The 57,671-nt window shown below is 43.3% G+C and carries 53 protein-coding genes, 1 riboswitch and 1 other annotated feature; of the genes, 19 read left to right on the forward strand and 34 right to left on the reverse strand.

The annotated features are described in order from the left end of the window. Positions 1-57 precede the first annotated feature (57 nt). Genes AC6H04_RS06220 through AC6H04_RS06230 form a run of 3 tightly spaced genes read right to left on the reverse strand, consistent with a single transcriptional unit; the run spans position 58 to position 3,244 of the window. Complete coding sequence (locus tag AC6H04_RS06220) at positions 58-705, reverse strand: TetR/AcrR family transcriptional regulator (RefSeq protein ID WP_497570874.1); 648 nt, start codon at positions 703-705, stop codon at positions 58-60. A 15-nt stretch (positions 706-720) separates the two neighbouring features. Further along, positions 721-2,337: an ABC transporter permease gene (locus AC6H04_RS06225; protein WP_497570875.1), complete on the reverse strand. Its 1,617-nt coding sequence runs from the start codon at positions 2,335-2,337 to the stop codon at positions 721-723. Continuing rightward, entirely contained in the window at positions 2,327-3,244 is a 918-nt protein-coding gene (locus AC6H04_RS06230; RefSeq protein WP_497570876.1) for an ABC transporter ATP-binding protein, read from the reverse strand. The genes AC6H04_RS06225 and AC6H04_RS06230 overlap by 11 nt, the downstream gene beginning before the upstream one ends. A gap of 193 nt (positions 3,245-3,437) precedes the next feature. On the opposite strand from AC6H04_RS06230, the gene AC6H04_RS06235 reads away from it, so the two are divergent. Continuing rightward, positions 3,438-4,277 carry an aldo/keto reductase gene (locus tag AC6H04_RS06235; protein WP_497570877.1) on the forward strand — a complete coding sequence of 280 codons (840 nt, stop codon included), beginning with the start codon at positions 3,438-3,440 and terminating at the stop codon, positions 4,275-4,277. A 378-nt stretch (positions 4,278-4,655) separates the two neighbouring features. On the opposite strand, the gene AC6H04_RS06240 is transcribed toward AC6H04_RS06235, so the two are convergent. Next, positions 4,656-5,999 carry an MFS transporter gene (locus AC6H04_RS06240; RefSeq protein WP_497570878.1) on the reverse strand — a complete coding sequence of 448 codons (1,344 nt, stop codon included), beginning with the start codon at positions 5,997-5,999 and terminating at the stop codon, positions 4,656-4,658. 586 nt (positions 6,000-6,585) lie between these two features. Here AC6H04_RS06240 and AC6H04_RS06245 point away from each other — a divergent pair. Continuing rightward, entirely contained in the window at positions 6,586-7,953 is a 1,368-nt protein-coding gene (locus tag AC6H04_RS06245; protein WP_497570879.1) for a uracil-xanthine permease family protein, read from the forward strand. Positions 7,954-7,984: 31 nt separating this feature from the next. On the opposite strand, the gene AC6H04_RS06250 is transcribed toward AC6H04_RS06245, so the two are convergent. Then, positions 7,985-8,911 (reverse strand): DMT family transporter, encoded by a 927-nt coding sequence (locus AC6H04_RS06250; protein WP_497570880.1) that lies wholly within the window; start codon positions 8,909-8,911, stop codon positions 7,985-7,987. A 268-nt stretch (positions 8,912-9,179) separates the two neighbouring features. Between AC6H04_RS06250 and AC6H04_RS06255 the strand changes: the two genes are divergently transcribed. After that, positions 9,180-9,284: a helix-turn-helix transcriptional regulator gene (locus tag AC6H04_RS06255; RefSeq protein ID WP_497570881.1), complete on the forward strand. Its 105-nt coding sequence runs from the start codon at positions 9,180-9,182 to the stop codon at positions 9,282-9,284. Positions 9,285-9,326: 42 nt separating this feature from the next. Continuing rightward, positions 9,327-9,515 (forward strand): hypothetical protein, encoded by a 189-nt coding sequence (locus AC6H04_RS06260; protein WP_497570882.1) that lies wholly within the window; start codon positions 9,327-9,329, stop codon positions 9,513-9,515. Here AC6H04_RS06260 and AC6H04_RS06265 read toward each other — a convergent pair. Both AC6H04_RS06265 and vprA read right to left on the reverse strand, forming a co-directional pair. Further along, positions 9,508-9,654, reverse strand: a complete 147-nt coding sequence (locus AC6H04_RS06265; protein ID WP_497570883.1) for a hypothetical protein — start codon at positions 9,652-9,654, stop codon at positions 9,508-9,510. The genes AC6H04_RS06260 and AC6H04_RS06265 overlap by 8 nt on opposite strands. A gap of 245 nt (positions 9,655-9,899) precedes the next feature. Continuing rightward, the gene (gene vprA, locus AC6H04_RS06270; protein ID WP_497570884.1) at positions 9,900-11,369 is read right to left on the reverse strand and encodes a vinyl phenol reductase; all 1,470 of its coding nucleotides are present in this window, start codon (positions 11,367-11,369) and stop codon (positions 9,900-9,902) included. A gap of 170 nt (positions 11,370-11,539) precedes the next feature. Here vprA and AC6H04_RS06275 point away from each other — a divergent pair, with 170 nt between their 5' ends. Next, positions 11,540-12,430, forward strand: coding sequence for a LysR family transcriptional regulator (locus tag AC6H04_RS06275; RefSeq protein ID WP_497570885.1), 891 nt, complete (start codon positions 11,540-11,542; stop codon positions 12,428-12,430). 232 nt (positions 12,431-12,662) lie between these two features. Here AC6H04_RS06275 and AC6H04_RS06280 read toward each other — a convergent pair whose 3' ends face one another. Further along, entirely contained in the window at positions 12,663-14,282 is a 1,620-nt protein-coding gene (locus tag AC6H04_RS06280; protein ID WP_497570886.1) for a peptide ABC transporter substrate-binding protein, read from the reverse strand. 96 nt (positions 14,283-14,378) lie between these two features. Then, positions 14,379-15,542, reverse strand: a complete 1,164-nt coding sequence (locus AC6H04_RS06285) for a DUF998 domain-containing protein (RefSeq protein WP_497570887.1) — start codon at positions 15,540-15,542, stop codon at positions 14,379-14,381. Positions 15,543-15,702: 160 nt separating this feature from the next. On the opposite strand from AC6H04_RS06285, the gene AC6H04_RS06290 reads away from it, so the two are divergent. The 5 genes from AC6H04_RS06290 (at position 15,703) to AC6H04_RS06310 (ending at position 21,963) form a co-directional block, all read left to right on the forward strand. Continuing rightward, entirely contained in the window at positions 15,703-17,613 is a 1,911-nt protein-coding gene (locus tag AC6H04_RS06290; protein WP_497570888.1) for a heavy metal translocating P-type ATPase, read from the forward strand. Between the two features lie 86 nt (positions 17,614-17,699). After that, positions 17,700-17,945: a heavy-metal-associated domain-containing protein gene (locus AC6H04_RS06295; protein ID WP_497570889.1), complete on the forward strand. Its 246-nt coding sequence runs from the start codon at positions 17,700-17,702 to the stop codon at positions 17,943-17,945. Positions 17,946-17,976: 31 nt separating this feature from the next. Next, entirely contained in the window at positions 17,977-18,540 is a 564-nt protein-coding gene (locus AC6H04_RS06300; protein WP_497570890.1) for a ferritin-like domain-containing protein, read from the forward strand. A 235-nt stretch (positions 18,541-18,775) separates the two neighbouring features. Beyond that, on the forward strand, positions 18,776-19,957 hold the full coding sequence (locus AC6H04_RS06305; RefSeq protein WP_497570891.1) for an MFS transporter: 1,182 nt from the start codon (positions 18,776-18,778) through the stop codon (positions 19,955-19,957). Between the two features lie 611 nt (positions 19,958-20,568). Further along, the gene (locus AC6H04_RS06310) at positions 20,569-21,963 is read left to right on the forward strand and encodes an amino acid permease (protein WP_497570892.1); all 1,395 of its coding nucleotides are present in this window, start codon (positions 20,569-20,571) and stop codon (positions 21,961-21,963) included. Positions 21,964-22,059: 96 nt separating this feature from the next. Here the strand turns inward: AC6H04_RS06310 and AC6H04_RS06315 are convergent, their stop codons facing one another. From AC6H04_RS06315 to AC6H04_RS06335, 5 genes are all read right to left on the reverse strand, one after another. Beyond that, positions 22,060-22,284 carry a hypothetical protein gene (locus AC6H04_RS06315; RefSeq protein WP_497570893.1) on the reverse strand — a complete coding sequence of 75 codons (225 nt, stop codon included), beginning with the start codon at positions 22,282-22,284 and terminating at the stop codon, positions 22,060-22,062. Between the two features lie 515 nt (positions 22,285-22,799). Continuing rightward, positions 22,800-23,099: a hypothetical protein gene (locus tag AC6H04_RS06320; protein ID WP_497570894.1), complete on the reverse strand. Its 300-nt coding sequence runs from the start codon at positions 23,097-23,099 to the stop codon at positions 22,800-22,802. A 116-nt stretch (positions 23,100-23,215) separates the two neighbouring features. Beyond that, entirely contained in the window at positions 23,216-24,538 is a 1,323-nt protein-coding gene (locus tag AC6H04_RS06325; protein WP_497570895.1) for a replication-associated recombination protein A, read from the reverse strand. A 319-nt stretch (positions 24,539-24,857) separates the two neighbouring features. Further along, positions 24,858-26,264, reverse strand: coding sequence for a branched-chain amino acid transport system II carrier protein (gene brnQ / locus AC6H04_RS06330; protein WP_497570896.1), 1,407 nt, complete (start codon positions 26,262-26,264; stop codon positions 24,858-24,860). Between the two features lie 161 nt (positions 26,265-26,425). Next, positions 26,426-26,664, reverse strand: a binding site (T-box leader). A gap of 134 nt (positions 26,665-26,798) precedes the next feature. Beyond that, positions 26,799-26,945, reverse strand: coding sequence for a hypothetical protein (locus AC6H04_RS06335; RefSeq protein WP_497570897.1), 147 nt, complete (start codon positions 26,943-26,945; stop codon positions 26,799-26,801). A gap of 174 nt (positions 26,946-27,119) precedes the next feature. Between AC6H04_RS06335 and AC6H04_RS06340 the strand changes: the two genes are divergently transcribed. Beyond that, positions 27,120-27,341 (forward strand): AbrB/MazE/SpoVT family DNA-binding domain-containing protein, encoded by a 222-nt coding sequence (locus AC6H04_RS06340; protein ID WP_497570898.1) that lies wholly within the window; start codon positions 27,120-27,122, stop codon positions 27,339-27,341. Beyond that, positions 27,341-27,724, forward strand: coding sequence for a hypothetical protein (locus AC6H04_RS06345; protein WP_497570899.1), 384 nt, complete (start codon positions 27,341-27,343; stop codon positions 27,722-27,724). Before AC6H04_RS06340 ends, AC6H04_RS06345 begins: the two co-directional genes overlap by 1 nt. A gap of 51 nt (positions 27,725-27,775) precedes the next feature. Here AC6H04_RS06345 and AC6H04_RS06350 read toward each other — a convergent pair whose 3' ends face one another. The 4 genes from AC6H04_RS06350 to AC6H04_RS06365 all read right to left on the reverse strand — a co-directional run bounded on the left by AC6H04_RS06350 (position 27,776) and on the right by AC6H04_RS06365 (position 33,048). Then, positions 27,776-28,672, reverse strand: a complete 897-nt coding sequence (locus AC6H04_RS06350; protein WP_497570900.1) for a LysR family transcriptional regulator — start codon at positions 28,670-28,672, stop codon at positions 27,776-27,778. A gap of 106 nt (positions 28,673-28,778) precedes the next feature. Next, positions 28,779-30,197, reverse strand: coding sequence for an anion permease (locus tag AC6H04_RS06355; RefSeq protein ID WP_497570901.1), 1,419 nt, complete (start codon positions 30,195-30,197; stop codon positions 28,779-28,781). Between the two features lie 29 nt (positions 30,198-30,226). Next, positions 30,227-31,624 carry a flavocytochrome c gene (locus AC6H04_RS06360; RefSeq protein ID WP_497570902.1) on the reverse strand — a complete coding sequence of 466 codons (1,398 nt, stop codon included), beginning with the start codon at positions 31,622-31,624 and terminating at the stop codon, positions 30,227-30,229. A 38-nt stretch (positions 31,625-31,662) separates the two neighbouring features. Continuing rightward, positions 31,663-33,048: a class II fumarate hydratase gene (locus tag AC6H04_RS06365; protein WP_098823406.1), complete on the reverse strand. Its 1,386-nt coding sequence runs from the start codon at positions 33,046-33,048 to the stop codon at positions 31,663-31,665. Between the two features lie 380 nt (positions 33,049-33,428). On the opposite strand from AC6H04_RS06365, the gene AC6H04_RS06370 reads away from it, so the two are divergent. After that, positions 33,429-34,250 (forward strand): hypothetical protein, encoded by an 822-nt coding sequence (locus tag AC6H04_RS06370; protein ID WP_497570903.1) that lies wholly within the window; start codon positions 33,429-33,431, stop codon positions 34,248-34,250. Positions 34,251-34,343: 93 nt separating this feature from the next. Here the strand turns inward: AC6H04_RS06370 and AC6H04_RS06375 are convergent, their stop codons facing one another. The 6 genes from AC6H04_RS06375 to AC6H04_RS06400 all read right to left on the reverse strand — a co-directional run bounded on the left by AC6H04_RS06375 (position 34,344) and on the right by AC6H04_RS06400 (position 41,719). Continuing rightward, entirely contained in the window at positions 34,344-35,357 is a 1,014-nt protein-coding gene (locus AC6H04_RS06375; protein WP_497570904.1) for a LacI family DNA-binding transcriptional regulator, read from the reverse strand. A 68-nt stretch (positions 35,358-35,425) separates the two neighbouring features. Next, entirely contained in the window at positions 35,426-36,802 is a 1,377-nt protein-coding gene (locus AC6H04_RS06380; protein ID WP_497570905.1) for an SLC45 family MFS transporter, read from the reverse strand. 26 nt (positions 36,803-36,828) lie between these two features. Next, positions 36,829-38,505, reverse strand: a complete 1,677-nt coding sequence (locus AC6H04_RS06385; protein ID WP_497570906.1) for an alpha-glucosidase — start codon at positions 38,503-38,505, stop codon at positions 36,829-36,831. A gap of 381 nt (positions 38,506-38,886) precedes the next feature. Then, positions 38,887-39,489 (reverse strand): hypothetical protein, encoded by a 603-nt coding sequence (locus AC6H04_RS06390; protein ID WP_497570907.1) that lies wholly within the window; start codon positions 39,487-39,489, stop codon positions 38,887-38,889. A gap of 191 nt (positions 39,490-39,680) precedes the next feature. Further along, a complete protein-coding gene (gene gdhA / locus AC6H04_RS06395; protein WP_497570908.1) occupies positions 39,681-41,027 on the reverse strand; it encodes an NADP-specific glutamate dehydrogenase in 1,347 nt (448 codons plus the stop codon). Between the two features lie 257 nt (positions 41,028-41,284). Continuing rightward, a complete protein-coding gene (locus AC6H04_RS06400; RefSeq protein ID WP_497570909.1) occupies positions 41,285-41,719 on the reverse strand; it encodes a GNAT family N-acetyltransferase in 435 nt (144 codons plus the stop codon). Positions 41,720-42,257: 538 nt separating this feature from the next. Here AC6H04_RS06400 and AC6H04_RS06405 point away from each other — a divergent pair. Continuing rightward, positions 42,258-43,202 (forward strand): FAD:protein FMN transferase, encoded by a 945-nt coding sequence (locus AC6H04_RS06405; RefSeq protein ID WP_497570910.1) that lies wholly within the window; start codon positions 42,258-42,260, stop codon positions 43,200-43,202. Between the two features lie 234 nt (positions 43,203-43,436). Here AC6H04_RS06405 and thiW read toward each other — a convergent pair whose 3' ends face one another. Then, on the reverse strand, positions 43,437-43,943 hold the full coding sequence (gene thiW / locus AC6H04_RS06410; RefSeq protein WP_497570911.1) for an energy coupling factor transporter S component ThiW: 507 nt from the start codon (positions 43,941-43,943) through the stop codon (positions 43,437-43,439). 42 nt (positions 43,944-43,985) lie between these two features. Continuing rightward, a complete protein-coding gene (cytX, locus tag AC6H04_RS06415; protein WP_497570912.1) occupies positions 43,986-45,170 on the reverse strand; it encodes a putative hydroxymethylpyrimidine transporter CytX in 1,185 nt (394 codons plus the stop codon). A 76-nt stretch (positions 45,171-45,246) separates the two neighbouring features. Then, positions 45,247-45,344, reverse strand: a riboswitch (TPP riboswitch). 221 nt (positions 45,345-45,565) lie between these two features. Between cytX and rpsN the strand changes: the two genes are divergently transcribed. Together rpsN and AC6H04_RS06425 are read left to right on the forward strand one after the other, a co-directional pair. Then, positions 45,566-45,835, forward strand: coding sequence for a 30S ribosomal protein S14 (gene rpsN, locus AC6H04_RS06420; RefSeq protein WP_497570913.1), 270 nt, complete (start codon positions 45,566-45,568; stop codon positions 45,833-45,835). 19 nt (positions 45,836-45,854) lie between these two features. After that, positions 45,855-45,977 (forward strand): putative metal homeostasis protein, encoded by a 123-nt coding sequence (locus AC6H04_RS06425; protein ID WP_497570914.1) that lies wholly within the window; start codon positions 45,855-45,857, stop codon positions 45,975-45,977. A gap of 84 nt (positions 45,978-46,061) precedes the next feature. Here the strand turns inward: AC6H04_RS06425 and AC6H04_RS06430 are convergent, their stop codons facing one another. After that, positions 46,062-46,871: a hypothetical protein gene (locus AC6H04_RS06430; RefSeq protein WP_497570915.1), complete on the reverse strand. Its 810-nt coding sequence runs from the start codon at positions 46,869-46,871 to the stop codon at positions 46,062-46,064. Between the two features lie 227 nt (positions 46,872-47,098). Then, the gene (locus AC6H04_RS06435) at positions 47,099-48,307 is read right to left on the reverse strand and encodes a class I SAM-dependent methyltransferase (protein ID WP_497570916.1); all 1,209 of its coding nucleotides are present in this window, start codon (positions 48,305-48,307) and stop codon (positions 47,099-47,101) included. A 454-nt stretch (positions 48,308-48,761) separates the two neighbouring features. On the opposite strand from AC6H04_RS06435, the gene nrdJ reads away from it, so the two are divergent. Next, on the forward strand, positions 48,762-51,011 hold the full coding sequence (gene nrdJ / locus AC6H04_RS06440) for a ribonucleoside-triphosphate reductase, adenosylcobalamin-dependent (RefSeq protein WP_497570917.1): 2,250 nt from the start codon (positions 48,762-48,764) through the stop codon (positions 51,009-51,011). Between the two features lie 191 nt (positions 51,012-51,202). Here the strand turns inward: nrdJ and AC6H04_RS06445 are convergent, their stop codons facing one another. Further along, a complete protein-coding gene (locus AC6H04_RS06445) occupies positions 51,203-51,370 on the reverse strand; it encodes a hypothetical protein (protein ID WP_497570918.1) in 168 nt (55 codons plus the stop codon). Positions 51,371-51,567: 197 nt separating this feature from the next. Here AC6H04_RS06445 and AC6H04_RS06450 point away from each other — a divergent pair, with 197 nt between their 5' ends. Both AC6H04_RS06450 and AC6H04_RS06455 read left to right on the forward strand, forming a co-directional pair. After that, positions 51,568-51,882: a winged helix-turn-helix transcriptional regulator gene (locus tag AC6H04_RS06450; protein ID WP_497571012.1), complete on the forward strand. Its 315-nt coding sequence runs from the start codon at positions 51,568-51,570 to the stop codon at positions 51,880-51,882. 70 nt (positions 51,883-51,952) lie between these two features. Beyond that, complete coding sequence (locus tag AC6H04_RS06455; protein WP_497570919.1) at positions 51,953-52,642, forward strand: GTP pyrophosphokinase; 690 nt, start codon at positions 51,953-51,955, stop codon at positions 52,640-52,642. A gap of 97 nt (positions 52,643-52,739) precedes the next feature. Here AC6H04_RS06455 and ribH read toward each other — a convergent pair whose 3' ends face one another. The 5 genes from ribH to ribD all read right to left on the reverse strand — a co-directional run bounded on the left by ribH (position 52,740) and on the right by ribD (position 57,633). Beyond that, positions 52,740-53,201 (reverse strand): 6,7-dimethyl-8-ribityllumazine synthase, encoded by a 462-nt coding sequence (gene ribH, locus AC6H04_RS06460; RefSeq protein WP_497570920.1) that lies wholly within the window; start codon positions 53,199-53,201, stop codon positions 52,740-52,742. Positions 53,202-53,353: 152 nt separating this feature from the next. Next, on the reverse strand, positions 53,354-54,532 hold the full coding sequence (locus AC6H04_RS06465) for an RNA-guided endonuclease InsQ/TnpB family protein (protein ID WP_497570921.1): 1,179 nt from the start codon (positions 54,530-54,532) through the stop codon (positions 53,354-53,356). A 250-nt stretch (positions 54,533-54,782) separates the two neighbouring features. Further along, complete coding sequence (gene ribA / locus AC6H04_RS06470) at positions 54,783-55,988, reverse strand: GTP cyclohydrolase II (RefSeq protein ID WP_497570922.1); 1,206 nt, start codon at positions 55,986-55,988, stop codon at positions 54,783-54,785. Beyond that, positions 55,985-56,587, reverse strand: a complete 603-nt coding sequence (locus AC6H04_RS06475) for a riboflavin synthase (RefSeq protein ID WP_497570923.1) — start codon at positions 56,585-56,587, stop codon at positions 55,985-55,987. The genes ribA and AC6H04_RS06475 overlap by 4 nt, the downstream gene beginning before the upstream one ends. A 2-nt stretch (positions 56,588-56,589) precedes the next feature. After that, positions 56,590-57,633: a bifunctional diaminohydroxyphosphoribosylaminopyrimidine deaminase/5-amino-6-(5-phosphoribosylamino)uracil reductase RibD gene (gene ribD / locus AC6H04_RS06480; RefSeq protein WP_497570924.1), complete on the reverse strand. Its 1,044-nt coding sequence runs from the start codon at positions 57,631-57,633 to the stop codon at positions 56,590-56,592. Between the last annotated feature and the right edge of the window lie 38 nt (positions 57,634-57,671).

A 57,671-nucleotide genomic window follows, 5' to 3' on the forward strand; every position in this document is an offset into this window, starting at 1 on the left:
GAATACTCTTTTTTGCGTTAAATTCTGGAATCTACCGAGTTGTGCCACACTCTTGTTTTATTTGGCCGCAAATCCATACTCCAAAATCTCATACTCCGCTTGAATCTGCTTGATAATCGGTTCGAAGTCCTCAATCTTCGCGTCTGGATGCTGTCTCATAAACGCTTCAGCATCCGAAAAAACTGTGGTTCCGATAGCACTCAATAACTTTTTCAAGATGGTTTTATCGACTCCTGGTCGTAACTTCATACGGTCCAGCACCGGTTCCTCTAAAGTTGTCAGTGACGTGGCGGTTTGTTGTTGCCACAGAGCACGTATTGCCGGTTGAATTTCTGCTGGCAGCACGTTCATTTCACCAAATGATTGTACCGACAATCGAAATTCATCGGGGTATTCCAGTTGCAGTTCAATCTTATAGCGAACAGCCCGCTCAATCATATCACCAAGGTCCTTAGCATCCGTCCAAACACTAAAGTCTGCCTGGTCCGTCAGCCGTTTAATCACATCCGTTACGGTGGCCAAATAGAGGTGCCCTTTGTCACCAAAGTAGCGGAAGACAATTCCCTTTGAGACCTCAGCAGTCTTCGCAATATCAGCCGTTTTAGCCTGCAGATAACCATTCTTAGCAAAAATTTTTGTCGCGCTAACTAGGATTCGCTCAACTTTTTTCGGATCCTTTGGAATGTCGGGATTCATTTCAACCATGCATCTATTCCCCCTCTAATTTTCAACTAAATCACGCCGTTGATATAACCCGTAACCCACTAATATTAACATGATGCTCAGAAGAACCAGCCAACCCGCTTGATCCCACTGAACCGGCTTCAGCGGTACTTTATTGATCCAGCCAAAGGGTGTTAACTGCTTTGTCCATTCTGGGAAATCCAGTAACCCACCAAGGTAAATCGACAATACCGCGTAGACTGGGATAACCCAGGCGATTTGCTGATACCTTGGCAGTACGCCTATCAGCACAGCAACAATACCGATCACCACCAGCACTGCTGGCGCGAAAGCCCAAAACGAGCGCATTAGCCGGCTTATGGCAAATGCATGCTTCGCTCCCTGACCACCCAGTGCCATGCCAAACGTGCCGGCGAACAGCGTCAACAAGCCAGTCACTAGTCCCACTAAGGTATAGGCACTGAATAAATGAGACCGAGAAACACTGCGGGCATGAATTGATTCCAACCAGCCTTTCCGTTCATCACCGTTAAGTCGCAGCATGGTCTCAATCGCTGGCACACTGGCACCAATGGCCATCATCACGCTCATCATAGCTGCAAACTGCAGGGTTGTAGTCCGACCTACTGCTGTCGCTGCATCAGGTCCCAGTATTTTGGCAATCATGGGACTATTTGTCATCATGTCGCCAATAGTATCGAACAAGGTGCCCATGCTGACGCCGTACACAGCAAGGCCAACAAACCACGCCAGCATACTGGTTCGTTCTAGCCGAAAAACCAGCGTCACCGGACCAGCCAATAATGCGCTAGCGTGACTGCGACCCGGTCGATCAGGCAATAGGCCGGAACCCAAATCCCGCTCTGAACTTATAACCAACGTGATAGCCAAGACCACAACGGCTAGGCCCAGCATATATAGCACTGGTGATACGCGATTTTCACCGTACGGATCAACCTTTTCCACCCAGCCGAAAACTGTCCACCAGGTGTATTTTACATTTTGAACATCCGTCATCGCTCTCAAAAGGTACAACAGACCAAGCAAACCATAACTCATGGTCGTGGCACCTCGAGAATTACTAGCCAACTGGGCGCAAAATAGCGTAAAACTACCGAACATCATTCCCAAAGCAGCAATGCCAATGCCAAATAACCAGTTTCCCGCAGCATCAGCACCATCCATATTGATGGCTTGCAGAGTCACTGCCGAGAGTAAGCCAGCTGCCACATTGATGATCAATAGTTCATAAATTGTTGCCAATAGCGGGCTTTGCCGGCCAACACTGTGAGCACGAACCATTTCTAACACCCCGTTGTCCTCTTGCGTCCGCGTATTTCGCACGGCAAAGAAGATGTTCATGATGGCCATTAATAATCCAGTAAACACCATCATGGAAGCCGCAAAAATAGCCGCCGTCGTATAGGGCTTTACCACGGTAAAAGGACCGAATAAAGCCGCCATAGACGGTGTATCCAACGCGGTTGCCAATGAAGCGACCTGCTTATCATTACCGCTCAAGCCAATAATTTTGCTGGCTCCGGAACCAACCATTGCCACGATACCTAAGAGCCAAACCATAATGGCGAACCGATCATGCCTAAGATACATCCGTGTCAGATACTCGGTTTGAGCCGTCTGATTACTTTTCATGCTCCTCAGTCCCCTCAGTGTTGTAATAGCGGATAAACAAATCTTCCAAGGTTGGCGGTGTGGTTTGCAACGTAACAATGCCACGCTTAACTAGCTCCGCCATTACTGCACCAATTTGCGCCGTATCAACGGCAAAAACGGCCTTATTGGCAATCTGTTCATCCGCTTTGAAGGCGTGCACGTCCGCTAACGTCTCGATACCTGCCAGTGCTTGCTTAGTTTGAACAACCACTTGCGTCCGGGTCAGCTGACGCATTTGATCCAAAGTACCAGTTTCCACAATTTCACCAGCTCGAATAATTCCGATCCGGTCACACATCCGCTCAACCTCGGACAAGATGTGGCTCGAAAGCAGCACGCTCTTACCCTGATGTTTTAAAGCTAACACCTGTTTTTGAAAGACTTCCTCCATTAAAGGATCTAATCCACTAGTGGGTTCATCAAAAATGTATAAGTCAGCATCCGTAGATAACGCCGCAATCAACGCCACCTTCTGCCGGTTACCTTTGGAGTAGGTACGTGATTTCTTCTTCGGTGCCAATTCAAATTCTTTGATCAGTTCATCCGTCTTCGCAGTATGTTTTTGATGATTCAACTTTAAGAGAAAATCGATCATCTCACCACCAGTTAAGTTAGGCCACAGATACACATCCCCCGGTACATAGGCGATTCGATTATGAATGGCGACGGCCTGCTGCCATACATCCTCGTTAAAAATCGTTGCCTGACCGCCACTGGCTTTTAGGATGCCCAGTAGCACCCGAATAGTGGTAGATTTACCAGCCCCATTTGGCCCAATAAAACCAAAGACTTCGCCTGGATTAACGTCAAAGGTAATGTCCTTTAACGCCTGAAATTTACCAAACGATTTCTGTAAATGATTAATGCTCACGACTGTCTGTGACATCGCTGTCCCCTCCTTATTAATCACGCTAATTTCGACCAATTCAAGATTTCACCCAGAGTATATTCTCTATTGACCAACAAGTCAATGACTAATGGGTCAATCAAAAAGTTAATTTTGAAACATCATCTTAGTTGACTTATAGTCAGCTCTAACCGCTATAATTAAACTAATAAATATATGAGGAGGAACAGCGATGACAATTCCAAACGTTTTACTAAATGATGGTCACCAACTACCCATGCTAGGGCTAGGAACGTACCAGATTCGCGGTGCTCAAGGTGTTGACCAGATTCTGTCAGCGATTCACGACGGCTACCGGTCACTTGATAGTGCGACTAATTATGATAATGAAGGTATCGTGGGTAAAGCGATTCGGCAAAGTGGTATTCCGCGCAGCCAGTTCTTCGTGGCTTCAAAATTACCAGGTAAATATCACCACTATGATGATGCCTTAGACGCTATCACAGAGTCGTTAGCCCGAATGGGATTAGATTATTTTGACTTATTCTTGATTCACTGGCCGCTACCGAAGCGTGATCATTACGTGGAAGCTTGGCGGGCCATGATCACAGCGCAAAAACTTGGGTTGATCCATACCATCGGTGTTTCTAACTTCATGCCAGAGCATCTGGATCGTTTGATTGATGAAACTGGTGTCACCCCTGCTGTTAACCAGATTGAAATTCACCCTTACTGGATCAACGAAGCCAACGTCCAAGCTGACAAAGACCGGGGCATCGCTACTGAAGCGTGGAGTCCATTGGGTCGCGGCAGCAACTCACTAAAGGAACCCGTGATTCTACAATTAGCCAAGAAGTACAATAAAAATGCGGGTCAAATTATCCTCCGCTGGCACACGCAACGGGGAATCGTGCCAATTCCTAAGTCCAGCAGTTTGGTTCATCAGCGCCAAAACCTCGATATTTTCGACTTTAAGCTGACTGATGATGAGGTGCAGGCCATTAATTCGCTAAATAAACCAGATGGCAGAACCACAAATCAGGATCCAAATGAGTACGAAGAATTCGACTAATTAAGGGTTTAAATAAGCGCTACCATTACCGCAAATTAAGTAGTTGACATTCAATCAATATCATTGTATTATAGCCTCAATCAAAAAAGGGGGTGATGCTTTGAGTTACGGAATAAGTCTTAAAGCATCAGCTACGGAGACTTCAGTTAAATAGCTGATACTTAAGAGAGGGTCCCACGAAATCTATTCGTGGGACTTTTTTGTTAGTGTGTGAAGCAACACGGGTTGACTCCAGAATACAAACAATAAAAAACGGGTATTCCTGCACTTGGGAATACCCGTTTTTTATTGTTTGTATGGCCGGAGTCAGTGTTGCTGAACACGATTCGGCTATAGAAAATCCATGAACCCAACGTTCCATTTAATTAATTACTGGTCCTACTGAACCGCCTCACCATTCTTAACCGCTGGATTAGCAGGTGCAGCTGGTACACTGTCCACGTTAATTTCTGATGCCGTAGATGTTTCCAGCATGTGCCAGTAAACTACCAACGAAACCAGAGATGCCAGTGCAACGTACCAGAAAAACATCGATTCCATGTTAACAGAACGTAACCAGAGGGCAACGTATTCAACGGTTCCACCAAAGAGGGCAACGGTCAGCCCATATGGGAAGCCAACGCCCAACGCCCGAATTTCAGTTGGAAACAGTTCTGCCTTAACGATGGCGTTGATTGAAGTATAACCAGAAACGATGACTACCCCAGCCAGCATCAAGAAAAAGGCTGCCCATGGCGAATGAACGTGCGCTAACAAACTGAAGATTGGTACAGTAAACACTGTGCCGCCAATTCCAAACCATAACAGTAATGGCTTACGCCCAATTTTATCTGACAAATGACCAAAGATGGGTTGCAGGATCAACATGATCAATAATGCAAAGAAGTTGATCACTGAAACTACGCGAGTATTGAGTCCAGTGGTGTTGATCATGAACTTTTGCAGATACGTAGTGTAAGCGTAAAAGGCAATCGTCCCACCAAAAGTTAACCCAACAACCGTGAAGAATTGCTTGGGATACTTAGCCAAAAGCGTTAAAGTACCAGCTTTCTTACTGTTTTTGTTTCTAGCTTCAAACTGATCGGATTCTTCCATGGAAAGTCGCAGCCACAGAACACCTACGGCTCCAAAGGCACCGATTACGAACGGGATCCGCCAGCCAAAAGCAAATAACTGTGCGTTAGTCAAAACGTTTTGCAACACAATTTGAACCAGCAATGCGAATAATTGACCTGAAATTAATGTGACGTACTGGAATGAGGAATAAAAACCACGACGTTTTGGCGATGCCATTTCTGATAAATAAGTGGCTGAAGTCCCGTACTCGCCACCAAGTGACAAGCCTTGGAACATCCGGGTAGCGACCAAAATAATCGGTGACCAAACACCAATTGATTTAAACGTTGGTGTAATAGCGATAATCAAAGAACCTGTCGCCATGATCGTTACGGATAGTGTCAGCGCTGCTCGGCGCCCTTTTCGATCCGCAAAACGACCCATCACAAATGACCCCAGTGGCCGCATCAGGAACCCAACGGCGAAAACTGCAGCAGTTGATAACAGTTCTGCCGTTTTATTTTCGGCCGGGAAAAAAGCAGCTGAAAAGTAAATTGCGAAAGAAGCGTAAACGTACCAATCGAACCATTCAATCATGTTACCTAGAGACCCTTTTAAGATATTAGCAGCAATTTGTTTTTCTGTTCGTGTCGATGTCTTGTCCATGCGCGATCCTCCTATGCATTAAAATATCATTAGATTATTAAATTCTAATTAGCATGTATTGTAACCTGACATGGTTAATTATTCAAGCACCGACTATTTATCATTTTTATGCAAAAGGCCTCTAAACCTTACTAGCAGTAACGAAACCGCTAACAAAAAAAATTTTTTAATGAATATTCTCAGTCCAAAGATTAAAGTTTAAAATGTTCGTGAAATTCCATTGAAACCCCGATAAATTGTGCCTATAATAGCTCACAAGGTATTGAAGCGAATAATGCATAATGTTTAATAGTCAACATTCGTTCTTTTCAACCCTTTCATAAAACTAAATAGTAAAGTGAGGTGGTTACATTTGTCGCAAACTTAGCGGAATATTCACTAGGTATGGCTCATAACCACGCCTAGAAGCCAAGGAGGAAAATCATACTTGGCTACTTAGCCGCCTTATACCTGGTTTCACTGCCCACCCTCTATTCCACCTGACAGTGTTGCCAATCTTGACATAACAGATATATCAAACGACTAAGCAGACGGTTGATGATGTTCAAGGAACTCAAGTCAATTCAAAGGGAGAATAACTAATATTATGGATCGCAATCAAAATGGCTTATTGTACGGACCAGACGATAAGGTGCCTTACACGCAAGCGGGTTTCTTAGGCTTGCAACACGTGCTTGCAATGGACGTGTACGTCGCACCAATTATCATGGCCGGTTTACTATCGATGTCTGTCGCGCAAAAGAGCGGTTTTTTACAAGCTGCCTTCATCGCCTGCGGTATCGGGACAATTTTACAGACGAAGTTCTTTCTAAAGTTGCCCGTGTCTCAAGGTCCATCTTTCGTTCCCGTGGGTGCCGTTGCTGGGATTTACTTAGCTAACGGTGGCGCACACGGCGGGATGGCAACCGTTTTAGGATCGTTAGTTGTGGGGTCATTTTTACTCATGGCGTTAGGCGTTACCGGCGTCTTTCAGAAAGTCATCTCCAAGTTAGTCCCAGCCATTGTTGGCGGAACCATTATCACTTGTGTGGGCTTATCACTACTACCAGGCGCTTTGAACGATAATATCTTTAAAGCAGCCGGCAACATTAACACTAATATGATCATTGCTGGTTCTACTGCTATTACCATGTTAATTGCCATTATTTTAAGTTCGCGGGTACCACAGTTAAGAAAGGCCCTCAAAGTCAGCTCAATCATTATTGCTTTGATCGTTGGCTCGGTAGTTGCTACCGCCATGGGCGTCTTCGACTGGTCATCCGTTAAAGCTGCATCATGGTTCAGCCTGCCCCAGTTCACGTCATTACACTACGGACTGCATTTTTCACTTCCAGCTATTTTAACGTTTGTGGTCATCTACTTAGTGTTAACGACTGAAACAACAGGCACTTGGTTTGCCATGAGCGCCGTTACAGGTCAAAAGATTACTAAGAAACAGTGGAACATGGGGATCATTGGCGAAGGTATCAGCTGTTTGCTATCAGCTCTGCTAGGTGCCACCCCGATGACTGGCTATTCAACTAATGCCGGCGTTATCTCCGTTACTGGTGTTGCCAGCAAACGGGTCTTCGTTTCCGCTGGTTTCTGGTTTATCATCCTTGGCTTCTGCGGTAAATTGTCAGCCTTCTTCGCTGCCGTTCCTGCACCCGTCATTGGTGGTGTTTATTCCATCATCTGTGTCATCATCATGTTAAACGGACTGAACGTTGTGCGTTACTTGAAGACTGGCGAAAGTGCCATCTACGTCATTGGTGTACCAATTGTTTTAACGATGGCGATGGTCTTATTACCCGCCAAAGTTGTCAGCGAAGCACCACAATTGCTGCAATATCTGCTAGGGTCACCAATTACGATTGCTGCCATTAGTGCGATCATTTTAAATCTATTAATGTCAAAAAAACAAACGGTGCCGGCCGAAACGACTGAAGCTGTTCAAGCGCCAGCTGGACGGTAACCGTGGAATAAACCGAAAAAAGCGCCTCACCTTATTGGTGAGACGCTTTTTTGATGATCCGTGTTGGTTTATTAACAGCTAATCCTTGCAAAAACGCAGTGGCTAAAATCAGGGCGCCACCCAGCATTTCCGGTAAACCAAAAGCGGTATGTAAAACGATAATGGACAAGAACGTGGCTGTTAAAGGTTCAAAGGAGCTGAGCATGCCCGTAGTTGCCGGTAAAATGTAATTCAAACTCGTCAAATAGAACAAGTAGGCAAACATGGTCCCAAAAGTAGCCACAAACAACACTGCTGACCACTCCAACATACTTAGTTTAGGAATCGGTGTTGTGATAATATGCGGCATGAAGACCAAACCGCCAATGAACATGGCCCAGCCAGTAACGATTTTGGCGTCATACTTTTTCAGCAGCCGAATGGGAATCAGCGTATACAGCGCCTGCCCCACCCCAGCCATGACACCCCAAAATACTGCAGCTGGCGCTAGTTCAAGACTATCTAAGCGACCCTTGGTAACCAATAAATAAGTGCCAAGTAGCGCAATCAGCATGGAAATCACATCGATCCGTCGTGGTAGCCGCCAATGCCGTAACGCTAGATAAACAATGATGAAAATTGGTCCAAGGAACTGCAGGATCGTGGCTGTTGGCGCGTTCCCATATTTAACTGCCATAAAATAAGAAAACTGCGACGGAATCATGCCACAAATGGCGAATATCACCAGCATTATCGCATCGTATCGATTTCGCCAAATCGAAATCAGTTCCTGAAAGTTACTGACGGCGCCCCAAACCACCAGTAAAATACCCGCGATGGCTAACCTGACGCCTACTAGCCAGCCTGGCTCAACAGCCTGATGGGAAAATAAGTATTGTGCGCCAACACCTGACATTCCCCATAACGTGGTGCCGGTGATGACAAAAGCGAGACCCTTATGTTTATCGGTCACATTCATTGACCTTCTTCCTACAATTAAAAGTTTCTGAGTATTATCTTAGATAAGTTTAAGGGCAAAGTAAACCTTCTTTTCACATGAAAACGCCTAACTTAAACTAACAAATCACGCAACTGTCCGTGGTTGCATTCGCTGGAAATCCTGCTACATCAGCGTTTCATGACGCATCCTTGAGTTGCGCAAAAAGCATCATTAAAATGCGTGTGTTTTCAGTCGTCATGTTTAATAATATAAGTAATCAAGACGAACTGTTTAGGAGATGACTAAGATGTTACTCGGACAACGTATTAAAGAAGAACGGGAAAATCACAACTGGACACAAGAAACTTTAGCAGATACGCTAAATATCAGTCGCCAGGCGATCTCAAAATAGGAACTAGGAACAGCCTATCCGGATGTTGAACGACTTGTACAAATGAGTGATCTGTTTCAAATTAGTTTAGACAGTTTGGTTAAAGGCACCGAAGCTCCTGAACCAACAGTCATCGCACCAGAACACCACATGAATTTTTGGGAGTTCGCAACGAAATACTGGTGGATACTTTTGGCTGTGGGCACTTGGCTGACTTGGTTTATTCCGGAAATCGTTCATTCAATCAAGTGACATAACTGTTATCTAGACTAAACGTGTTCGCCAAGGCAGAGACCTGCATAGAAGAAGCCCCCACCTTAAATCCAAGTTCGGGATTTGGTGCTTTGCTTTTATCTAGACTAAACGTGTTCACCAAGACAGAGACCTGCATAGAAGAAGCCCCCACCTTAAATCCAAGTTCGGGATTTGGTGCTTTGCTTCTATCTAGACTAAACGTGTTCACCAAGGCAGAGACCTACATAGAAGAAGCCCCCACCCTAAATCCAAGTTCGGGATTTGGTGCTTTGCTTTTATCTAGACTAAACGTGTTCACCAAGGCAGAGACCTGCATACAACAAAGTCCCACCACAAATCCAAGTTCGGGATTTATGGTGGGACTTTGTTGTACTCCGGTCTCTAAACGCCTTGGTTCACACTCTCTGCTGCGTGTTTCCCAGCATTTCTCCCCGAGTAGAAGGCGTACCCTACACAGGTACCAGGCATATTTGGACCGTACGTATCACCGGTCAAACCAGCAGCATCATTACCCGCTGCATAGAGGCCTTTAATTGCTTCACCATCTTCGTTCATCACTTCGTTTTGCGTTGTGACTTGCATACCACCCATGGTACAAAAGGCGCCAATGTTTAACTTGAAACCATAATATGGCCCGTGATCAACACTCACTAAATAGTCACTGTCCTTGCCAAATTGCTGATCGGCACCAGTTTCACAATAACTGTTATACGTGTTAACAGTATTAGTGAAAGTTTCAACTGGCACATCCATTTTTTCGGCTAATTCTTCAATGGTATCCGCTTTGAAGATGAATGGTTTCTTTGCTTCAACCGCAGCATCCAGTTCATCCTGGAGCTTAGTCATCTTTTCACCGCGCTTGACGTAAACGCCCAATCCCATGAAGTTACCGTCTTTAATCATGCGGTCAATGACACCTTGGTCAAGCACACTGTAAACTTGATTTTGGGTATACATCGCGTTACCGGCATACGAGAAGTTGTAAACGACAGATTCGTCCACAAACCGTTCACCCTTCTCATTGACCCAAAGCAGTGGCTGTTGGCCGGCTGCCGCGTTCATTTGTGAAGGCATCATCTTAAATGACGGTTCATCGGGATCCTTTAAATAGCCGCCGAATAACATGGCCATACCAGTACCATACTGCTTAGCACCCGTTTGCCAGCCCAAGCGTAGGCCGTCGCCGGTTCCCTTGCCAGAACTAACTGGAATCAGACGTGACGTGTCATAAGGTGTCAAATCCGCCATCATTTTTGCATTGTTCAAATAACCACCTGTCGCTAAAATGACTGCATTCGTTGAGATGTCTTGAGTTTCCTTAGTTTCCACTGATTGGATGGTAATCCCACAAATTGCACCATCATCGTCAGTATGCAGTTGCGTTGCAGTGGTTAACGTTAAGATTTCAACGCCGTTCTTCTCAGCTTTTGGTAACAATGCATCATGTAATACTGACTGACCCATGCCTTTATAAATATGCCAAGTTGCTTCACCCGCACCCATTGCTTGAACGCCTTCGTACTCAACGCCTTGTTCTTTCAACCACCGAACCGTATCGGCACTGTTATCAATGTATTTACGCCAAATCCGTGAATCAGCTTTAAACTTCGAATACTCGACTTCTTCTTTAAGGACATCCGTACCTGAAACTTTGATGCCCTGCTCCTTTTGAAGATAAGAGTCAACGGCAAACAAACCTTCAGTGTAGTTACTGCTACCACCGGTATGCCGGCCCTTCTCTAATAAAAGCACCTTGGCACCATTTTGAGCAGCTTCCAAAGCGGCTGAAGTTCCCGCAGCACCCGTACCAACAACGACGACATCATAATGATCATTCTGACTGATTGACATTAAATATCCCTCCACACGTTATGTTTATTATTGAGCATGAATCTCTAAAAAAAACTCTTATGCCCTCGAATAAAGCTTCGATGAGGTTATTATAGTGGTAGGATATGTTATCGAAAACAGCCATTTAGTTCTTCAGGCGAACTAATAGTATGAGTAAAAGGAGACAACTTATGGATCTAAACAGATTAAAAACTTTTTTAAAGGTTGCCCAGTACGGTAGTTTTAAACAGGTTGCAGACGAAGCCTTCATTACTCAGCGAGCCGTTTCTAAACAAATGAAGCAGTTAGAAGACGAACTCAACGTAACATTATTTCATCGTGGAAAAAACAAAGTTACCTTGACATCTGAAGGTCATCGTTTCGTTTCCTCAGCACAAGATATTGTGAATAACTATACGACCGCCCTAAACGATTTACATCGTTCAATCTCATCAGACCAGATGTTGCGCGTAGGATACTTCTCTGTATTTGAAAAAAAATTATTACAAAACGCACTTTATTCGCTACTCAAAGTGAACCCCAATCTCTCCCTTACCATTCGCGAAGGCAGTAACGAACATCTGACCGAAAGCGTGACAACTGGCAGCCTAGATTTAGCACTATCCATTAGTTACGGTCAGCCTGCCGTTTCACCTCAATCTAACCTCACCGTTCGGACTATTTTTACGGATGAAATGGTTATGGGGGTCAGCACGCTCAACCCGTTAAGTCAGCATTCTACCTTAACTGCACAGGACCTCTCTACGCTACCCATCCTCTATTACAGTCCCGAAACATCGACTTTCTTATTGGAAAGTTTTATGGCTAGTATGCCCTTTTTAGACGATTATAGCCGTATTCACCGCGTCACAAGTACCGAACAAATGGATATTTTAGTGGCACTCAATCAAGCATTCGCCTTTTATCCTGGTGGTCTGATTAATCACCACCGTACCAGTATGGATGGTCAGATTCAGTATTTGCCAATCAGCAGTGTGCTTTCTCAAAGTTATCATATCGTGGCGCTTTATAATCAGGTCAATCAAAATCCGATGCTGGAGAAGTTGTTGGGTGAGTTCTGAAATTCCTTTAATTTTACCTAGACTAAACGTGTTCGCCAAGGCAGAGACCTGCACAGAACAAAGTCCCACCACAAATCCAAGTTCGGGATTTATGGTGCTTTACTTTTATCTAGACTAAACGTGTTCACCAAGGCAGAGACCTGCACAGAACAGCACCCCACCACAAATCCAAGTTCGGGATTTATGGTGGGGTGCTGTTCTGTTTCGGTCTCTTAACGCCTTGGTTCACACTCTATTTTTCACTTCTCGTATAATCCGCAAACCCCGCAACATGATACTCCACGCCGCTCAGTTTTGGATTCACTAAGTGTGATTCTTTTACATAATATAGTGGGATAATTCCCGTTTGGTCTTGCAAGCGGCCCTCCGCCTGCCGCAAGTACTTCCAATAACTTGCTTGCGTTGGTGCCGCTTTGGCCTTATCAACCAAAGTGTCATAGGTCTTATCACTGTAATGACCAGGGTTCATCGTATTACCTGACGTCAAAATACCCAGGTAGTTGATTGGATCCGCGAAGTCCGCCAGCCAGTACCACTGACTCATGGTAAACTGGCCGTTGGTTTTACGATCCGCAAACCCCTTATCTGGCAAATTATTGATATCGACCTTGGCACCTTTAAGATTTTCTTGAATCTGACTTTGAACAAATTGCGCTACGTTCTTAGTCACATCTTGGTCATCACCAATAATCGACATTTTAACCGTACCGTTAGACCCAGTTTCCTTCAAGCCTTCAGCCCATAACTGCTGAGCCTTCTTCACGTTTGGCTTGTAAGTCGTACTGGTTTCTTTACTAAAATCACGGCCAGTAGTGGGATCCGTCGACGTTCCTGGACTAACAAAGCTGCTGGCAGGCGTTGACCCATCAGCAAGAACTTTGCTAACCAGTTGCTGCTTATCGATCACTAACGAAACAGCCTCACGCAATTTCTGATTAGCCATTGGCTGACCCTTACGCTGATTAAGCTGCAGATAATAAGTCCACGCCTTTGGAACTCGCTTGAGATCCTTATTTTTCTGCAGACTCTTAGCAGTAACACCAGAAATCGTAGCGTCATCTAATTTACCATTAGTAAACAAATTATGTGCGGTATTGGCATCCTTCACCGTCTGATAGTTAATCTCATCCAGCTTGATGGCGCTCTTATCCCAATAATGACTGTTCTTTACCAATGTGTATTTCGAATTCGTCCCCGTCCAACCAGTAATCTTAAACGCACCGTTTGAAACGGTATTCTTGGCAGAAGTCCCGTAAGCCTTAGTACCAATCTTTTCCACAAATTTCTTATCTTGTGGCATGAACACTGGCATAGCAACTAACTTATTGAAATAAGCCATTGGGTGATCCAGCGTAATGGTCAACGTCTTTTCACCCGTCGCTTTGATTCCCAGTGTCTGATACGACTTCTTTCCGGCAATAATCGCATCCGCATTCTTGATGCCACTGAAGATATAGGTATAAACCGGATTATTCTTTGGATTCAACGACCGTTTCCAAGAATACTCAAAATCCGCGGCGGTCACGGGATCACCATTACTCCACTTGGCATTTTTCCGAATGTGAAAGGTATACTGAGTCCCATCGGCCGTTGGCTTTTCAATCTTAGTCGCCATGGCAGGAACGGGCTGGTCCTTCGCATTCAGCCGATACAAGCCTTCAGAGATATTCGTCAGGGTATTGAATTCCGGCATGGTTGCCTGATTCGTATTATCCAAACTCGTTAAATCTGACGTCTGCATCAGCGCAATACTCTTCTTACTTCCCTGACTACTGTTATTGCCGCAGCCAGCTAACACAATGGTGGTGACTAAGGCAAAAGTACCTAGCAACCACTTAGATCTATTCTTCAATGGAATCCCCTCATTTCTTAAGGCATTCGGTTCGACTAATCCTATAATACATAACTTAGATATCAATTACCAAGAAGTATCGCTCAAAAATTAAAATTAGTCGTGTTCATCTTTTTCGGGCTTGATATAAAAGACCCGTGTTCCCGTATCGATCTGTTCTTGCAAAAGCTCCAATAGCAGGAGAACCCAGCCAAAAGTCAGAGTGAAGCCAATGATCTCGTACGCCGTTAATGATAAGTAACCCACAAACTTAAACAGAATCTCGGCCGTCACCAAGATGGCACCAACGGTATACGACATCCGCAAAAATTCTTTCGGTATTTTAGGCAAAAACCAGCGAATACCAACGATTAACACAATGATGAAATACACCAGAAACGCCGCTAAATGGTCATGAATATCGTGTGAAACCCTGTTATTCGGGAAAAAGCCCACTGCTCCCATATCAATCGCCATGGCCGTCAGGAGAATTCGTAAAATCAGTAAGCGCATGGAACGAGGGTGATTCGCGTTGATTGAAACGAAGATATAATCAATCAGCGCAACCATGATTAAAGCTGAAAACATCAGTGTCATATTAAATTGCCAGCTATTGTTAGCAAGGTGTGTTCCCAAAAAGCTCAGGTTGTACTGCCACCACTTCCGAGTACTGTTTGTGGCCATCGCGATGACTACCCCGCTCATGATCACCAACATAAAAATTCGGATCAGGGTTCGTGAAGAAGTAGAAACTGCAGCGTAAATCATGATGTAATTGATCATACTTTCAAAAATAAAGAAGATGATTGTTGCGGTCAGTCGATCAAACGTTGCGCCTTTAAAAATCGTTCCTAATAACCAAAATACCCCTAATAACGCCAAAGCCAGAATCAACCCGAACGATAGGATCACTACCGGGAAATTCCGCCAATAAATAGTTGCGGAGAATGCATTCGTTTGGCTTCGCCGTCCCCGAATAAAAAAGATCATAAACAGCAACGTCCCAATTACGACACCCATTAAAATCACAGTCGTCCCAAGTGAGGTATTCCCTGACATTGGAATTTGATTTCTATTTTTCATCGCAAAGAAAACGTTAAATGCCAGCGCACTAATTAGCGCTGGCGCTAAATACCACCAAAGTGATATCCGTTGGAATAGCGACATCTCACTAGCTTCAGTCGTTATCACGGCGTCATGGTTTCGTAATTCAATTTTGACACCCTCGCTATCCTTGATTTTAAGCTGTTCTGCTACCTTATCCGGTAATTCAATTTTCATATAATTTCTCCCAAAGTTTATTATCTCAGTTCATTTTGGGATAATTTGCGACAATTGGCAAGTTCTTTTACTTTTTATGCCGAACTTGACCTGCGTCAATTAACCCTATGCCAATTCGCTCTACACTGTAGATAATCAAATGATCAAAGGAGCGATCGATATGAAATTCCAACGTTATATTCAAAATCATCAAAATCAAATCACCCTGGCAAGTGCCATTCTGATTGCGATTGGTTTCGCCGGTAAGTACCTTCTAAGTTCAACTCTGGTTTATGACTGGGCATTCATCTTAGCCTCCATCATCGCAGCTGTACCAATTATGATTCACGCTTACCAATCATTACGCGTTAAGGTCATCAGTATTGAACTGCTAGTCAGTATCGCCGTGGTCGGGGCCTTCATCATTGGCGAATATAACGAATCAGCGATTGTGACTTTCCTCTTCTTGTTCGGGAGCTATCTGGAACAACGGACCTTATCCAAGACCCGTCAATCCATTAAGTCTCTGACACAAATGGCACCAGAAACCGCCGTTATTCTCCACGAAGACGGCACTCAAGAAGAAGTTGACATCGATGACGTTGACGAAGGCGATCACATTATGGTCAAGACCGGTGCTTCGGTACCAGTTGATGGCAACATCATTTCAGGCTCAGGCTACTTAGACGAATCAGTGATCACTGGTGAATCTAAAGCGGTGGCTAAAACCGCTGGCGATGCCGTTTTCTCCGGTTCAATCTTAGGCAACGGTACGTTAACCGTTGAAGCTACCAAAGTCGGTGAAGACACCACGTTCGGTAAGATTATTGAATTAGTTGAAGACGCTCAGGATGCAAAGTCCCCTGCTGAATCCTTCATTGATAAATTCGCCCAGTATTACACCCCAGCAGTGCTAATCATCGCCGCTCTGGTTTACCTCTTCACCCGTGATTTTCCAACCGCCATTACCGTCCTCGTGCTTGGCTGCCCAGGTGCCTTGGTTATTGGCGCCCCAGTTTCTAACGTAGCTGGTATCGGTAACGGTGCTAAACGTGGCATCCTGCTGAAAGGTGGGGCTGTCATGGATGATTTTGCAAAAGTTGATACCTTCGTCTTTGATAAGACCGGTACCCTGACCCTTGGGAACACCGCAGTTTCTGCAGTTAAAGACTACGCCGATGATTCAAAGGAAGCTTTGGCCTTAGTCGCTCGGGCAGAACGGTTATCCGATCACCCACTTGGCAAAGCAATTACCGATTATGCGACTCATGAGAAAGTTGATTTCGAACAATTAGACGTTGCTGAAAACGATACGGTTAAAGGTCAAGGCCTCACCGCAACCATCGACGGTCACCACGTTTTAGTTGGTAACTTGAAGATGATGAACGCTAACGACATCGCTTTAACCGATACACAAAAGTCTGATTTAACAGACGTCCAGCACACCGGTAGCTCAGTTGTTATGGTAGCTGTTGACGGCACATTGAAATTAATCCTCGGTGTTTCTGACACCATCCGTCCCGGCATCAAAGCACAGCTCCAAGCCTTACGTGACCACGGTGCTAAGCACTTAGTCATGCTGACTGGTGATAACAAGATCACCGCTCAATACGTTGCTGAACAAATCGGGCTTGACGAAGTTCACGCTGAACTCTTACCCGAAGAAAAGGTCGATTACATCAAGAAATTCAAGGATCAAGGCCGTACCGTTGCCTTCGTTGGTGATGGCATCAACGACAGCCCGGCAATTGCTACCGCACAAATCGGTATCGCCATGGGTAGCGGGACCGACGTGGCTATCGAAACTTCCGATGTTGTCCTCATGCAATCCAGTTTCGAAGCACTGGTTCACGCTTACGCCCTTTCTAAAAAGACGGTTATCAACACAAAGGAAAATATCGCCATCGCTATTGGTGTCGTCGTCTTCCTACTGATTGGTTTAATCGCCGGCTTCATTTACATGGCTAGTGGCATGTTCGTTCACGAAGCAAGTATCCTCGTGGTTATCTTCAACGCAATGCGGCTGATTCGTTACGGCAAGATGCCTACCCAAGCCCAACAAGCAGCTACTCAAAAAACTTCATTAACTTGATTTACGTCAATTTCAAATCAAGGAGAAGCGACTAAACTATAGATAATCAAAGAAATCAAGAACAACTAAAAAAGGAGATCGTTATTATGACAACAAAACGTGCGGTATTACAATTAGATGGTTTGACCTGCCCATCATGCATGACCAAGATTGAAAGTGCCTTGGCACATCAACCAGGCGTTGAGAAAGTAAAAGTACTCTTCAATGCCAGCAAAGCTAAAGCCGACTTCGATGACAGCCAAGTTTCCGCTGAAGAATTAGGCCAAGTAGTTGATAAATTAGGTTACGAAGTTAAGAAGATCAAGGTTAAGGACACCGTTGCAGCTAAGTAGTCGTGAACCAACAGACAGGAGGAACCAAAATATGACAACCGATTTAAAAGACGCAGTAGAAGAAAAGTACCAAGCCGAAGTGAAGCAAGCTGACATTGACCACCACACCCCAACCGCGGGTGCCATGACCGGCCACATCGTTGCCAATTTACGGGTGCTGGACGTGAAACTTCACCAGGCTAAATGGTTCATGAAGGGCTTCGAAGCCGTTGCGGTTCGCCCATTCTATGACGAACTTATCGACCAAGCTCGTAAAGACTATGATACCGTTGCCGAAGCCCTCTTAGACGAGAACGAGCTACCACCTTCGACTACTGAAGAATACAGCAACTACAAGATGTTAGACGAAGATGGTCGTAACAAGTACCTAACCACAGCCGAGATTGTGGACATCACCGCTCACGATTACAATACCGAAAATCTATTCGTCACCCGGGCAATCAAGTTGGCTGAAAAAGAAGACCGGCCAGCATTGGCTGCCACCTTAACCACCTTATTAAAGCAAAATAACCACGCCATTCAACAACTGCAAGCTATCTTAGGCCACACCGCTTGGGAAGGCTTAGTCGAAGAAGACGATGATGATGAAGACTAACAGAAACTGATTAAATTAAATGGCTGACCGCGAGTGGCCGATTTAATATCCGCTTTACCGAAAAATCCGATACTAGTGATGGTGTCGGATTTTTTGTTTTTTTAAAATAAAAACTTGTCGTATAATGAATAATCGTGCACTAATTAAAAGTAGGTCACTCACTTGTTTCACATGAAACATAACCTTACTGCTATTAGTACTCATCATTAGAAAGAAGAGAATTGAGGCAATAACGATGGAAGAACCACAATCAATTTCACGAAAAACCGTTTTACTCATGGCGATTGCCACTGGTATTATCGTCGCTAATCTAAACTTTATTCAGCCTATCGAAGGGTTGATTGCTAACGACTTTCACCTTTCCAAAGCCATTGTCGGCGTGTTGGCAATGCTGACGCAAATGGGTTACGCTGTTGGATTGTTATTAATCGTTCCCCTTGGCGATATTTTTGACCGTTACCATCTGATTCAATTCATGATGGTCTTATCAATTATTTCACTGTTAATCGCGTTCATATCACCCAATGCTGTGGTGTTCGCCATCGCTACCACGCTAATCGGCATCACCTCTGTGGCGCCACAAATCATTATCCCGTACGTCGGCTTTCTCGCCCCTGCCATGCAGCGTGGAAAAGTCCTGGGAACCGTCTTAAGCGGCCTTTTGACCGGGATTTTATTGTCGCGGTCCTTTAGTGGTTTGCTTGGTAGTGTCGTTGACTGGCAATACATTTATTTGATTGCAGCAATCATGGATCTCATCTTACTGCTAGTGGTTCATCAAGCAATGCCACGAGACCCCCGTGGCCATCAAAACTTAAGTTATGCCAACGTCATTAAATCGCTGCCTCGCCTGTTCACTACTCAGCGCCGACTGCGAGGGTCTTCGCTCAATGGCTTCACCATGTTCGCGGTTTCTAACGTCATGTGGTCAACCATTGCCTTCTACCTAGCTGATCAATATCATTTAGGCAGTAACGTTGCTGGCCTATTAGGCTTATTAGGGATTGCAGGCGTCTTAGCTGCTCCCTATATTGGTAACTTAGTCGACCACCGTTCACCACGTCTAACCATTGGATTATCGGTCTTCTTCTCCAGTTTGGCCTTTCTACTGTTCTGGTTAATCGGTCATTGGATGATTGGCCTAATCATCGGCATCATTCTACTGGACCTGGGAACTCAATTCAGTCAGGTTTCCAACCAAGCCATCGTTCAATCACTTAACCGTAAGGAAAGCAGCCGTAACAATTCCATTTTCATGTTCAGCTACTTCCTTGGCGGTTCATTAGGCACGTTATCAGCCACTTGGGCTTGGAGTATTGCTAAATGGAACGGTGTTTGTCTGGTGGCAGTCGTCTTTTTGGTCATCGCACTACTTGGACATTTGATTTTAAAAGAACCAGAAAAATTACACGATTAAGAGCTTTCAGAACAAAACATTAAAATTATCTGTGAAAATCATTTAATTTTCTAATAAAACGTGCTATCATTTACCATAAACTTAACACTAGATGCAATGAAGAGAAGAGTAGAAAGATCAGTAGGGTTGGATAGCGACCATCGTTGGTGAAAGGATGGACCAGAACATCTCTTGAAGATGAGCTCTGAGCAATTACCAAAAGTGAAAGCTTGCGGTACGTGTGAAACACGATAAAATTCCGGGCATGAATGTGCCTTAGAGGTAGCAGCGGCAACGTTGTTACGAATAAATGGGTGGTAACACGATTAAAAATCGTCCCTGTGCAGAATATTCTGTGCAGGGACGATTTTTTGTTTGGAAAGCGAGGGAAAACAGATGGTTGGATGCAATATAAATTTCATTCTTGGTGAGTTGCAACATGATTATCAGACTGGCGTCGTTCAGATGTTGGTGCATCATTCAACCAGCTGTGTTTCGCCAAAAATGAATTTCTTACTAAGAGATTTCTTTACAAAATGGCACTTGCTCAAAGGCGGTAATACGTAAAAACATCCTTTTATCGTGAAAATAGATTTTTAGTGGATTAATTGATTGTTTAAGGAGGTAAAAACATGTTAAAAACAGAAAAAGTTCAGGTAAATAAGGATGGTACCCGTCGTGGTCTATCCAACATTGCAGTTCAGATGATTGCGTTTGGTGGCTCGATTGGGACCGGACTCTTCTTGGGTGCCGGCAGTACGATTCACAGAACTGGACCATCAATTTTACTCGTTTATTTAATCATCGGTGGTTTCTTCTTCCTCATGATGCGTGCAATTGGTGAAATGATGTACTCCGATCCTGATCAACACACCTTCGTTTCATTTATCAGAAAGTACGTTGGCTCAAGGTTAGGAAAGTTTGCCGAATGGAGTTATTGGCTTGAACTGATTTTAGTTGCCAACGCTGAACTCATTGCGCTATCAACCTACGTCAAGTTTTGGTTTCCACACATTTCTGCTGGTTTAGTTCAACTGGGTTTCTGGGCCGTTTTGACCGGCGTTAACATTGCCATGGTCAGCTCATTTGGTCACTCTGAAACCTTCTTATCCGGAATTAAAATTTTTGCCATTATTGCGCTAATCTTAGTTGGTATCTATTTAGTGTTCACACATCATCAAAACCCCACCGGCACACATGCATCCTGGGGTAATCTCACTAACAATTTCACCATGTTTCCTAACGGTTTTCATCAGTTTATTATGGCTTTCCCAATGGTCTTCTTCGCCTTTCAAGGAATGGAATTCGTGGGAATTACTACCGCTGAAACTAAAGATCCCAAGCATGTTTTGCCCAAAGCCGTTAACCAAATCATTTTCAGAATCCTCTTATTCTACATTGGTTCGCTGATCGTGATTATGGCCATTACCCCTTGGCGCTCACTGGACCCATCCCAAAGTCCATTCGTTCAAATCTTCACTCTTGCTGGGTTGCCAGCCGCCTCTCAAGTCATCAACGTGGTGGTTATCGCTGCCGCAATGTCGACTTTGAACAGTTCTATTTTCTCAACTGGCCGTCATTTGTACCAGCTGGCATTGGAATCACACGCTAAACCGATGAAGGCCTTTACCAAAGTTTCGACCAACGGGATTCCAATCGTGGCCGTCTTGTTCTCAGCTGCCTGCATGCTGTTCGCACCCATTATCAGTGCTTTCAACACACTGAGCGCGGCGTTCACCTTCATCGCGTCTGTTTCCAGTGACATTTACATTCTGGTCTGCATCCTGACGATGGTGGCACACTACAAGTACCGTCGCTCCATCGATTTCCAGAACGATGGTTTCAAAATGCCTGGATACAAATGGAGCAACCCGCTAACAATCGGCTTCTTCATCGCCATCTTTGTAAGTCTGTTCTTCAGTCATGAATCCCTGTTACCAGCCATCGGTGCTATTATTTGGGCGATTGCGTTTAACTTGCTGCTTAAACGTGATAATGATAATGGATTAAGTGTTAAGACGCTGTAGTTTTGGATCAGCTATTTAATTGAATAGTTGCAATTTATTTAACGCAAGAAACGCCCCAGCTATACCGGCTGGGGCGTTTCTTGCTGTCAAAATTGCCTATTTTTTCTTTCGCCTTTTCCAAGCGAAATCTATGAGTTCTATCAGTGAAAAAAGGATGGCCGCACCAAGCATCTCGTGAATAAGTGAAGTGACGTATCTCCAAAAATAAAGATGTCCACTGATGATTAAATCGTAAGCGCCTTTGCCGATGATAAGCACCACAAGCAGAATCAACAGAATTGAAAGGTCAAACAAAATGTCACTGATAAATTTGCGCCACATCACTAACGACCCCCTCTTTAAATAATGTATAACTCATAGTTAGCTTATCATACTAAATCTGCTAATTTTTAAAAAATGGCCTGATCCTGCTGAATACAGAAGTCAAACCATCGTAACTGATTTAAAACCGTTAATAATTATCAATTGACACAACAAAATCTCTCCAGAAAACGATCACCATCAAGGGCTGTAGTTGAGCACGCTTTAAAAGTTTGTGGTATGAAAGGAAGTTTAGATAGCATTTAAATCGCTATGCGTGTCGATCCCCTAATCATAAATCGTCTGGCCAGAGAGATTTAATAATAAGCTAAGCGTTCCTATAAAGCGCTTACAAGTTGATTATAACACGGTTAAAGTTATTTTGATTAAATCACTATTTATGGATACTATTAGAAAAAGCATGAATGTACAATGAAAAAGCCTACCAGATTAGTGTTAGGCCTATTGGAATACATCTTGATTGAATTATATATACTATTAGTAATTAATTTAAAACTAACATTGTTGATTACATTTTAACTGAAAATAATGCTATTGATTCCTAAAATATTCATGAGGTATAAAACGAAGACTAAGGCATTAATGGCAGCTGAAATTAAAATGATTCCGTAAGAAAACGTCGCCGTGAAGAAGCCAAAAATCATGGGGTTACGATACTTTTTGCGTCGGTACGTAAAGGTCCAAATAAGTAACAGCAGTGTTGCGACAGCTTGAACGACTATTCCCAATACGTAAACGCCCATCGAGCCAGACTTGACCTGAAAGAAATAAGTAAAAGCGGTAATCACATCGATGATAATAGCTAATAGTGGCATGAGCAGCCCCTCCCTACTAATAAGTACTTCTATTATACACAACCTGATTAATCATGCTGGTCAAAAAGGCCGCGCCAGAAAATATCTAAGCGCGGACTTAACTTGTAACGTGAGAATCATTCTTCATGCTGCCTGTGCCAAGCTTTAATTTGATTAAACCGTTCTTTAAACCGCTTTTCGCGACCCTCATCTGTTGGTAAATAGTATTCATGCCCATCCACAGATGGCGGCATAGTCTTCATCGTGGTCAACTTATCCTTGGCATTATGCGCCAGTTCGTAGCCCTTGCCGTAACCCAGATCCTTCATCAGCTTAGTTGGTGCGTTACGAATCTGCAGCGGTACTGGGTCATTAGCCGTTTGCTTCACATCCTTGGCAGCTGCCAATCGTGCCTTATAGATGGCGTTTGATTTGGGTGCTAATGACAGATAAGTCACGGCTTCTACCAAATGAACGTCACACTCCGGCATACCGAGAAATTGACAGGCTTGAAACACGTTGATTGCGATGTTCAGTGCGTTCGTATCCGCTAAACCAATATCTTCGCTGGCAAATCTCACTAACCGCCTAGCGATATACAGCGGGTCTTCACCGCCTTCAAGCATCCGCGAAAGCCAGTATATCGCCGCATCCACGTCACTATTGCGCATTGATTTATGCAGAGCGGAAATAATATTGTAGTGTTCTTCGCCATTCTTATCGTAGAGCGAAAATTTTCTAGTAATTAACTGACTGAGATCCGACATAGTAACGGTGGTCTCACTGCCCTGCTTATCACCATTAAGTACCGCCATCTCCAACGTATTTAGGGCTGTTCTGGCATCTCCGTCAGCAAAATTGGCAATGGCTTGGACCTCATCGTCACTAATCTTGATGGTCTGATTGCCATAACCAGCCGGATTGCTGAGGGCGTTATTAAGCAGTGTCACGATGTCTTCTTGCTTCAGTTCGTGCAACACGAAAACCTTGCAGCGAGAAAGCAGCGCTGAGTTAATTTCAAACGAAGGATTTTCCGTCGTGGCACCGATTAAAGTAATACTGCCACGTTCAACGTAGGGTAAAAAGGCGTCCTGCTGGGCTTTATTAAATCGGTGAATTTCGTCCACAAATACCATCGTCCGCTGCCCCACTTCACGGTCTAGTTCAGCCTGTTTCATAATCTTTTTGATTTTACTGATGCTGCTATCAACCGCACTAAAACTCAGGTAACTAGAGTGCGTCTTGTGGGCAATAATTTCAGCTAACGTTGTTTTACCGACACCTGGGGGACCCCAAAAAATCATGGAGGAAACTTGATCGGTTTCGATAATCTCCCGCAAAATTTTGCCTTTACCTAAAAGGTGCTGCTGCCCAACAAATTGGTCTAAATCTTTAGGCCGCACCCGACTGGCAAGCGGGACATTCTGTGATTGATTAGAAAAAAGCGATTCTTGATGCATAGGTTAATCCACCTGCCTTCATCTTCTAGTGATGAAATTACACACCTTAATTATACGCTTTGCATCGGAAGCTACTTCATTTTCCTTCTATATAATAATACACAACCTCGAAACAGTATGGCATCCGTTTATTGATTATAATCCCACTCGAGTTCGACACGTCAATATAGCTTAATCGTGCTCTAAAACTTTCCCAAATGCGCTCAAACAAGCAAAGAGTTACATATAAGGGCTCAAAACAAAAATCCCCCAAAGTTCAGAGAATTTCCGTTTTGAGCCCTTATACGCCGCTCTTTAAACGCTTGTTTTCACACTCTAATTAATGATTATGAACCTGCTGTGCAGCAACACTGCGACGTGCAGCAAGTACAGGACGTAAGAAGTGAACACCTAAGCCCAAGGCCAAACCAACGACGGCTGGTACGACCCAGTCCATACCAAGATTTGCGAATGGCAACACGCTTTGCTGGAAACCAGCGACCGCTTTACCAAATGCACTTTGGCTCACAACTGCTGGGAAAGCATCCACCATGTCGAAGAAGGCTGGTACTGCGGTGAAGGCAACGACGAAGCCGTAAACCACACCATCACGATGGAACAGTGGTGAAAAGACGGACAACAAGATTAGTACCATGGCAAATGGGTACAGGAACATCAACATTGGTGTTGACCATGCGATGATGGTATCCAAACCGAAGTTAGCGGTTAAGAACGATGCCGCACACATGAATCCGAGCCATTGACGGTAGCTAACGCGACTGAAGTGTTTGTGGAAATCTTGTGCGAAAGCTGCAACCAAACCGATGGCAGTGGTTAAACAAGTGACGGTCAGAAGCGTTGCCAGCAGTGCGTGACCAAAAGTACCTAAATAATAAGTGACTAACTGGTTAAAGGCTACCCCACCGTCTGCAGAAACTTTGTATTTCCCTAATGTAGTTGCACCTAAGAAAATCAAACCAACGTAGATCACACCGATCATACTCGTAGCGAAAACCCCTGCACGGGCAGTGACTTTAGCGTTACTCGATGGCGTTGTCTTACCAAGTTGGTTAACGGCTGTCACAACGGTAACCCCGAAGGCTAAGCCGGCTAAAGCATCCATCGTATTGTATCCTTGTAAGAAACCGTTGAAGAATGAAGCGTGCTGATAGGCTGTAGTAGCGGCCATTTTGCTAACGTTGCCCATTGGGTGAGCAAAGCCCAGTGCAAAGACTGCGAATAGCATCAACAGAAATACTGGGTTTAAAACCTTACCAACACTGGTCATAACGTTAGATTCCTTATAGGAAACAAGAAAGGCGGTACCAAAGAAAAGCACTGAGAAAACTAACAAACCAACGTGTGCCCAACTGGCAGGAAGCAGTGGCTGAACCCCAACTGAGAATGGAATCGTAGCCGTCCGAGGTGTCCCGAATAGCGGCCCAATAGTGGCATGAATCATAACCATGAAGACCAACGCGAACGCTGGACCAAGGGGACGACCAATGTCATAAACACCCTTTGACCGAGTAACGGCAACGGCAAGCACTGACAGCATCGGTAGCAACACCGCAGTAACTAGGAATCCAACGGTAGCCATGCCCCAGTGAGCACCAGCTAATTGGCCTAAATGAATTGGGAAAATCAAGTTCCCGGCACCGAAGAAAAGTCCGAATAACATTGAGCTGACGACTAAGTATTGTTTAACCGATAACGGTTTTGGGTTTAAATCTTTGACCTGTTCCATGATTGAAGACCTCCGTAATATGTGTATGATTGCTAAATAATCGAGAATTCATTTGGTACTGACTAATATGACTAATCTGATCTTCCATGGATAACCACCACCTTTATATGTTTGATACGCTATGTAAACTAAAAAGCACCCTCAGTTCACAATTCATGTAAACTAAGGGTGCTTCTGCACTGTACCACCTTATTTTGTTATTTTATCGCTAAAATAACCTCTTCACGTACGGCCACAAGGACGATACGCTAACTCGATAATGGGAGTGCCCAACGTACGTTACTTAAATTCGGTACGTCGCTCAAAAGGGATGTTCGCTGTCCAACTCTGGCTTCCTCTCACCAAACGAAGCTCGCTTACAGGTTGCTGAACAGTTACTTAACTTTCTCATAGCGTTTTGTAATTAATTTAACAACCCTCATACTAACCACTTCACATGAGGATGTCAACATCAGATTTTAATTTTTTTGCCACTTCACTTTAATTTTGCAGCTTCACCCCCGCTAAAACTGTGGTACTTTGGCTTCATAAGCTTCAATTTGATAATGGTGCCAGATTACTGACATCAAAGTTCACCACCCGGTCAAAAGCTGATTCATCATCCGTGTAATACTGTTGCCAATATTCTTGAAAACAAATCAGTGAAGTTACAGGATCACATCCCGTTACTATCGTTTTCATGAAATGACATCATTTTCAAATATTCTTTTTCACATAAATATATTCCATGGACCATCATACATAATTGGAATATTAGAGACATACCCACCAATTTGTCATGACGAAATAGACTAGATATGCTATACTACTTAAGAAATTATGAATTTGTTATAACGAAAGGAACCATTTGAACTCATGAACGAAATCAAATCACAGCGTCAAATCATCCAGGTTGGTAACTCATTAGCCATTACAATTCCCGCAAACATTGCCCGCAAACTAGAAGTTCAAAAGGGAGATGACATCGACGTCTCTTTCCGTAACAACGTGCAGCTCGATGCTCACTTTTTCCAAAGCTTGGAAACGGTCATCGATCAGTTTGAAGGAACACTGAATCAACTACAGGGGGACATGTAATGCGTTATTTAACAGCAGACGAATTAGTTGCTATTAATAGTCGTTTAGCTATCAGAGCTGGCAAGCAACCCGGTATCAAAAACGCTGACCAACTGGATAAAGTCATTGCGGTACCACAATCTAATGCTTATGATCAAAATTTACACGAGATGGTCGCCAATAAAACTGGGTTTTTACTAGATGCCATCATTTCCGGTAAACCATTCGTCAATATGAATCTGCAAACCGCTGCGATTGCGGTGGCTACTTTAGCAGATTTAAACGATTACGAACTGACCTTCACTAATGCTGAATTTGTCGATCTTGTGAACCGCGACAACAACAAAGAAGTTGAAGCAACGGAGCTATTTACTATTTTCAACAATCATTTGAAGCAAAAATAAGCGTTATCCCAATTTTATGCGGGACAACGCTTTTTTAGATTCATTAAAATATCAACTCTGCGGAATTTTTAACTGTTTTAAATCTTTCACAAAGTGTTCTTCATCAGGTGTAAGAACATAGCCCTGACGCGTCACAATCGACACGTTGAATCGCTCAGCTACCGGATCCAGGACCTTTAAGCAAGCCAGCTCTGCTTCATCGTTAGGACTAACAACGTCACGAGCCAACAAACTAATCCCCAAATTTTCTTTAACTAAACTAGTAATCCAGGAAATATCTGGCGTCTTATAAATGACTGGCGGATTAATCCCCGCAAACTGACAATATGCTCTAAATGCTGCCGGATGAACGAACTTGCGATTTAACATAATAAACTCTTCATTCGCCAACTCTTTAAAAAACACACTGCCCTGATTAGCCAGCCGATGGTGCCGACTGACCACGACCACGAATGGCCGGCTGCCAATGTGAATGACATTGAGCGAAGGATCATGCAGCGGCAGTACCGAAGCCAGCAAAGCAATATCAGTTTCGCCATCTTTCACCGAATTAAGTAAACCACCAGAACCGGTTTCAACAACGTCTAGACGCTGCAGCAGACCATCCTTCAGCAGCTGACCAGCTAATGACGGAAAGTATAGTGAGCCGATGATTGGTGGCAGGCCAAAACGGATGCGAGATAACTTAGCGTTGTCAATTTCTTGATGGGCTAAATTTAGACTGGCCGTAATCGTGGTGGCCTTTTCGTACAATAATAAACCGGACCGCGTGATTTCGGTTCGACTGTGAGCCCGGTCCACGTGGACTAATTCATCTTCAAATTCCCGTTCCAATCGCTTCACCGCTTGCGTGACGGTGGGCTGTGAAACGTTAAACGCCTTCGCAACGGCAGTAAAATTTCGCTTTTCAACTAAGGCTTTAAAATAAGCTAGGTCTTTGGTGTTCATCCGCAAATCTCCTCAGATTAAATCATTCACCATAGCTTATCACAAATTAAAAAGTTGTGCCTACTTCACTAGTAGGTACAACTTTTTTAAGTTACGCTTTAAATGTTTACCACATACCAAGCACTTTCATCCAGATGGAACCAACACCGCCCCAAATCACGATGTAGACCAGACCTAGAATGAAGTTTAGACGCCACCAGTCGCTTTGCTTGTTGTAACCAGCACCGAACAATGCTGAAGCAGGACCGTTTGCATATTGCGTGGTTGAACCGAAAATGGCGCCGGTAAAACCAAGAATCATCGCTGCAAAGGTTGCTGGAGCACCCGCAGAAATAGCAACGGCCAATAAAGCACCGTACATAGCGGTAACGTGCGCTGTTCCTGAAGCAAAGAGATAATGGCTGTAGAAGTAGAACAGAACCAATACCACAAGAACGATTTCCCAACTCATGCCGTGAAGGCTGTTACCCAAAGCTTTTGATAACCAAGGGATAAAGCCCAAAACGTTTAATTCGTTGGCCATAAAAATCAGGATTGAGAACCAGATGATGGTGTTCCATGCACCCGTTTCATTTAAAATATCCTTAATACTTAAAACACCGGTCAATAGCAGTAAAACAACAGCTAAGAAGGCAACTGTCGAAGCTTCTAGACCAACAAAGCTAGAGATCATCCAGAGGAATAAAGCAATTACGAAAACGCCAGCCATAATCTTTTCGGGTAATGACATCTTACCCATGTCGGCTAACTCTTTGTCAGCCCATTCTTTGGCATTTGGTGTTTCCTTAATTTCAGGTGGATACAGCTTGTAGATTAACCATGGAATCAACAGTAAGCAGATCACACCAGGAACCAGTGCGGCAATAAACCAGCCCATCCACGAAATCTGGACGTGCATCCCCTTAGCTAAAGCAACGGCAACCAAGTTAGGTGCCATAGCAGTCATGAACATCCCGGAAGTGATAATATCACCGTGGAATTCAGTAAACATCAGGTATGAACCAATCTTGCTTTGCGTCCCATCTTTAGGTGATGAGCCAAAAGTCTCTGACAGAGATTCGATGATTGGCATTACGATCCCACCTGCACGAGCCGTATTACTTGGTGTTGCTGGTGCGGTGACGAGATCTACACCAATCAAAGCATAGGATAAGCCAAGCGTCCGTTTACCAAATAAGCGAACGAAGATCAGGGCAATTCGACGTCCCAAACCTGTATTAATGAAACCACGTGACAGGAAGTAAGCCATCCCAATCATCCAAACGGTATCATTACCAAAACCTGCGGCTGCATCTTCCATCTTCACAACGCCTAGTAATACAGATAACGTAATTCCAATAAGTGCTGACCCTGCGATAGGCAGGGGTTGAGTAATACATGCAAGAATAGTGGCGATAAAAATAGCTAACATGTGCCAAGCTACAAGCGAAACAGCAGCCGGCTTAATTGGTGCCAAGAACCAGATAATCAAACCGACAACTATCGGCAAGATAAATTTTTTATAATTAACTTTATTGAGTGTCATTTTCCACGCTCTCCCATATCTATCAAACGTTATTTTTCGTTAATGTAGTTGAAAACCTGTTCACCGGCTTGACGCCCAAAAATAACAGTTTCAGCGATTGAATTACCGCCGATCCGGTTATTGCCGTGAAGGCCACCAACAATTTCGCCGGCAGCGTAGAGGCCCTTGATAGCTTGCCCATCTTCATTAAGTACTTCAGTCTTATGGTTGATTGCAATGCCACCCATGGTGTAATGAACAGCTGGTGCGATGTGAATGGCAAAGAATGGCGCCGTTGTAATATCGCGATCCATCCCTGTAGTGCGACCAAACGCTGAATCATTTTGATCAGCAACGGCAGTATTCCAGTCGCTAACGGCCTGCTTTAACGCATCCGCATCAAAGCCCAGCTGACTTGCTAAATCATCCAATGACTGACCCGTGTGGACCAAGCCGATTGAATCGTAAAATTCAACGGCTTTAGCACGGTCACGAATGCCTTGGTCAAAAATCAAATAGGCGCCGTTTTCATTCAGACCGTCGATTGCAGCAGTAACGTTCTTCCGGGTATCCAGTTCGTTAACGAACCGGTCACCATGCTTGTTCACTAAGATGGCACCTTCACCACGAACGGCTTCACCGATCAAGTAAGCGTGAGGCGTGTCTTGTTGAACCGTTGGGTGAACTTGAACTTGATCCATATCGACTAACTTTGCACCCAAGGCTTGGGCAAGTTTAATGCCATCACCGGTTGCGCCGGGTTGGTTAGTCGTCTGCATCCCCTTCAAATCAGGACGGTACTTTGCCAGCATATCTTGGTTAGCACCAAAGCCACCAGCAGCCAGAATAACAGCATCTGCCGTCAACGGACCGCTTTGCTTCCCAGTTGTGGCACGCACACCGGTGACTTTACCGGCTTCATCAGTGGTTAATTCGGTCACCTTAAGACCGGCAAATAGTGGAATATGTGCCTTTTGAACTTGTCTCAACAGTTCAGTCACTAGGAAACCACCAATTGCGGCCAATGAATGAGGCCGGTGAGTCCGCATCTTGCTCATGCCACCAGTGATCGTGATTTCATCTAATTGAATATCATGATCTGCTAGCCAGTCGATTGCTAACGCAGCGTGTTCACTGAAGTATTTCAGCAACTCAGTGTTGTTTTGGCCACCGCCGCCCTTTAAGGTTTCATCGTAGAATTCTTGGAAACTGTCCACCACGTGGTGCTTTAACTGGACGTTCGTTTCAGCAGCATTCATCCCTGATGAAGCCCGGTTGGTGTTACCACCTAATTTATCCATTTTTTCAAGGATAACGGGTTTTAGTCCTAACTCATGTGCCTGAATGGCAGCCGTCATTCCAGCTGCGCCTGAACCAATCACAATCACGTCGTAATGCTTACGCAACTTCGTGAGTGAGGTTGGTTGAAAATGAAATTTTTCAGCCATTTTTATGCTCCTGTTCCTAATCAATTGTGTTGTTAAGTTTACTTTTGATCAATGTTAGTCATGTTGATTGGCACAACCCACTTATCATACTCTTCTTCTGTCAATAAGCCTGACTTCAAAGCGGCTTCTTTCAAAAGGGTGCCTTCCTTTAAGGCTTCTTGTGCAATCGTAGCACTTTCGTGGTAACCGATATGTGGTGACAATGCCGTAACCGTCATCAGTGAGCGGTCGACTAATTCTTCCATCCGTTCTGAGTTGACAGTCAAACCATGGATCATCTTATCAGCAAAACCACGCATGGTACCGGCCAGTAATTCAGCTGATTCAAGGAATGCAGAAATCAGAACTGGTTTGTAAACGTTCATTTCAAAGTTACCTTGACTTGATGCCAAATCAACGACGACATCGTTACCCATAACACGTACAGCTGCCATGGTGATAGCTTCAGCTTGGGTTGGGTTAACCTTCCCAGGCATAATTGAAGAACCAGGTTCGTTAGCAGGAATATTCAATTCGCCATAACCGGCACGTGGACCTGAAGCCAAGAAACGCACATCGTTAGCAATCTTCATCAGATCAGCAGCAAGCGTCTTGATGGCCCCATGGACAACGTTTAAGCCAGAGTGATGTGCCAAGCCATAGAATTTGTTGGTGTCAGCAGTGAAGTGAAGGCCGTATACTTCACCCATCTTGTCAGCAATAATGCCGGCAAACCCAGGTGCAGCGTTCAAACCAGTACCAACTGCAGTACCACCCATTGCTAATTCACTAAGGGTCTTACCTAAAGTTTGCAGATAATCCAAATCATGTTCTAGGGCACTGACCCAGCCAGAAACTTCTTGGCCAAAGGTTAATGGGGTTGCATCCTGCAAGTGAGTCCGGCCAATTTTAACCGTCTTCCAGTATTTTTCTTGTTTAACTTTTAATTCATCGATTAAATGCTGAGTTGATTCTTCCAAGCTGCTAACAGCCTTTGCAGCGGTAATATTCATGGCTGTTGGGAAGATATCGTTTGAGCTTTGACCCTTGTTAACATCATCATTGGGTAAAATTTCAATCTCAGCATTAAGCTTAGCTGCTTGGTGGGCTACCACTTCGTTAACGTTCATGTTGGTTTGAGTTCCTGAACCAGTTTGATAAACGACCAGTGGAAAGTCCTTACGTAAATCTTCGTCATCAAGTGCCAGCAACGTATCGATCGCTTCAACAATCAAATCAGCTTTAGCACCGTCAATGTTTTTTAACTCTTTATTAGCAGTGGCTGCGGCTTTTTTAATCTGTAATAGTGCCTTAATGATCTCAAGTGGCATCTTTTCGCCAGTTGGGAAGTTGTTACGACTTCTTTCAGTTTGCGCACCCCAGAGTGCGGTGGAAGGGATCTTAACTTCGCCAATCGTGTCTGATTCAATTCTGTAGTCTGCCATGTTTTTGACCTCCATTGATTTTGTGACGGATATATAAGTAACAACAGCTAAAATTTCGTGATATTATTCACTAACATGTTTAGGATAATAACTGATGTCTGTTATAGTCAAATATTCACGACGTTATTACGATTCGTTATGAGGTTGATATATCAGCGTTTAAAAGGATAATTTAGTAGTTTTACATTTTTTTACAATTCAAATGAATTTTATTCGTATTAGTTTACAAATTCACACCCATTCATTGAAAGCGATTTCAATCAGGCTAATCTTAATTTTGCAGACAATTTAATCAGTTTTGTATGATTATCGTCTCCTTTATAGTAAAATTAATTTCTAATTAGATTCATTTTGGTGCGTTATCTTAGGAGGTAAACTTTTTGTTTCGCTTTAAACACTTACTGATCGGCCTTTTGATTATCGTTGCTGGCGGCTGGTTAACAGCTTGCGGTAACCAAAACAGACAAACTCAACCTATCGAGAAACTGGCATTGATCAAATCGGGCCAGACTGACCAACCACGTATCTGGTATCATGTTTCCCAATCTCATAGTCACGTCACAGCTAAAGACACAGTTAATGCCCTATTTGTCCTTAGAAAGGGTAAAGCAACCACCTATATGCTGCCAACAGGTAAGGATAAGGTGACCTTAAAGCAACTATCTAACATGTCTACGTCAGACCAGCTTAATTGGGTAAAAAATCAGGATAAACAAGCCTTTCAGGCAGGTGTTGCCACGCAGCAAGATAAGGTTGCTAGCAGTATCGCTGGCATCAAAACAGACATCAAGCGGCTGCAAAAATCACATAGTGAACCGTCTCAAGTTAAAGCATTGCAGCAATACTTAAAGATCAACGAGGCGATTCATGATAATCCGAGCAAGTATGCAGTCCCAGTCGCCTACCCTTTGACGGCTGTTCAGCAGTCTCACGGTGAACAGTTCGGGCTGAAACTCTATCCAGTTAGAACAGTTCAGTACGGCGATGCTAACGTGATTATGGCCAGTGAACTTTCACTATCTAACTACACTTTTAATAAACGTATTCAGCCTCAAAAAATCAGTGAGCGCTATTATGCCGGCTATCGATCTACCATCAACGATAACCACTATCTGATCCTAACTCGGGCCACAAAACAGACACGCATCGTTTATGATAAGCAAAAAACGACGGGTGTTTCTAAGCCGGTTGCGGCAGAATAGAAGCAATTGCCAAAAAAAGAGTCCGGCACCAGTTAGCTTAACTGATTGCCGGGCCCTTTTTAGTCTGATTACCGAACAAGTTGTATAAACACCCTATACTAAACGTTTAACACTGCCTCGCTCAGTAATCTTAACGGGTAAAAATTCTTGTTTATTTTTAGCCGATTGCTCTTTTAAATCTAATTGTCTGATACGCTGAACACCTGCGATACCCATTTGATAAAAATCCTGGGAAACACTGGTTAATTGCGGTTGAGCAATCTCACACATTTCAGTGCCGTCAATACTCATAATTGATAAGTCATCAGGAACTTTCATACCAAACAAGCGAGCTTGATTCATGATGCCAACTGCAACCATGTCACTGGCTGCAACAACGCCTGTCAAATCCGTATGTTCACCGTACTGTTGCATTACCTTTAACCCTGAGGCATAGCTATAATCACCAGGTTGAATCCAACTATCTTGAGGTGTCACACCAACTTCAGAAAGCGCCTGTCTATAGCCCAATAACCGTAATCGGCCAGTGTATGGGTAACGATCAATTCCGGCCAAGCCAATACGACGATGGCCCCTATCAATTAAAAATTTAGTTGCTTGATACCCAATTTTCTTATCATCTGAGCTTATGAAAGGCCGATTGTCATCAAATGCCATTGATAAAAAGCAAAATGGAATTCCGGATTCTTTTACAAGTGCTAAGTTGTCATCGGAAAGTGCCATCGACAAAAGCATAATTCCCATTACTGGGCGCTCAATAACCGTCATCAAAGCACTTCTTTGCTCAGCGTAATCGGCACTATGAGAGTAAACGACGATTAACTTGTACCCATACTTAGCCGCTTCTTTTTGAATGCCATCGATGACTTCACCTGCAAAATTGGTTTTGACAGAACTCACAACGGCCGCAATAACGTTACTGTGTTGCTTAACTAATTCAGCAGCTGATTGATTCTTTTTATAGCCCAATTCTTGGGCAGCTGCTTTCACTTTTTTAACTGTTTCTGGTGTGTAAAAATCTGATTTATTTGATAGCACCCGTGAAACCGTTGACGGAGAAACCCCGACCTTTTTTGCAATATCCTTAATAGTAATCACTGGCACCATCTCCCCTTATGATGTGACTTAACAATTTATAGTTTGAACGATCTAGAATTACACACGATCTCTATAAATTACTTACCTTCATGCACAATAGCCACTGAGAATCCACCAATAATCATTGCTACAAAGCCGAAGATCATCATCATTGGTTGACTGTTCCCTAATAGAGGGAAGAGCCAGAAACTAAGTAATGACCCAATAATTTGTGGCATGCAGACAGCGATGTTGAATAATCCCAGATAAGAACCTTCATTTTGACCATCCAATGAAGACGTTAACATAGTAAATGGCAAAGTGTTAATCGTAAAGTTCCCAATACCATACAAAGCAAATGCAGCAAGTGCGATCCACTGATTGTGTGTGAGCGCTACGATGATGATACTGATTGCATCCGCAAACAATCCGAATGAATACCAGAATTTACGTTGGTTAGGTTTTGTTTTAGCATAAAACAGTCCCCAAAGCAATGCTGCAACACTGTAAAAGGCTGTCATAACACCATACCAGTTACCTGCTGATTGAAAGCCAGAAGAGGCTGGATTAGTCGTGTTCCAAATGTTTTTAGCCATTGCTCCGGTTGCATAAGTCCAAGTATACATAATACCAATCCAACTAAAGAGTTGAACAACAGCTAATTCCCAAAACGAACGAGGCGCACGTTTCAATAATTGCCATAAACTAACCGTACTCTTTTTAGCTTTAACGGCAATTTGATGGTACTTAGCATACGTCTCTGGATCATATTCATGAACGTTAAAAATCGTATATGCACAAGTAATGAGTAACATTCCAGCACCAATTAAATATGCCCAAATAACAGTGTCCGGAACTTTACCTTTGCTAGCTGTATTAGCCACACCAATTTTGGCTAACAAGTATGGTAATAAAGCGGCTAAAATGCCACCGGCATAACTAAAAATCTGTTGCCATGACCAAGCGGAATTCTTTTGTTTGTTATTAACCATATCACCAGCCAACATTCTGAATGGTGCCAAACAAATATTACTAAACATATCCATTAATGCAATTGCGACTGCGGCGTATATCAATGCCGTTAGCGACCCATATCCAAAACCGAAAGATCCGGTAAATGGTAGCATCACCATTACAATAGCAGTAATCGGCGCACCTACTAACAAGTAGGGAATCCGGCGTCCAAATTTAGTCCATGTGCTATCAGAATACTTTCCTAACAACGGTTGAACAATCATACCCAACAATGGTGGTAACAGGAAAAAGAAACCTAAACTACTTGGATTCACACCAATTGTCTGAGTAATCCGACTCATTTGTGAGCCTTGCAATGTAAACGCCATATTGACGCCAAAACAGCCGACAGTCATCGCTAAAATAGCTTTTATTGGTAAAGTTGGTAGATTATCATCAGCAACTTGTACTGGTTCCGGCTTCTTTCCTTTTTTTAAAGTAGCCGTTGAAGATTTTTCCATGTTTTTCACACTCCTAACCTAATCTTTTAAAATTGATAGACCTTCGCTTCATACGGGCGAATATTATCTCCTTGATCTTCTGAATAATTGCTAATCAATAATTTTGCGTTTGATGGCACATCAAAATGCCGTTTTAAGTTTTCTTTGGTGTAATTTAAAATTACTAGCAGGGTTGTATCAGCGTTTTGCCGTGTATAAGCATAGACTTGCTCATCTTTATCGTTATCCTTAACTAACTCATAAGTTCCATCCGTAATCACTGGTAACTCATGACGCAATTTGATTAATTTCTGATAGTAATAGAAAACAGAATCTTTATCGTTTAAAGCCTGTTTAACATTAATATCATGGTACCGTGGATTCATCTTTTCCCAAGTCTTATGTTCAGAGAAACCAGCATTTTTACTACTATCCCATTGCATTGGTGTCCGTGCGTTGTCCCGACTATGCTTGGCAATGTATCTCATCATCGTTTTACCATCAACTAACTTCTGTTGATCAACAATTTGGTGATATGAATTAATTGAGTCAAGATCGACATAATCATCAAGGTTATCAAAATAAGCGTTTGTCATACCAATTTCTTCACCCTCAAAGACAAATGGCGTACCTTGTTGCATGTGCAGCATCGTTGCTAACATTTTGGCACTCAAAACACGATATTCTTCTGTACTATCATCACCAAAACGTGATACTACACGTGGTTGGTCGTGATTATTCCAATAAAGAGAATTCCAAGCTTTTCCTGCTAAAGCTTCTTGCCACTTCGTTAAATTTGCACGTAAATCTTTAAGATTGGCTTTTCTGTCTGCCCACCGACCTAAGGCAGGGTTGTCGTTACCATCTAAGCCCATGTGTTCGAACTGGAATACCATGTTAAGTTCTTGATTATTCAAATTTGCATACTTTTGGGCTTCATCCGTTGTTACGGAAGGTGCTTCACCAACTGTAACAACATCATGTTTACTCATCACATTCTTGTTCATTTCTTGCAAAAATTCATGAATACGGTGCCCATTAGCAACTAATGGTTCAGGATTACCATAAAGTTCATCCGCACTCTTCTTGGCGTCTGGCAGACCTTCTGGCTTGGAAATATAGTTAATAACATCCATCCGGAAGCCATCAACTCCTTTATATGCCCACCAATTCATCATATCGTAAACAGAATTCCGTAATTTAGGGTTCTCCCAATTCAGATCTGGTTGTTCCTTAGCGAATAAGTGCAAGTAATACTGATTAGACTTATCATCTTTTTCCCAAGCAGGACCAGTGAAAAATGATCCCCAGTTGTTGGGAGCGCTTCCATTCTTCCCATCACGCCAAATATAATAATCACGATACGGATTATCCTTACCCTTTAGCGCTTCTTTAAACCATTGATGCTGGTCTGATGTATGGTTGACAACAATATCCATCATGATTTTTAGCCCGAGATCATGAGCCTTTTTTAGTAAAGCATCAAAATCTGACATAGTCCCAAAATCGGGATTAATTGCTTGATAATCCGAAATATCATAACCGTTATCAACTTGTGGAGATTTATAGATTGGGCTTAGCCAAACAATGTCAGCCCCAAGTTTCTTAATGTAGGCCAGACGTGACGTAATACCTGGGAGATCTCCAATACCATCATTATTACTATCCTGATAACTTGCAGGATAAATTTGATAAACAACTGCGTTACTCCACCATTTTTCCATATGAATACATCCCTCTATAAAATATTTTCAACACAACACTTAAAGATATCGGCCAAGTATCAGTTAAGCGATGTTTATATCAGAACAACATTTTTTAAATAAGTGCAATAAACTAGATCAACTAATGCTGCTCCTATGATTAATTAAAAAACACATTTGACAGTGCAAACGTTTGTACAAACGTTTGCACTGTCAAATGTAAGCCCTTCCATTCTTTCTGTCAAGCCGTATTTTTAATAATTCAACTTTTAATTTTCTCAACTCCAATCATAAAAGTCGTTACAAGTCCCATAAATAAACCGTTAATAACGTCAAAAACACCTGAGAAATTCAACGGAATTTCTCAGGTGTTTTTGACGTTAATTTTTTAAATACTACACGTTATTTCTGCTGACTTTCATTCAAGATAGTCACTTTACCATCCTTAACAGAAAGGATCACTGGTCCGCTCTTTGACTTCTTCACTTGCAGGGCATAACTCCCCTTTAAGGACTTGTCGATCGATTGAGACATCTTCAAATAGTTATCAGACATCGTTTTGATCGTTTTGGCGTTTGTTTTAGGATATTGCCACATGGTGTTGACTGCCTTAATGTACTTCGTGTTCGTTGGCGTTATCGTATACGTTTTGTTATCTTGATCAAAACTGACGTCACCAACGTTTTTACTATATGATTTTTGCAATTGCTGCAAGACGTTCTGTTCATTCTTATGTTGTTGTGCAATCGACGCAGCCTCTGAACTCTTTTTGGCAAAATATTGACTCGAATTAACATTCACCTTTTGTGAAGTTGCCTGCGTCTGTTTGGGTTTTACCCAACCATTTTTATAAACGTAGCCAAAACTAAATAACAAGCCTGCCACGCTAATAATCGTCAAAAAACGCGTCGTTCCTACTAAACCATTATAGTGAGCTGCATACCACCATGATAATCCCCCCATGACAGTCATCATACCAAATATAAATACTAGAATGATCCCCATTTTGATTACCCCCCTGAATATAATATTGAAGCTTGGAACTCATTTTTCAGTTTCCTGTATTACTTGTCTATTATAAGCCTTTTATACCGCAGAAGACTAGGGGGTACAAGGATTCAAAAGTTAAGTGTGACCATCCAAAAACGACTTACCTCAATCGCTAAAATGAGATAAGTCGTATTGATGTCACCGTCTTAAATAATACCTTGCGCCATCATCGCGTCAGCTACTTTCGTAAAGCCGGCAATGTTAGCCGCAGCTAGATAGTCAGTGCCAAGATGGTACTCTTCAGCGGCAGCAGAGGATTCAGCAAAGATGTTTTCCATAATGTCTTTGAGACGAGAATCGACTTCGTCAAAAGTCCACGCCAGTCGTTCACTATTTTGGCTCATTTCCAGAGCGGATACGGCCACACCACCGGCGTTAGCAGCCTTGGCTGGTCCCAAAATCACCTGGTGCGCTTTGAAAACAGCAACGGCTTCGGGTGTACATGGCATATTGGCACCGCAAGCAACAACTTGTGCACCGTTTTTAGCCAGGCGTTCTGCCTTAGGACCATCAATCTCGTTTTGAGTCGCACAAGGCAAGGCGATGTCGTAGTCCGTATCGAAGTCCCAAACTGACCCTTCATGATAGACGGCCGTTTCAACCCGTTCTGCATATTCTTTAATACGCCCTCGTTCAACTTCTTTGATCTGCTTAACGATTTTATAATCAATGCCATTAGGATCGTAAACAAACCCATTAGAATCTGATGCTGTCACAACCGTTGCACCTAATTCCGTAGCCTTTTGAATAGCATAAATAGCAACGTTACCAGAGCCTGAAATCTTAATTTTCTTTCCTTGTAACGTCATGTTTTGAGCCTTTAACAGCGCATCCGTATAATAGAGCAGGCCAAAGCCGGTAGCTTCAGTACGGGCTAGACTACCGCCGAAGGTCAGCCCTTTACCAGTTAAAACACCGGCTTGATAACCATTCAAACGGCGATACTGACCATACAAATAGCCAATTTCACGAGCCCCAACACCAATGTCTCCGGCTGGCACGTCCAAATCTGGGCCGATGTGTTTCTGAAGCTCCGTCATGAAACTTTGTGTAAAGCGCATCACTTCGTTATCTGACTTCCCTTTCGGATCAAAATCTGAACCGCCTTTACCACCGCCGATGGGTAACCCGGTCAAACTGTTCTTAAAAATCTGCTCAAAGCCAAGAAATTTAACAATCGATAAGTTAACTGTAGGGTGGAATCTCAAGCCACCTTTATAAGGACCGATAGCAGCACTAAACTGTACCCGAAAACCACGATTAACTTGAACCTTGCCATTATCGTCTACCCAGGGTACTCGAAATTGAATAACTCGTTCAGGCTCTACTAATCGACCAACAATATTCGCCTCAACGTACTCTGGATGGGCCTCCAACACTGGTGTCAGCGTTTTAAAGAAGTTATCAATCGCTTCCAAAAATTCAGTTTGATTAGGATCACGCTTTACAATGTCGGCGCGAACACTTGCTAAATAATCGTTTACAGTTGTCATGAAATCGGTCCTTTCTTAAATCAATCATCTTACACAGTGATGTCAGTTTAGCATATATAGGTTTACTAGTAAACATTTAAATTAAAAATTAATGAGTATAGTAAGGAACCGTGTCTTCAATTTGTATAGACGATATCGTGCATCAACACCCAGACTCCTGCTATCTAATACAAAACATGCCTATTCCAGCAAATTTTGTCGGATAGACATGTCTTTGTGTTGAATTTTGGAATCTACCGAGTTGTGTCACACGCTTACTACTCTTTCCACTTCATTTTTAACTCAACTTCATCCGTTTCTGGATTCACTGAACGATCATTGATTGCAAAGTCATGATTCTGAAAGAACCGGACTGCCTTACTATTTTTTTCATACACACTTAGACGAATCTGCGTATAGTCCGACTTCAATGCAAATAACAACAGGCTGCCAATCCCCTCATCCCGGTACCCGGGTTTAACAAACATGGCGGCCAGATAGTGTGTCTTCATCACTGCAAAACCCACGATTAGCTCATCTTGCAGTACAACATAAATCGTTGCTTTTTCGAATTGCTTTGAAACTTCGGCTACTTGATCCTGCCAATAATTTGCACCAATAAACGGGTGAGCATCTAAATTTCCTGCGAGCCAAATGGCCATCAACGCCTTCTCATTTGCTGCCGTCAAGTTCGCTAGTTTTTCAACTTTCACTTTTGACCCTCTCTTCTCTTTTTCTCTTTGATACCACTTTTAAGGTACGCTGCTCCGATGGAAATGGCAAGGTTTAGGACGGTCAATCGCTAAGCTTCAATATTTATTGTTTTAATCTTAATTTAATATTGAACTCATTTGTTTTTAATGTTATAGTAACTGCAATTCAACAAAAGGCATCTTGAATCACACTTAGACTTAGACAAGATTACCTTTTGAACCTAGGAGGTGACGTTGCTGTTTTAAGATTCCGTACATATGTATCGTTAAGACTAAATGGAGGACATGCGTATGAAAGAAACTACTGTAAAACGATGATGATCCCAGGTTCGCAAGCGAGTTTTGCTCATCAAGTAATCGCCATCCTGTCGACCATAATCAAGACATCTGAACGAACGATAGAAGTGCAAATTCCATTCTCTTAAGTTTAGATCTTTCATTATAGAAAGCGAACCGCGCTGACTGATAATATATTCAGTCAGCGCGGTTTTGTGTTATCTTAAACTCATAAGAATTTTATGGAAGGCGTGAACCCCAAATGATTCAAAAACAATATTATGGCTTGGGCACTGCCATCACCCTCTCGGTAAACGAACCAGCAACGACTGCTGATTTGGATGCTGGTAATGACCTTATCAAGCACTATGAGGATATTTTGACGGTTAATCGACCCGTTTCAGAAGTGATGTCCGTAAACCATGCAGCTGGTCAAGAACCGGTTCAGGTATCAGATATCACCTATCAATTGATCAAACGTGCCGTGGGAGTCAGCCAATGGCGCTTAGGCTTTAACACTGCCATTGGACCCCTGGTAAAACTATGGAAAATTGGCTTTGACGGCGCTAACTTACCGGCTGATTCAGACATTAAACAACGTCTTCAACTGATTGATCCAGACGATATCCAACTAGACGATCATAATCGAACCGTCTTTCTCACCAAAGCAGGAATGGAAATTGACCTTGGTGCCATCGCTAAAGGCTACATTGCTGATGCTGTCAAAACGTTATGGCTTTCTCGTGGCGTCGCGAGTGGCATTATCGACCTTGGCGGTAATATTTTACTGGTAGGCGACAGCAGTCATACTAATGGCTTATGGCGCATCGGTGTTCAAAATCCGTTGAAACAGCGTCATGTAGCCCTTGGCGTCCTTACCACAACTGCTAAGTCAATCGTCACTTCCGGTATTTATGAACGTTACCTAGTGATCAACGGTCACAATTACCACCATATGTTCGATTCCAAGACTGGTTACCCGATTCAAAACGACTTAGAAAGTGTCACCATTGTTAGCGATTTGTCCATTGACGGCGATATTTGGACCACTGAAGCCTTCTATCAAGATATCAATAAAGGGATCCCGTTAATTGAAAAACAGCCAGGACTAGACGCAATCTTTGTCACCCGTGACTTCAAGGTAGCTATCACTTCCGGTTTGAAAGACCACTTTGCATTAACGGACGATCAATACCAGATTATTTAGCGAATGAGAGTGTGACACAACTCGGTAGATTCCAGAATTTAACGCAAAAAACCGTATTCCGTCGAACTTTGTCGGAATACGGTTTTTTGCGTTAAATGGCCGGAATCTGAGTTGTGGCGCAGGTTTAGACTAGATTAAAGTATTGAACAAAAGCAAACTTTAAATTGTCTTTAAGTCAAGAAACCAAATGAAATTTTTACCAATATAGACTTATGGCACAACCTCATTTTAATACTACTTACTCAGCCTATTCATCTGTGGCTGAATCACCGTGGACCAAATACTCTTCAATAACACATAAGCAATCACCGCACCAACCAGTGCACTAAGGAAGAAACTTGGCACAAATAGCCAAAGTGCACCCTTCGCCCCTAATAGCAGTGCTGCAATTGGGTAAGCAACTATCGCACCTATGATACCAGTCCCAATCAATTCGCCAAACACTGCTGCAATCAGCCTTTTAGTGTATCTGAATAGCAAACCGCTTAAAAAAGCACCGAACATGCTACCAGGAAAAGCTAGAATCGTACCAGTCCCCAGCAAATTACGAATTAAGGACGTTAAAAACGCCTGTGTCATTGCCCACCAAGGTCCTAATAAGGCCCCAGATACAACGTTGATTAAGTGTTGCATTGGCGCAACTTTGGCTACACCCACTGTAAATTCAAATAAACTGCCACCGATTACACCTAATGCCACAAGAACCGAAGTTAGGGTTAAATAATAAACTCTTTTATTCATGCGTTTGCTCCTCTCTATTCTCCTGCATAGTCAGCCACTTACCTAATCCGTCATCAACGGGTACTTTTTGGTGACCACCCCTGTCAGATAAACGCCTAATACTAGCACTAGTAGCAAGAAGAAGGTCGTCCCCAAAAAGAAGTCCAACTTCTGCAACCACGAATAACCAACAACGCCGATTAGCCACCATAAAAAGTTTAATGGTAATGAAAGTCGTTGATGCATCAAGAAGACGCTGACAAATAAGATGGCAAATAGCGGTGTGAATACCGCCCCGATAGCGTATAAAAAGTTCTGGTAGTATGCCATTGAAACAAACAGTGCAATCAGTAAACCTAACACCGTAATCCCAATCGCAATCAAATTAACTGCTTTAGTCTTTACCAAATTAGCGATATTAGTAGCTGCCGAATAGGCATCCATGAAGGTCGTGGTTACCGTTGAAAAAACGATCACTAGCAGAGCAATCATCCCCATACTGGAATGCGAAAGCACGGTTGTAAAATTAGATTGGCCGGTTAAAATCACCGTGAAAAGTCCCAGTGAAAACATGGCCACACTGGCAATAAAGTAGCCGCTCACACTGGCCATACTGGTGCGAAACGGTCGATCGGTATGCTGAGTGTAATCGCCAATCAGTGGCAACCAGGAAAGTGCCATGGTCACGTTAAGTTCAACTGCACTGCCAAAACTCAATGGCGCGAGATCGGTACTATTTTGCAAGCGGCCCTCCTTCATAATGGTCCACAGCATCAGGATCATGCCAATGGCTAGTAAGACAACGATGACGTTATTCACTTTGAAAAGCCAGTCGTGATCCATTAATAGCCAAACCACGATCAACACCGCCACGATGAGTGACATCACCAATACTGATTGATAGTTGAACAACGCCTTTGATAGCCCATTCATCGCCTGTTGAGCATTGACGATCATTACCGCCGTCCACCCTAGTAACTGCAGCGCATTTAGCATTGAAAACAGCCCAACGCCCTGTTGCCCAAAAACCGTCTTAGTGGCTTGGATTGCCGTCCTATTCTGCTGAGCTGATAGATAACCAGCAGGTAGCAGAAAAACAAAACAGCCAATCACGTGCCCAACTAAGATCGCTAGCAAGCCGCTTTTCCAACCTAATGGTGCAATGAGTGTCCCGGTCACAATCTCAGCGATTGAAATCGCCGCACCCATCCAAAGCAGAAATAGCCCGCTTGGTTTCGTATTTCCCATTAAAAGCCCCTCTTCCAATAAAAAAGGTCCTTCAGCCGCAGTTAGTTCCGCGCACTGAAAGACCATCATTGTATATTGATGTTCACGTACACTTTCCTTCGCAAGTATTAACTATACAGGTTCGAAGGGACTAGATTCATCTATCTCAGCCATATGGCGCCCCTAGTGCATTTAATTTTCAGTTATTATTTTAGCACACTTCTCATTAATACGCGTGAATCGTAAAGCGTAATTATTACAGTTTAATTAAATCAAGTCTAATTAGTGGTAATTCGAATTGATTATTGGTAAATTATTACCATTGTTGTGACGGCATCAAATACTACTAACACCATTGACCTGGCAATTACTTAATGAATTTGTTGCACTAATATCACTAAGTCATTGGAGGAAACATGGCAAAAAAATCAAAGATTGCAAAGTATAACAAGCAACGTGAACTCATCGCAAAGTATGCCACTATTCGGCGTGAACTAAAGGCGCAAGGCGACTACGAAGCCTTGGCCCACCTGCCAAAGGACTCTAATCCTAATCGGCTACGTAACCGGGACGGATTAGACGGACGGCCACGCGGTTACATGCGCAAGTTCAATATGTCCCGTTTGAATTTCCGGAAATACGCTCACCTTGGTCAAATTCCTGGTGTCCGTAAGGCCTCATGGTAAAGTTATAAGGAGATCAATCATGGAAAAGACTGATATGGCTAGCGCTTACCGGCGACTTAAGAGTCCCAGTTTGAAGACCCGTAAACGGGCGATGAAAATCATCCGCGACGCTAAGCGTAATGCCGCTAATACGAAAAAGTAATTTTAAGCCTAAACAGGTTAAAAAGCGCCTTAGAATTGAAAGCTGACTTTATCAGCCAAATTCTAAGGGGCTTTTTTAATTTGATTAGCTTGGCACTACTTTAAAGTGAATCAGACTCCGGTCGTCAAATGAGCGATTGCCAGACACAGTACCCTTAGTTGACCGGTATTCATGGCTGCAAGTGGGATCATTTTGCAAAACCTCTCGTAGACTTGCCTCCGACTCAGCCAAATTACCTGCTGCTTTAGGATAGCCGTCACTCGCTAACACGATTTGGTGCTCCGCGTTTGATAGTGGGTAGACCTTTAACAGTGAATCTGGGATGGGCTGGCCGTTAAAGATCGCATAACCCCACTCGCTATCAGCTACATTAGCAAATTGAGTCGCCTTTAAAATCCACGGCAAAATAGCTGTACGACCGGGATCCGACTGCTTATCATCAGGGGATAGCCGCAGAACCAAACTGCGCATATTCGATAAAACCAAGTCACTTGGCTTGGGATTAGTTAGCAGCTGACCATCTAGATTAATTTGCGCATCACCAACCTGCCACAGTTCATTACGAAAACGAGAATAAACCACGGCAACGGCTTGCAGCCCCTGGCTATCACGATCAACTGGAAAATCAATTTGATGATAAAAAGTGACGAATGCTTGATTTACTCGCTCTATCAGCACTGACAACGTGGCGTTTTTAGGCAACCGTTCTACAACGCCAGCAATCATGGTAGACGCTATTTTTCCAGTTGTCTTACCCTGGTACTGAAACTTCGATTTACTGGTGACACCGTCAACGATGGCAATAAAATCAGGCGTATTGACGATGGTATCCTCACATTTTTCATCGTTCACTTTGCCTTGAACAAACGCTTCTAAGACTTGCACTGATACCAAAATAACACCTCCAACGATAGGTTCTATCACTATCATAGCGAGTTAAAGATAATTCTGTAAAATATTACACCCTAATTCGGTAATTTTACTAGTCGAATCGCGCCCTGAAACTCAGATTTCAGAATATAATACCTAAAAACGCCACCCCGATAAGAACCATCGGAATGACGTTTTTAAGTGCTATATTCTGGAATTTACCGAGCCTCGTCGCACACTCATTCCAGGATCTAACCGAGTTGCTTCACACCCGTTTTTTCTTTATCAGCATCATACATATACTGACGGGTCATTGGTAGGCCAGTACCACTTGGTGCTTTAACCAATAGGTATTGCATGACATCAATGTTGCCACCTTCAAATGAACCTGCGCAAGCTTGTAAATACATGCCCCACATGCGGGCAAATTCTTTACCATACTTTTCAACAGTCTTATCTTCAACCTTCTGGTAGTTTTCGTACCACATTTCAAGGGTCTTTTGATAATGACGACGTAATGGTTCAAGGTCGGAAAATTGTAACTTAGCATCCATAATGTGCTTTAAGTTTTCAGCAACGTTAGGAATGTAACCACCAGGGAAAACGTACTTGGTGATAAACGGATCAACTCCAGCGCCTTCGTGTTGGCCGGTGATACCGTGAATCAAAGCACGGCCATTAGGCTTCATGAAGTCGGCAACCTTTTGGAAGTACAAGCCAAGGTTTTCCTTACCAACGTGTTCGAACATCCCAACAGAAGTGACGTAATCAAATTGATCATTCACTTCACGGTAGTCTTCTAGTAACACGTCAACCTTGCCTTCAAGGTGGCGTTCTTTGATTTGTTGCTGCGTGTAATCATATTGTTCCTGACTAAGGGTGATCCCAGTAGCATGCAAACCATATTCTTCAGCAGCGACAAATAACAACGTACCCCAGCCGCTACCAATATCCAATAAACGTTTGCCAGGTTCTGGTTGTAGTTTATTCAAAATATGGTGTACCTTGTTCATCTGTGCTTCTTCTAAAGTATCATCATCGTGCTCAAAATAAGCGCATGAGTAAGTCATGGTCTTATCTAACCACATCTCATAAAAGTCATTACCAATGTCGTAGTGGCTTTGGATGTCTTTTTGACTGTTCTTTTCGGAATGTGAACGTTTTGGAAAATGCTTGATAAATGGATTATTGGTCAAAAAACTATGATCAGTACGGAATGCCGAAGCAACCAACTCTTCAATGCTGCCATCAATCTCAATGGCACCCTTCATATAGTCTTCAGCTAATGTCAATGTTGGCTCGTCAGTGAAGCTCTTTAAAGGAAGTTCTTCATTAAATTGGATTTTAACGACTGGTTCGCCGTCACCATAGGTTTCCTCTTTACCATCCCAATAGGTTACTGAAACTGGAATATCAAATGCATGGCTCAATAACTGTCGATACACGGTTTTTTCTAACACGTAACTGCCTTCTCTCTTACAAAATTAATGCTGTTCGATTAGTTAACCATGTTAACTTAATTGACACATCTACTAACTAATTGATTAGACTACAAGTCATTACGTGTTTTGTCAACGATTCGGATTTTCATTAATAAACGAATAGACGCTAATATCGGTTACCCTATAAAAGGCTTACAACCAGTGTTACGCGAGGCTATGCATCCGCCATTTAAATCGGAAAAAGAGTAGAAATTCTAATTGTTTTCTTAGTTTACTAAGCAACTTATGGATAATTGATTTAGAACTGTTCTATCTTGCAAATTAGCTCATAAATAAATTTATAGAGTGATGAAATCCGTGCTACAGGTGTTTTTCGCTCACGTAATCGAACTGATGTTTAAACACTGCATATTGATATTTCATCAGAGTGACGATACTATATATAGTGTCGAGTTGAGAAGGAGGAAACGCCATGCAAGTTGCAGTTAACCGTTTAATTACATTATCAGATAAATTTATTGAAAAGGCCAAAGCCGAGATCAAACCACACTGGGGTGAGCTTGGGTGGGTCACTTACAAACGTACATATTCGCGTTGGATTGAGGCGGAAAATCGCCATGAAGAATGGGACGAAACCGTTAAGCGAGTTGTTGAAGGAAACATTAACCTGGATCCCCGTCTTCACGAGGATCACATCGACCCAGAGGTGATCAGCGAACTAGAAACAGAAGCACAAGACCTCTTTAAGTTAGTCTATAGCCTTTCCGCTACGCCATCTGGCCGGAATTTATGGATCTCTGGGACGCCCTATCAAGAGCGTAACGGTGATGCATTAAATAACTGCTGGTTTGTCGCGGTTCGGCCACAACCATATGGTGACAGTCATATTGTGCCGGAATACCTTGATCAAGATCAGCCAGCTGTTTCAATGCCGTTTTCGTTTATGTTTGACCAGTTGATGAAGGGCGGCGGTGTCGGTTTTTCTGTTGTACAGAGTAACGTTTCACAGATTCCAGCCGTCGATAACAACGTTCACTTAACGATTTTAGTAGATGAAGCAAGCCAGTCCTACACCGATTCCATTGCTTTAGGCGCGACTGATAAGCAAGAATGGTTGAACGACCATTCCTTAGATGAGGGCTGGTACTACAAATTACCTGATACTCGCGAAGGCTGGATTTTAGCGAACGCTCATCTCGTAGATATGCACTTCAACGCAACTAATCCGGAACACACGAACAACTTAATTTTAGACGTCAGCGACATCCGACCAAAGGGTGCTAAAATCAAGGGCTTTGGCGGTACCGCTTCTGGGCCAATGCCACTAATTGAAATGTTGTTTGACACAAATACCCTGTTAAACTCTCGTGTGGGTCAAAAACTATCTTCAGTAGACTGCACCGATATGGGTAACTTGATTGGTAAAACCGTGGTGGCCGGAAACGTGCGGCGTTCTGCTGAATTAGCCTTAGGTTCTAGCGACGACGATGCCTTCATTACCATGAAGCAGGATCAAAAACAGCTGTACCATCATCGCTGGGCATCTAATAACAGTGTTGCGGTTGATACGCATAAGACCGATTATACTGCGGTTGCTGATTCTATTTTACACAATGGCGAACCCGGGATCGTTAACCTAGAATTATCCAAAAACTACGGTCGCTTGATCGACGGCCGCCAGGAAGGTATTGACGGCGCCGTCGAAGGAACGAACCCTTGTGGCGAGATTTCACTCGCTAACGGAGAACCTTGCAACCTCTTCGAAGTCTTCCCTTCCGTTGCAACGGAACAGGGCTTTGATCTTGATCAAGCCTTCACGCTAGGAACCCGCTTCACTAAGCGGGTAACCTTTAGTCACTACGATTGGGAAGTTTCCCGAAAAGTCATTAACCAGAATCACCGAATTGGTATCTCCATGTCAGGAATTCAAGATTGGATCTTGAAAACCTTTGGTAACCGGGTAGTCCGCGGCTTTAAAGACGGTATCGATCCCGAGACCCATGAAGCAATCAAAGAACCCGTTTATGACCAACGGGTGATTGCTAAATTTGACGAACTTTACCACGATATTGTTGCAGCCGACAACGCATATTCCAACACGTTGGGCTGTGCCACTTCCGTGAAGCATACGACCGTTAAACCTTCAGGGACCGTTGCGAAGTTAGCCGGTGTTTCTGAAGGTATGCACTTCCACTATGCAGGCTACTTGATTCAGCGGATTCGCTTCCAAGATAGTGATCCACTACTGCCAGCATTACGGCTCTCTGGTTACAAGGTTGAACCAGACGTTTACACCAAGAACACGGTTTGTGTTGAGTTCCCGGTTCGGGCCGCTCACGCCGACAGTAAGGAGTTTGCTTCTGCAGGAACTGTGTCAATTGAAGAACAGTTCGCTACCCAAGCCTTCTTACAGAAATATTGGTCAGATAACGCTGTGAGCTGCACGATCACCTTCCAGCCGGAACAAGAAGGTAGTCACATTGCCGGTCTAATGAAACAATACCGACACAGCATCAAGTCCACTTCGTTACTGCCTTACAGCGGCAGTGACTTTAAGCAGGCGCCTAAAGAACCAATTTCAAAGGCGGTTTATGAACAGCGCCGTGCCCAGATCACCAATAACGTGAAGGACGTGTACGACTCACTGAAAACGATGGACAAAAAAGATTTGGATCTACTAGATCAATCTGATTGTATCGGTGGTGCTTGCCCAGTGCGGTAGCATGAGTCATTAGAACAAGAATCACAAATATATTTAAGACGAACAAACGCCATCCGAAATTTAGGGATGGCGTTTATTCGTCTTAAATAACTCGGAAACTAAGTTAATAAAAAAGTTCTGATATCAATCAATTTACATCGATTAATATCAGAACTAGTGAGATTGTCTGTTTATTAGTTAATTCATATTGATTAACCACGTAAGTTAATCATCAAATCAACTTGACCTTGGCCACGTGATTTGATTTTCAATTCATTCTGGGCATTAGTTGTTGCCAGCTTACCCTTTTTGATCAAGTTTTGAATCAGACGTTGACCAAAGCTGCTGCTCATTCCTGTAATCATCCAAGTTCGTTTCATATGCCCAGCTCCCTTCAAGCTGCTTTAATTGCACAATATATTACGCTTAATTTCCACGAAGTCAAGCTTAAAAGGCAACTTTTGCGGATTCTGTAGCCTTTCTACATCGCCATTCAAGTGTCTTTACTGGTCACATTGATGAGAAGAGGCTAGAATTAAACTTTAATGCCAAACAGAGGAGCTGAACGACGTTGTCCATGCATGATTTAAATATTAGCACTAAAGCTGGTTTAGCGGTTCTTTCAGATAAATGGTACGCGTTGATTCTGTTGAATTTAACGACATCTGCCAGTGACTTTATGCAGCTGCGAAATGCGGTTCGTGGCATCTCAACGTTTAATTTACTATTAAAGCTCAATGAGCTAACGGAATTGAACCTTGTGATATCACCCACTGACTACCACTATCAGCTGACTTCAGAGGGGCAAGACTTTCAGCAAATGCTAGCGGTACTCACCTCATGGGGTAAGCACCGCTTGACGCGTACACTACCCGTTAATCACCATTCATAACTATCACCAATTTCGCTGGGCCCTACCAAGTGCTAAAATAGTATCATCATCAACAAAGGGGACTTTCTAATTGATTTTACAACGTGATAATTTACCGAACATCAACCAAATTTCCGATGAAATGAGTCGCGTACTGGGTGACGACGATGTAGCTGGACTACGTCAGTTTTTTGTTTACTATCAACAATGTCAAGCTGGTGCCAAAGAGTTTGGTACGAAATTAGAAAATCTCGACAGTGAATTTGAAATGCTTAAGAACCACAACCCGATTCATCATATGGAAACCCGGATGAAGGCGCCCCAAAGTTTGCTCCGTAAATTAGCTAAAAAAGGGTACGACTTTTCATTTGATGCGGTCAAAAATAATATTTTTGATATTGCGGGTATCAGGGTGATTACAAATTATCTTGATGACATCGAAACCGTTGAAAACGCGTTAACCAAGCAATCTGATGTCACGCTGTTAAAACGTAAAGATTACATTTCACACCCCAAACCAAGTGGCTATCGAAGCCTTCATCTCGTTGTTTCTGTTCCAGTATTCCAAGATAATGGGCCAGTGGCAATCCCCGTTGAAATTCAACTACGAACCGTGGGTATGGATATGTGGGCCAGTTTGGAACACAAGCTGCGATACAAAACAGATGTGGATCAACATAAAGTTGAACAGTATGGCAATCAACTAAGGGACTATTCTGCTGAACTCAATCAAATTGAAACTAATATGCAGGATATTTTTAATCACCTGCAAAATAGTTAATTATTTTGTTTCACGTGAAACATTTTTGTTACTTAATCTAAATAAGTCCTATTCCGATAAAATTCAGAATAGGACTTATTTCACTTTCAAAAATTTACTACAGTTGCTTCTCCAAATTAATCATTTCAATTAGACCATCGGCACAGTCCGCGCCCTTATTGCCGCCTTTACCGCCAGCTCGACTAATGGCCTGGTCCAGATTATCCGTGGTTAACACCCCAAACATCACCGGCACAGGACCATCTAACGAGACGCGTGCGAGGCCACTGGCAGTCTCCGCACATACATAGTCATAATGCGACGTTTCACCACGAATCACTGCTCCTAGTGCAATGATACCGTCTACTTTACCGCTAACCGCCAGTTTTTGAGCGATCCGCGGTAACTCCAATGCACCGGGTACGCTAGCAATCGTAATATCGGCATCGATTACGCCATACTTTTCCAATTGTGAAACGGCTCCTTGCTGCAATCTTTCCGTCACAATTTCGTTAAAATGTGCCACCACAATACCAACGCGAACGCCTTTACCAAGTCTTGAATGCATTAAAACTTTCATCTAATTGACCTGCTACTGATAATTATATAAAGTTATCGATTATTCTTGCTTCTCCCTATCCTGCCTCGCATGAAACTCACTACTGCAGTTGTTATGATAGTCCACAAGCGTTAATTCCCGGCTAGCCACCGGTACATGCTTTGAAACCTGTTTTAGTAGGCGAATTCAAAGTTTTCAGTATCCCTGATATTCAGGGCCGCATTAATATCGCGATCTTCGGTATAGTTGCAATTCTGACATTCGTACACCCGGTCTTTGAGTTGCAAATCAACTTTTTTATGCCCACATTGGTGACATAACTTAGAAGTCGATTCAAAACGGTGAGTCAAATGTACGGGAATGTCTAACTGCTGGCATTTAGAAACTAGCTTAATTCTAAAATTATAAAAACCTTGGTCACTAACGGCTTTAGCTAAATGCCGATTCTTCATCATACCTTTAACATTCAAGTCTTCTAAGGCTACCCACTGCGGTTTGGTTCTCACCACAGCAGCAATAATCTTATTCTGATAATCTGCCTGAATGTTGGTTAATCGTTGATATAAGCGTTGCACCTTCCGCTGAGTTTTAGCTAGATTTAAATCAGTAGCAGATTTCCCTTCTTTCTGTCTTCTAGCTTTCAGTGCTTGATACTGACGGGACAACTTCCTTTGCAGTCTGCGCAGGCGTTTTCTGATCCGTCTTACACGACTGCTTTTATTCTGATTAGAATACAAAGTACCATCATTTAAAATGGCAAATTCTTTTAGACCAAGATCAATACCAATTGGTTCGCCGGTTAATTCAAATTTTGGCAATTCAGCCTGTTCCACTAAACAGGTCAGGTAATACCGACCAGCCTTAAATTTGATCCGGCCTTGTTTGATAACGAAGTATTCTGAGTCTGTCGGAATATAGCCAAATTCTTTCAACCGCACCCAGCCAAGCTTGGGTAACTTAATCCGGTGACGTTCGCAGGCAATCACCTGTACTTTACTATTCTTCACAAAGTAATAACTACCCTGACCCCGTTTAAACGAACGCCAATGTGGAAAACCGCTCAGTTTCTTAAAGAACCGTTTCATAGCCGTGTCAGCTTCAATGAAGGCCTGCTTAACCGATTTAGCATATAAATTCTTGATCCATAGATCATCAGGATTAGCTTCAAGATACTCATGGTTAAACCACTTACTAAAAGCGTAAGCATTCAAATAGTAATAACCCGCTTCGTAACGTTGTTTATTGATGTCTAAAAACAAATTGTAGGCCCAACGACTGCCACCAATATGACAATCAATCTGCCAAGCTTGCTTTTCGGTCGGCTTAATTTCGACTTTATAAGTGAGTAACATCAGCGGTTCCGCCTTATTGCATTTAATCACCAGAGTGAGGTGTCCCTCACATTATACGGGATGGCTTTAGCCCAAAAGCTCTTTTAATGAAATTCATATAAATCACTACTTATAAGCTATCAGCTAATACGGAAAATTAAACGCCTAACTTTAACCTTGTTATATCTTCATCAGCCTTATAAGACTACGGAATAGTATAGAAGCGCCATTTTGCAAAGATTGATATCCTTTTACAGCAAAATAGTACTGTTCATACCTCCTTCAACAAATGATGAAACTTATTCTTTTTAGTCTTTAAATAACCTTCATTTTCTTGAGTTAGACCAATTTCAAGCGGTATCCGGTGATTGACCCTGATACCATATTGTTCTAATTGCTTAATTTTATCGGGATTATTAGTCATTAAATTAACGGTTGAAACCCCTTCCTGACGTAAAATTGCAGCCGCTGAACCATAGTTGCGATCATCCGCAGGTAGACCTAAATGCAGATTAGCTTCAACCGTATCGAGACCCTGCTCCTGGAGTTCATAGGCTCTTAACTTGTTTGCTAGCCCGATACCGCGGCCTTCTTGACGTAAATACAACACCGCTCCGCGTCCAGCCAGTTCGATTCGCTTCAACGACCCCGCTAGCTGAGCGCCACAATCACAGCGTTTCGATCCAAACACATCACCCGTTAGACATTCCGAATGGAGACGAACCAGTAACGGCTCATTTCCCGATATGTTTCCCTTAGTAATGAGTAAAGTAGGCTCTCCATCAACACTAGTCTTAAACGCTTTCATTTTAAAATTGCCGTATCTTGTCGGCAACTCAACGTCAGCAATCACTTCGATTGCTTTAAGCTGCCGATACTGTTGCAGTTCCGCAATGGTGATCATCGGTGTCTGGGTGCCTTCAGCGTAGGCTTTAAGATCTTTTCGCCGTGCCATGGTGCCATCTTTTTTAAGAACTTCACAAATGTAGGCCACCGGTTGAACACCCGCAAGCTTTGCCAAATCAACCGCAGCTTCAGTATGACCGTCGCGTTCTAACACGCCGTTGTCTCGAGCAATTAAGGGGAAAATATGACCTGGATGATAAAAATCATCAAATTGACTGTCAGATTTAGCCAGTGCCGCAATCGTTGCAGCCCGATCATAGGCCGAAATACCCGTGGTTGTCGTTCGGACATCGGTACTGATTGTAAAGGCTGTCCCGTAAGCATCCGTTGCATCAGTGACCATGGATCTCAAGCCTAGCCGTTGAGCCACATCGGCGCTCATAGGAACGCATAAAAGCCCCCGTGCTTTCGTCACCATCGTATTCACATTTTCTGGAGACACACACTCAGCCAGCCCCACCATGTCACCTTCAGCTTCCCGGTCAAGTGAGTCTGCTACAATAATTAACTTACCCTGTTTAAGGGTCTCAAGAGCTGCTTCAATTTTTTGAGTTAACGCTTGATTTGTCATTGGATTGCTTCCTTTCGCTGTGCGCCCACAATGTATTTGCCTAAGACATCCGTTTCAATATTGACTATGTCACCAACTTGCCGATTTCCCAACGTGGTCTGGTTTTGCGTGTAAGGAATGAGACTCACTGAAAACTGGTGAGGGCTACTTTGGGTGACCGTCAAACTCACCCCATCGATTGCAATGGATCCCTTTTTAACGATGTAATCGTCATATTCTGACGCAATTTCAAAGGTCAGTACGCTGGCATTTTGATCTTCAACGCGTTGGATCAACTTCGCGGTTGTATCAACATGGCCTAACACAAAGTGACCATCCAAACGTTCCGTTGCACCCAGAGCTGGCTCTAAATTAACTGAATCCCCCGCTTCCAACTGACCCAAATTAGTTAAGCGCGTAGTCTCCGGCATCACGTCCACGCAGAGTTGCCCTGGTGTGACGGCTGTGACGGTTAAACAGATGCCGTTAATGGCGAAACTGTCACCAAGTTGCGGATTTAATTGCATGAATAAGGGCGATGAAATCGTCAACTTTGCGGTTTCTGCTTGCCTGGTTATTGACACAACGTGACCCATTCCCTTAATAATACCTGTAAACATCCTCACAACCTCCTTGTCTGAAGACGAATATCGGAACCAAGCACCGAAACTGTTGGTGTTTCAAATCGTGTATGGTCTGTCAGTGACTGTCCGATTGCTGCCGGTAATCCAGTACCACCTAACATCATTGGTGAAATATAGACGACAACGTTATCCACCAATCCAGCCGCGATAAAAGCGGCCTGAAGACAACTGCCACCTTCAACCAAAAGTGATTGGATGCCTTCATTAGCCAAGTGCTGAACAACATCTGCAGGGGTCCAATGCGGCCTAACGAAAACCTGAACATTTTTAGGCAATGATTGAGTAGCTGCCGTTTCACTGAAAAACCAGGTGGGTGCAGACTCATCAAATAAGTGACTCTGGGGGTCCACCTCATCAACATGGTGAACCAGCGCGGCTCGAATCGGTGGAAACATCATTGATGGCGTCCTGACCGTTAGTCGCGGATTATCAATCGATAGGGTGTTCTCTCCAACTAAGATCACTTGCTGCTGACGCCTTAACACTTGAGCATCTTGCTGAGCGTCAGCTTGGGTCAGCATCGTTCGCTTCTTCTCAGCACCATTAATTTTGCCATCCAATGACATGGCATATTTCAAGGTCACTAAAGGACGGTCATGCTGGTAAAAGAAGTTATATGCCACGTTCAACCCCTGACTGTCACCCAAAACTGCCACTTTGATGCCATGTGCCTTAAGAATTGCGACGCCCTTGCCACTAACAATGGGGTTAGGATCCAGTTGACCTATGATCACCTTAGCGATACCCACTTCAGCTAGCCGTTTTGCACAGGGCGGTGTTTTCCCATAGTGACTGCATGGTTCCAGCGTGACATACATAGTTGCTCCCTTTGCCTGACTAACATTATCCAGCTGAGCTAGGGCATCAATCTCTGCATGCCGCTGACCAAATTGATGGTGATAACCAACGGCTAATACCTGGTGCTCTTTGACAATAACTGCCCCAACTTGAGGATTGGTCCAGGTATCAGTTCCCTGTTTAGCAGCAGCTACTGCTATTTGAAAATACTTTGACTCACACAAACCTCATTCACCTCACAAAAAAGGCCTCGCATTAAAAT

The organism is Secundilactobacillus sp. MJ173, assembly GCF_059704265.1.

Coding starts and splice junctions, on each gene's coding strand:
- AC6H04_RS06220 (WP_497570874.1), bottom strand. CDS start 705: ATGGTTGAAATGAATCCCGACATTCCAAAGGATCCGAAAAAAGTTGAG.
- AC6H04_RS06225 (WP_497570875.1), bottom strand. CDS start 2,337: ATGAAAAGTAATCAGACGGCTCAAACCGAGTATCTGACACGGATGTAT.
- AC6H04_RS06230 (WP_497570876.1), bottom strand. CDS start 3,244: ATGTCACAGACAGTCGTGAGCATTAATCATTTACAGAAATCGTTTGGT.
- AC6H04_RS06235 (WP_497570877.1), top strand. CDS start 3,438: ATGACAATTCCAAACGTTTTACTAAATGATGGTCACCAACTACCCATG.
- AC6H04_RS06240 (WP_497570878.1), bottom strand. CDS start 5,999: ATGGACAAGACATCGACACGAACAGAAAAACAAATTGCTGCTAATATC.
- AC6H04_RS06245 (WP_497570879.1), top strand. CDS start 6,586: ATGGATCGCAATCAAAATGGCTTATTGTACGGACCAGACGATAAGGTG.
- AC6H04_RS06250 (WP_497570880.1), bottom strand. CDS start 8,911: ATGAATGTGACCGATAAACATAAGGGTCTCGCTTTTGTCATCACCGGC.
- AC6H04_RS06255 (WP_497570881.1), top strand. CDS start 9,180: ATGTTACTCGGACAACGTATTAAAGAAGAACGGGAAAATCACAACTGG.
- AC6H04_RS06260 (WP_497570882.1), top strand. CDS start 9,327: ATGAGTGATCTGTTTCAAATTAGTTTAGACAGTTTGGTTAAAGGCACC.
- AC6H04_RS06265 (WP_497570883.1), bottom strand. CDS start 9,654: ATGCAGGTCTCTGTCTTGGTGAACACGTTTAGTCTAGATAAAAGCAAA.
- vprA (WP_497570884.1), bottom strand. CDS start 11,369: ATGTCAATCAGTCAGAATGATCATTATGATGTCGTCGTTGTTGGTACG.
- AC6H04_RS06275 (WP_497570885.1), top strand. CDS start 11,540: ATGGATCTAAACAGATTAAAAACTTTTTTAAAGGTTGCCCAGTACGGT.
- AC6H04_RS06285 (WP_497570887.1), bottom strand. CDS start 15,542: ATGAAAATTGAATTACCGGATAAGGTAGCAGAACAGCTTAAAATCAAG.
- AC6H04_RS06290 (WP_497570888.1), top strand. CDS start 15,703: ATGAAATTCCAACGTTATATTCAAAATCATCAAAATCAAATCACCCTG.
- AC6H04_RS06295 (WP_497570889.1), top strand. CDS start 17,700: ATGACAACAAAACGTGCGGTATTACAATTAGATGGTTTGACCTGCCCA.
- AC6H04_RS06300 (WP_497570890.1), top strand. CDS start 17,977: ATGACAACCGATTTAAAAGACGCAGTAGAAGAAAAGTACCAAGCCGAA.
- AC6H04_RS06305 (WP_497570891.1), top strand. CDS start 18,776: ATGGAAGAACCACAATCAATTTCACGAAAAACCGTTTTACTCATGGCG.
- AC6H04_RS06310 (WP_497570892.1), top strand. CDS start 20,569: ATGTTAAAAACAGAAAAAGTTCAGGTAAATAAGGATGGTACCCGTCGT.
- AC6H04_RS06315 (WP_497570893.1), bottom strand. CDS start 22,284: ATGTGGCGCAAATTTATCAGTGACATTTTGTTTGACCTTTCAATTCTG.
- AC6H04_RS06320 (WP_497570894.1), bottom strand. CDS start 23,099: ATGCCACTATTAGCTATTATCATCGATGTGATTACCGCTTTTACTTAT.
- AC6H04_RS06325 (WP_497570895.1), bottom strand. CDS start 24,538: ATGCATCAAGAATCGCTTTTTTCTAATCAATCACAGAATGTCCCGCTT.
- brnQ (WP_497570896.1), bottom strand. CDS start 26,264: ATGGAACAGGTCAAAGATTTAAACCCAAAACCGTTATCGGTTAAACAA.
- AC6H04_RS06335 (WP_497570897.1), bottom strand. CDS start 26,945: ATGAAAACGATAGTAACGGGATGTGATCCTGTAACTTCACTGATTTGT.
- AC6H04_RS06340 (WP_497570898.1), top strand. CDS start 27,120: ATGAACGAAATCAAATCACAGCGTCAAATCATCCAGGTTGGTAACTCA.
- AC6H04_RS06345 (WP_497570899.1), top strand. CDS start 27,341: ATGCGTTATTTAACAGCAGACGAATTAGTTGCTATTAATAGTCGTTTA.
- AC6H04_RS06350 (WP_497570900.1), bottom strand. CDS start 28,672: ATGAACACCAAAGACCTAGCTTATTTTAAAGCCTTAGTTGAAAAGCGA.
- AC6H04_RS06355 (WP_497570901.1), bottom strand. CDS start 30,197: ATGACACTCAATAAAGTTAATTATAAAAAATTTATCTTGCCGATAGTT.
- AC6H04_RS06360 (WP_497570902.1), bottom strand. CDS start 31,624: ATGGCTGAAAAATTTCATTTTCAACCAACCTCACTCACGAAGTTGCGT.
- AC6H04_RS06365 (WP_098823406.1), bottom strand. CDS start 33,048: ATGGCAGACTACAGAATTGAATCAGACACGATTGGCGAAGTTAAGATC.
- AC6H04_RS06375 (WP_497570904.1), bottom strand. CDS start 35,357: ATGGTGCCAGTGATTACTATTAAGGATATTGCAAAAAAGGTCGGGGTT.
- AC6H04_RS06380 (WP_497570905.1), bottom strand. CDS start 36,802: ATGGAAAAATCTTCAACGGCTACTTTAAAAAAAGGAAAGAAGCCGGAA.
- AC6H04_RS06385 (WP_497570906.1), bottom strand. CDS start 38,505: ATGGAAAAATGGTGGAGTAACGCAGTTGTTTATCAAATTTATCCTGCA.
- AC6H04_RS06390 (WP_497570907.1), bottom strand. CDS start 39,489: ATGGGGATCATTCTAGTATTTATATTTGGTATGATGACTGTCATGGGG.
- gdhA (WP_497570908.1), bottom strand. CDS start 41,027: ATGACAACTGTAAACGATTATTTAGCAAGTGTTCGCGCCGACATTGTA.
- AC6H04_RS06405 (WP_497570910.1), top strand. CDS start 42,258: ATGATTCAAAAACAATATTATGGCTTGGGCACTGCCATCACCCTCTCG.
- thiW (WP_497570911.1), bottom strand. CDS start 43,943: ATGAATAAAAGAGTTTATTATTTAACCCTAACTTCGGTTCTTGTGGCA.
- cytX (WP_497570912.1), bottom strand. CDS start 45,170: ATGGGAAATACGAAACCAAGCGGGCTATTTCTGCTTTGGATGGGTGCG.
- rpsN (WP_497570913.1), top strand. CDS start 45,566: ATGGCAAAAAAATCAAAGATTGCAAAGTATAACAAGCAACGTGAACTC.
- AC6H04_RS06425 (WP_497570914.1), top strand. CDS start 45,855: ATGGAAAAGACTGATATGGCTAGCGCTTACCGGCGACTTAAGAGTCCC.
- nrdJ (WP_497570917.1), top strand. CDS start 48,762: ATGCAAGTTGCAGTTAACCGTTTAATTACATTATCAGATAAATTTATT.
- AC6H04_RS06445 (WP_497570918.1), bottom strand. CDS start 51,370: ATGAAACGAACTTGGATGATTACAGGAATGAGCAGCAGCTTTGGTCAA.
- AC6H04_RS06450 (WP_497571012.1), top strand. CDS start 51,568: ATGCATGATTTAAATATTAGCACTAAAGCTGGTTTAGCGGTTCTTTCA.
- ribH (WP_497570920.1), bottom strand. CDS start 53,201: ATGAAAGTTTTAATGCATTCAAGACTTGGTAAAGGCGTTCGCGTTGGT.
- AC6H04_RS06465 (WP_497570921.1), bottom strand. CDS start 54,532: ATGTTACTCACTTATAAAGTCGAAATTAAGCCGACCGAAAAGCAAGCT.
- ribA (WP_497570922.1), bottom strand. CDS start 55,988: ATGACAAATCAAGCGTTAACTCAAAAAATTGAAGCAGCTCTTGAGACC.
- AC6H04_RS06475 (WP_497570923.1), bottom strand. CDS start 56,587: ATGTTTACAGGTATTATTAAGGGAATGGGTCACGTTGTGTCAATAACC.